38 protein-coding genes and 2 tRNA genes (1 of these 40 only partly in view) are annotated in these 40,907 nt (G+C 65.5%); 20 read left to right on the top strand and 20 right to left on the bottom strand.

Annotation, left to right across the window (positions count from 1 at the left end; genetic code table 11):
• The first annotated feature begins 1 nt into the window (after position 1).
• Positions 2 to 78, top strand: a tRNA-Arg gene (locus O6X71_RS16435).
• A gap of 50 nt (positions 79 to 128) precedes the next feature.
• A tRNA-Arg gene (locus O6X71_RS16430) sits at positions 129 to 205 on the top strand.
• Positions 206 to 214: 9 nt separating this feature from the next.
• Here the strand turns inward: O6X71_RS16430 and O6X71_RS16425 are convergent.
• The gene (locus O6X71_RS16425) at positions 215 to 1,183 is read right to left on the bottom strand and encodes an alpha/beta hydrolase (RefSeq protein ID WP_353466781.1); all 969 of its coding nucleotides are present in this window, start codon (positions 1,181 to 1,183) and stop codon (positions 215 to 217) included.
• Between the two features lie 79 nt (positions 1,184 to 1,262).
• Here O6X71_RS16425 and O6X71_RS16420 point away from each other — a divergent pair, with 79 nt between their 5' ends.
• Entirely contained in the window at positions 1,263 to 2,210 is a 948-nt protein-coding gene (locus O6X71_RS16420) for an alpha/beta fold hydrolase (protein ID WP_353466780.1), read from the top strand.
• A 326-nt stretch (positions 2,211 to 2,536) separates the two neighbouring features.
• Here O6X71_RS16420 and O6X71_RS16415 read toward each other — a convergent pair whose 3' ends face one another.
• The 5 genes from O6X71_RS16415 to yaaA all read right to left on the bottom strand — a co-directional run bounded on the left by O6X71_RS16415 (position 2,537) and on the right by yaaA (position 7,713).
• Positions 2,537 to 2,887 carry a DUF952 domain-containing protein gene (locus O6X71_RS16415; RefSeq protein ID WP_353466779.1) on the bottom strand — a complete coding sequence of 117 codons (351 nt, stop codon included), beginning with the start codon at positions 2,885 to 2,887 and terminating at the stop codon, positions 2,537 to 2,539.
• On the bottom strand, positions 2,884 to 5,649 hold the full coding sequence (gyrA, locus tag O6X71_RS16410) for a DNA gyrase subunit A (RefSeq protein WP_353466778.1): 2,766 nt from the start codon (positions 5,647 to 5,649) through the stop codon (positions 2,884 to 2,886). The genes O6X71_RS16415 and gyrA overlap by 4 nt, the downstream gene beginning before the upstream one ends.
• A gap of 120 nt (positions 5,650 to 5,769) precedes the next feature.
• Positions 5,770 to 6,051: a hypothetical protein gene (locus tag O6X71_RS16405; protein ID WP_353466777.1), complete on the bottom strand. Its 282-nt coding sequence runs from the start codon at positions 6,049 to 6,051 to the stop codon at positions 5,770 to 5,772.
• Between the two features lie 229 nt (positions 6,052 to 6,280).
• Positions 6,281 to 6,967: an SDR family NAD(P)-dependent oxidoreductase gene (locus O6X71_RS16400; protein WP_353466776.1), complete on the bottom strand. Its 687-nt coding sequence runs from the start codon at positions 6,965 to 6,967 to the stop codon at positions 6,281 to 6,283.
• Positions 6,964 to 7,713: a peroxide stress protein YaaA gene (yaaA, locus tag O6X71_RS16395; RefSeq protein WP_353466775.1), complete on the bottom strand. Its 750-nt coding sequence runs from the start codon at positions 7,711 to 7,713 to the stop codon at positions 6,964 to 6,966. The genes O6X71_RS16400 and yaaA overlap by 4 nt, the downstream gene beginning before the upstream one ends.
• A gap of 163 nt (positions 7,714 to 7,876) precedes the next feature.
• On the opposite strand from yaaA, the gene O6X71_RS16390 reads away from it, so the two are divergent.
• Positions 7,877 to 9,169: a hypothetical protein gene (locus O6X71_RS16390; RefSeq protein ID WP_353466774.1), complete on the top strand. Its 1,293-nt coding sequence runs from the start codon at positions 7,877 to 7,879 to the stop codon at positions 9,167 to 9,169.
• A 221-nt stretch (positions 9,170 to 9,390) separates the two neighbouring features.
• Here O6X71_RS16390 and O6X71_RS16385 read toward each other — a convergent pair whose 3' ends face one another.
• A complete protein-coding gene (locus O6X71_RS16385) occupies positions 9,391 to 9,858 on the bottom strand; it encodes an Lrp/AsnC family transcriptional regulator (RefSeq protein WP_055880606.1) in 468 nt (155 codons plus the stop codon).
• Positions 9,859 to 10,025: 167 nt separating this feature from the next.
• Between O6X71_RS16385 and O6X71_RS16380 the strand changes: the two genes are divergently transcribed.
• Positions 10,026 to 11,915 (top strand): sensor histidine kinase, encoded by a 1,890-nt coding sequence (locus tag O6X71_RS16380; RefSeq protein WP_353466773.1) that lies wholly within the window; start codon positions 10,026 to 10,028, stop codon positions 11,913 to 11,915.
• Positions 11,912 to 12,895 carry a polysaccharide deacetylase family protein gene (locus O6X71_RS16375; RefSeq protein WP_353466772.1) on the top strand — a complete coding sequence of 328 codons (984 nt, stop codon included), beginning with the start codon at positions 11,912 to 11,914 and terminating at the stop codon, positions 12,893 to 12,895. Before O6X71_RS16380 ends, O6X71_RS16375 begins: the two co-directional genes overlap by 4 nt.
• A gap of 416 nt (positions 12,896 to 13,311) precedes the next feature.
• On the opposite strand, the gene rpsI is transcribed toward O6X71_RS16375, so the two are convergent.
• From rpsI to O6X71_RS16360, 3 genes are all read right to left on the bottom strand, one after another.
• On the bottom strand, positions 13,312 to 13,869 hold the full coding sequence (gene rpsI / locus O6X71_RS16370) for a 30S ribosomal protein S9 (protein WP_082441435.1): 558 nt from the start codon (positions 13,867 to 13,869) through the stop codon (positions 13,312 to 13,314).
• Entirely contained in the window at positions 13,869 to 14,348 is a 480-nt protein-coding gene (gene rplM / locus O6X71_RS16365) for a 50S ribosomal protein L13 (protein ID WP_060524218.1), read from the bottom strand. The genes rpsI and rplM overlap by 1 nt, the downstream gene beginning before the upstream one ends.
• Before the next feature lie 124 nt (positions 14,349 to 14,472).
• On the bottom strand, positions 14,473 to 15,525 hold the full coding sequence (locus O6X71_RS16360; protein WP_120299665.1) for a COX15/CtaA family protein: 1,053 nt from the start codon (positions 15,523 to 15,525) through the stop codon (positions 14,473 to 14,475).
• A 280-nt stretch (positions 15,526 to 15,805) separates the two neighbouring features.
• Between O6X71_RS16360 and O6X71_RS16355 the strand changes: the two genes are divergently transcribed.
• Together O6X71_RS16355 and O6X71_RS16350 are read left to right on the top strand one after the other, a co-directional pair.
• Positions 15,806 to 16,189: a MerC domain-containing protein gene (locus O6X71_RS16355; RefSeq protein ID WP_353466771.1), complete on the top strand. Its 384-nt coding sequence runs from the start codon at positions 15,806 to 15,808 to the stop codon at positions 16,187 to 16,189.
• Between the two features lie 41 nt (positions 16,190 to 16,230).
• Complete coding sequence (locus O6X71_RS16350) at positions 16,231 to 16,698, top strand: Fur family transcriptional regulator (protein WP_107961831.1); 468 nt, start codon at positions 16,231 to 16,233, stop codon at positions 16,696 to 16,698.
• A 137-nt stretch (positions 16,699 to 16,835) separates the two neighbouring features.
• Here the strand turns inward: O6X71_RS16350 and O6X71_RS16345 are convergent, their stop codons facing one another.
• A complete protein-coding gene (locus tag O6X71_RS16345; protein ID WP_353466770.1) occupies positions 16,836 to 17,372 on the bottom strand; it encodes a GNAT family N-acetyltransferase in 537 nt (178 codons plus the stop codon).
• 92 nt (positions 17,373 to 17,464) lie between these two features.
• Here O6X71_RS16345 and dxs point away from each other — a divergent pair, with 92 nt between their 5' ends.
• Positions 17,465 to 19,387 carry a 1-deoxy-D-xylulose-5-phosphate synthase gene (gene dxs, locus O6X71_RS16340; RefSeq protein WP_056062743.1) on the top strand — a complete coding sequence of 641 codons (1,923 nt, stop codon included), beginning with the start codon at positions 17,465 to 17,467 and terminating at the stop codon, positions 19,385 to 19,387.
• On the top strand, positions 19,384 to 19,551 hold the full coding sequence (locus O6X71_RS16335; protein WP_353466769.1) for a hypothetical protein: 168 nt from the start codon (positions 19,384 to 19,386) through the stop codon (positions 19,549 to 19,551). The genes dxs and O6X71_RS16335 overlap by 4 nt, the downstream gene beginning before the upstream one ends.
• Positions 19,552 to 19,694: 143 nt before the next feature.
• Here the strand turns inward: O6X71_RS16335 and O6X71_RS16330 are convergent, their stop codons facing one another.
• Positions 19,695 to 20,366: an RBBP9/YdeN family alpha/beta hydrolase gene (locus O6X71_RS16330; protein WP_056047792.1), complete on the bottom strand. Its 672-nt coding sequence runs from the start codon at positions 20,364 to 20,366 to the stop codon at positions 19,695 to 19,697.
• 185 nt (positions 20,367 to 20,551) lie between these two features.
• Between O6X71_RS16330 and O6X71_RS16325 the strand changes: the two genes are divergently transcribed.
• From O6X71_RS16325 to proC, 5 genes are all read left to right on the top strand, one after another.
• Complete coding sequence (locus O6X71_RS16325) at positions 20,552 to 21,343, top strand: TlyA family RNA methyltransferase (protein WP_353466768.1); 792 nt, start codon at positions 20,552 to 20,554, stop codon at positions 21,341 to 21,343.
• A 219-nt stretch (positions 21,344 to 21,562) separates the two neighbouring features.
• The gene (locus tag O6X71_RS16320) at positions 21,563 to 22,081 is read left to right on the top strand and encodes a TspO/MBR family protein (RefSeq protein ID WP_435368504.1); all 519 of its coding nucleotides are present in this window, start codon (positions 21,563 to 21,565) and stop codon (positions 22,079 to 22,081) included.
• 50 nt (positions 22,082 to 22,131) lie between these two features.
• A complete protein-coding gene (locus tag O6X71_RS16315; protein ID WP_056485995.1) occupies positions 22,132 to 22,419 on the top strand; it encodes an accessory factor UbiK family protein in 288 nt (95 codons plus the stop codon).
• 97 nt (positions 22,420 to 22,516) lie between these two features.
• Positions 22,517 to 23,023 carry a YbjN domain-containing protein gene (locus tag O6X71_RS16310; RefSeq protein WP_165895101.1) on the top strand — a complete coding sequence of 169 codons (507 nt, stop codon included), beginning with the start codon at positions 22,517 to 22,519 and terminating at the stop codon, positions 23,021 to 23,023.
• Complete coding sequence (proC, locus tag O6X71_RS16305) at positions 23,020 to 23,823, top strand: pyrroline-5-carboxylate reductase (RefSeq protein ID WP_353466766.1); 804 nt, start codon at positions 23,020 to 23,022, stop codon at positions 23,821 to 23,823. The genes O6X71_RS16310 and proC overlap by 4 nt, the downstream gene beginning before the upstream one ends.
• 77 nt (positions 23,824 to 23,900) lie before the next feature.
• Here the strand turns inward: proC and O6X71_RS16300 are convergent, their stop codons facing one another.
• The 5 genes from O6X71_RS16300 to O6X71_RS16280 all read right to left on the bottom strand — a co-directional run bounded on the left by O6X71_RS16300 (position 23,901) and on the right by O6X71_RS16280 (position 31,343).
• The gene (locus tag O6X71_RS16300; RefSeq protein WP_353466765.1) at positions 23,901 to 24,881 is read right to left on the bottom strand and encodes an MBL fold metallo-hydrolase; all 981 of its coding nucleotides are present in this window, start codon (positions 24,879 to 24,881) and stop codon (positions 23,901 to 23,903) included.
• A gap of 38 nt (positions 24,882 to 24,919) precedes the next feature.
• Positions 24,920 to 26,842, bottom strand: a complete 1,923-nt coding sequence (locus O6X71_RS16295; RefSeq protein WP_353466764.1) for a S9 family peptidase — start codon at positions 26,840 to 26,842, stop codon at positions 24,920 to 24,922.
• A gap of 92 nt (positions 26,843 to 26,934) precedes the next feature.
• The gene (locus O6X71_RS16290) at positions 26,935 to 27,942 is read right to left on the bottom strand and encodes a family 43 glycosylhydrolase (RefSeq protein ID WP_353466763.1); all 1,008 of its coding nucleotides are present in this window, start codon (positions 27,940 to 27,942) and stop codon (positions 26,935 to 26,937) included.
• On the bottom strand, positions 27,939 to 28,490 hold the full coding sequence (locus O6X71_RS16285) for a hypothetical protein (protein ID WP_353466762.1): 552 nt from the start codon (positions 28,488 to 28,490) through the stop codon (positions 27,939 to 27,941). Before O6X71_RS16285 ends, O6X71_RS16290 begins: the two co-directional genes overlap by 4 nt.
• Positions 28,491 to 28,520: 30 nt before the next feature.
• The gene (locus O6X71_RS16280) at positions 28,521 to 31,343 is read right to left on the bottom strand and encodes a TonB-dependent receptor (RefSeq protein ID WP_353466761.1); all 2,823 of its coding nucleotides are present in this window, start codon (positions 31,341 to 31,343) and stop codon (positions 28,521 to 28,523) included.
• A gap of 330 nt (positions 31,344 to 31,673) precedes the next feature.
• Here O6X71_RS16280 and O6X71_RS16275 point away from each other — a divergent pair, with 330 nt between their 5' ends.
• Entirely contained in the window at positions 31,674 to 32,813 is a 1,140-nt protein-coding gene (locus O6X71_RS16275) for a cellulase family glycosylhydrolase (RefSeq protein ID WP_353466760.1), read from the top strand.
• Between the two features lie 48 nt (positions 32,814 to 32,861).
• Here the strand turns inward: O6X71_RS16275 and O6X71_RS16270 are convergent, their stop codons facing one another.
• Together O6X71_RS16270 and O6X71_RS16265 are read right to left on the bottom strand one after the other, a co-directional pair.
• Complete coding sequence (locus O6X71_RS16270) at positions 32,862 to 34,652, bottom strand: IlvD/Edd family dehydratase (RefSeq protein ID WP_353466759.1); 1,791 nt, start codon at positions 34,650 to 34,652, stop codon at positions 32,862 to 32,864.
• A 30-nt stretch (positions 34,653 to 34,682) separates the two neighbouring features.
• The gene (locus tag O6X71_RS16265; RefSeq protein ID WP_353466793.1) at positions 34,683 to 35,831 is read right to left on the bottom strand and encodes an aldose epimerase family protein; all 1,149 of its coding nucleotides are present in this window, start codon (positions 35,829 to 35,831) and stop codon (positions 34,683 to 34,685) included.
• A gap of 176 nt (positions 35,832 to 36,007) precedes the next feature.
• Here O6X71_RS16265 and O6X71_RS16260 point away from each other — a divergent pair, with 176 nt between their 5' ends.
• A complete protein-coding gene (locus tag O6X71_RS16260) occupies positions 36,008 to 37,333 on the top strand; it encodes a sugar MFS transporter (RefSeq protein ID WP_435368502.1) in 1,326 nt (441 codons plus the stop codon).
• Positions 37,334 to 37,387: 54 nt separating this feature from the next.
• Here O6X71_RS16260 and O6X71_RS16255 read toward each other — a convergent pair whose 3' ends face one another.
• Positions 37,388 to 38,149, bottom strand: a complete 762-nt coding sequence (locus O6X71_RS16255; protein ID WP_353466758.1) for a FadR/GntR family transcriptional regulator — start codon at positions 38,147 to 38,149, stop codon at positions 37,388 to 37,390.
• Positions 38,150 to 38,258: 109 nt separating this feature from the next.
• Between O6X71_RS16255 and O6X71_RS16250 the strand changes: the two genes are divergently transcribed.
• The 3 genes in view from O6X71_RS16250 to O6X71_RS16240 are tightly spaced (at most 56 nt apart) and all read left to right on the top strand, a layout consistent with a single transcriptional unit that may run on beyond the window.
• Positions 38,259 to 39,812 carry an aldehyde dehydrogenase (NADP(+)) gene (locus tag O6X71_RS16250; RefSeq protein WP_353466757.1) on the top strand — a complete coding sequence of 518 codons (1,554 nt, stop codon included), beginning with the start codon at positions 38,259 to 38,261 and terminating at the stop codon, positions 39,810 to 39,812.
• Between the two features lie 56 nt (positions 39,813 to 39,868).
• Positions 39,869 to 40,861 (top strand): AraD1 family protein, encoded by a 993-nt coding sequence (gene araD1, locus O6X71_RS16245; RefSeq protein WP_353466756.1) that lies wholly within the window; start codon positions 39,869 to 39,871, stop codon positions 40,859 to 40,861.
• Positions 40,862 to 40,863: 2 nt separating this feature from the next.
• On the top strand, positions 40,864 to 40,907 hold the 5' end (the start) of the coding sequence (locus O6X71_RS16240) for a Gfo/Idh/MocA family protein (protein WP_353466755.1). The gene runs 898 nt beyond the window's last position; only the first 44 of its 942 coding nucleotides appear in the window; the start codon lies at positions 40,864 to 40,866; its stop codon lies beyond the right edge, outside the window.

The raw sequence follows: 40,907 nt of genomic DNA, 5'->3' as shown, positions 1-40,907 counted from the left end.
TGCACCCATAGCTCAGCTGGATAGAGCATCAGACTACGAATCTGAGGGTCGGGCGTTCGAATCGCTCTGGGTGCACCAGGATTTTCCGCTTCACGGCGGGCTTGTCGAACCGGAAACGGGACGGCGATGCACCCATAGCTCAGCTGGATAGAGCATCAGACTACGAATCTGAGGGTCGGGCGTTCGAATCGCTCTGGGTGCACCATTCTTCCTATCATCGGGCGTCGAGCCAGCGGGCGATGCGATCGAGCAGCCGGTCTCTCGCGTCCAGCCTTCCGCCCATTTGCAGGAAGGCGTGGATCATGCCGTCGAACCGGTCGTGGTCGACCGCGACGCCTGCGTCGCGCAGGTGCTGGCCATAGGCTTCGCCCTCGTCGCGTAGCGGGTCGTTCTCGCAGGTTACCAGCAGCGTCGGGGGCAGGGCAGCGAGGTCGCTTGTCATGACGGGCGACGCGCGCAGATCGGTGCGATCTGCGTTCGAGGCGAGGTACAGGTCGATCTGGCGCTCCAAGGACTTCGCGTCGATAATGTTGCCGTCTTCGCTTTGGCGCGACGGGTAGGCGGCATCGCGGCGCAGGTCGGTGTTCGGGTAGAGCAGGATCTGGCCTTGTAGGGTTGGTGCGTCTTCGGACACTGCGCGGGAGGCGAGGGCGGTTGCGAGCGTACCGCCTATACTGTCCCCGGAGAGGACGACGCGCGACAGGTCGATATCCAGCGCGTCTGCTTGTGCGACGAGGCCGAGAAGCGCCGTCCAGCTATCGTCGAGTTGCGCGGGGAAGCGATGTTCGGGCGCCAGGCGATAGGCGGGCGCTGCGACCAGCCAGCCGGTCCGGTTCGCCAGTGCGCGCAAGGCTGGATCGTGGCCGTCTAGCGACCCGGCGATCGCGCCGCCGCCGTGGATGTGCAGCAGGAGCGGCAATGGGCCGGGTTTCGGGCGATAGAGCCGGACGGTCAGCGGTCCGGACTCGGACGGCAGCAGGAGGTGCGTGATCGCATGGACCGGTTCCGGATCGCCGGAGAAGGTCTTCAGCAGCGCCGTCTGGTAGCGGAAGTCGGCGAGCCACCGCGCGTCGTTAGCGTGCGGATCGGCATCGGGGGCCAGCGTCTTTATCGTGTCGAGTATCGTTCGAGCCTGTGGATCCACCGGCGCATCTCCTTCGCGGGTCGGACGTTTGGTGGCCACGACGGGTTCCCTGCGCGGGCGGCTGCGACTTTGGACAAGGCCGGGCGTTCAGCGCACTAAGGATTTGAAGGAGATGGCTATGAAGCGGACGGGCAAGCGATTGATCGGCGGGGCGCTGCTGGCGGCGGTATCGGGGATCGGGCTGTCGCTCTATTCGAGCCGCGTCGCGCGGCTTGCCGAGGATCTGGTGCCGGCGGAAGGGCGTTTTCTCGACGTCGCGGGCGCTCGACTGCATTATATCGATGTCGGCAGCGGGCCGGCGATCGTCATGGTCCACGGGCTCGCCGGGCAGTTGCGCAACTTCAGTTATGCGCTCGTCGACCTGCTGAAGGACGACTATCGCGTGATCGTCGTCGATCGGCCGGGGTCGGGCTATTCGACCGCGACGGGGGCGATGCCGGGGATCATCGGGCAGGGCGCGATCATCGCCGACTTCATCCAGAAGCTCGGGCTCGATCGGCCTTTGCTGGTCGGGCATTCGTTGGGCGGTGCGCTGAGCCTCGCGGTCGGGCTCGACCATCCGCATCTGGTCCGCGCGCTTGCCCTGATCGCGCCGCTGACGCAGCCGTTGGAGCAGGTACCCGAGAGCTTCCGCGGGCTCGCGCGGATTCCGTCGGGTGCGCGTCTGGCGTTCGCGCAGGTGCTGGGGACACCGCTCAGTCGGTTGACCGCGAAGAAGACGCTCGAAGGCGTGTTTGCGCCCGAGGCTGTGCCGGAGGATTTCATAACGCGGGGCGGTGGTGCGCTGTCGGCACGGCCGATCGCGATCGCGGCGGCGGCGGCGGATCTGGCCGGGGCGAACGACGATGTGACGGCTATGGTTGGGCGGTATGCGGAGATCGGTTTGCCGGTGCGGATATTGTTCGGGCGGCAGGACGCTATTCTTGATCCGGCTTGGAATGGGCACCGGACTGCGGCGGTTATTCCGGGGGCTAAGATCGACACGATTGAGGGCGGGCACATGATCCCGATTACCGCGCCTGAAGCGTGTGCGCGGTTTGTGAGCGCTGCGTTTGCGGCTGGGTGAGGGGCGGCGTCCCGTAGACTTTCCACCCCGGCGAAGGCCGGGGCCCAATTGGGGGAGCTAGCTAACGAAGTGCATCCCTCCGTTACGCCGAACTTTCCAATTGGGCCCCGGCCTTCGCCGGGGTGGTGCCTTGGTGGAGGACGGCGCGAGCAACTGAGGGCCGGCGGTGGAGCAAAATACCACCGTCCCCGCTGATACCGCACCGGTAACTCGCAGCCCTACGCCATAATCGAGCGACATCTCCCGCTCCTTGTTCTCCCGCGAAGGCGGGAGTCCAGGCTGGGCTCCCGCCTTCGCGGGGGAACATGCTTGCGTTTGAGTACCGGTCAGCCCGCGACGGGGAGCTTCACCTTACCCTCGTCGTCGCGTTCCAGGGGGCCGTAGGACAGTACGACTTCGAGCAGCAGCGGCCCGCCATAGATGTGCGGAAACAACTGCCCCCCCCGCGACTCTTCCCACTTCACGTCGTCGCCGAGCGCTTCGAGATCGATCGCCGCCACGTGCAGGTCCGACTGCCCGGCGAAGTGCTTGTCGACCGTCTCCGTCAGCTGCTCGGCGGTCGAAAGGTGGATGTAGCCATCGGCCAGATCCACCGGCGCCCCCGCAAAGCTCCCGCTTTCCAGAGTCGCCAGCTGCTCCCCCGTCAGCACTTTATAGGCGATCGGATCGCGGCTCATTCGCCGTCCTCCGGGCCCGCAGCCGTATCTTCGCCGATCGTCGCGCCGGTATCCGGAGCGACTTCCGGCACGGCGTCCGCCAGGTTGATCTCGGCGTCTTCCTCGGTTTCCTCGATCCGTGCGGCGGAGACGACATGCTCGCCCTTCGCCACGTCGAACAGCTTCACGCCGGCCGAATTGCGGCTGATGACGCGGAGCGACGCGAGCGTCGTGCGGATCAGTTTCGCCTGGTTGGTTACCAGCATCAGCTGATGGCCCTTCGCCGCGGCAAAGCTCGCCACGACGGGTCCGTTACGCGCGATGTTGTCGATGTTGGTAATGCCCTGACCACCGCGACCGGTTTGGCGATAGTCGTACGCGCTCGACAGCTTGCCATAGCCGTTCTCGCAAACGGTCAGGATGAACTGCTCGCGGTCCTTCAGATCATTGTACCGTTCGGCCCCAAGATCATGCTCACCCTCGCGCTCGCCCTTCCAAGGTGCGAACTTGAGGTAGGTTTCACGATCGGCAGGCGTTGCCGCGACGCGGTGTAGGATGGACAGCGAGATGACCTCGTCGTCGCCCTTGAGCGTCACGCCGCGCACGCCCGTCGACGTCCGGCTCTGGAACTCGCGGACGTCGTCGCCGGCAAAGCGGATCGCCTTGCCGAGCTTGGTGGCGAGCAGCACGTCGTCATGCTCGCTGAGCAAGGCGACGCCGATCAGCTTGTCCTCCGAACCTTCTTCGAAGCGCATCGCGATCTTGCCGTTCGACGGCACGTTCGTGAACGCGTCCATCGCGTTGCGGCGGACGAGACCGCGCTGCGTCGCGAACATCACGTGCAGGCGGCTCCACTCGCTCAGATCCTCCGGCAGCGGAAGCACGGTCGAGATCGTCTCGCCCGGCGCCAGCGGCAGCAGGTTGATCATCGGCCGACCGCGCGTGGCGGGACCACCCTCGGGCAGGCGCCAGACCTTGTAGCGATAGACCTTGCCGAGGTTCGAGAAGAACAGCACCGGGGTGTGCGTCGAGGTGACGAACAGCTCGGTGACGACGTCCTCGTCCTTCGTCGACATGCCCGCGCGACCCTTGCCGCCGCGCGCCTGCGCCCGGAACGTGTCGAGGCTGGTGCGTTTGATATAGCCCTGCATGGTCACGGTGACGACCATGTCCTCGCGCTCGATAAGGTCCTCGTCGTCGATGCCGTTGGCGGCAGCCGCAATCTCGGAACGGCGCGGGGTGGCGAATTCGTCGCGGATCGCGATCAGCTCGCCGCGCATCACTTCGTACAGCTTCGCGCGATCGCCAAGGATATGAAGCAGCTCGCCGATCGTCGCGGCCAGCGCCTTCAGCTCGTCGCCGATCTCGTCGCGACCGAGCAGCGTGAGGCGGTGCAGGCGGAGATCGAGGATCGCGCGGACCTGCGGCTCGGACAGCCTGTAGATGCCGTCGGCCTGCTTGTCCTCGACCGCCTCGACCAGCGCGATGTACGGCGCGATCTCCTCGACCGGCCACTCGCGGGCGAGCAGCTTGCCGCGCGCTTCGGCGGGGCTGGACGAGCCGCGGATGATCTTGACGACCTCGTCGAGGTTGGTGACCGCGATGACGAGGCCGAGCAACAGGTGCGCGCGCTCTCTAGCCTTGGCGAGTTCAAACTTCGAGCGGCGGGTGATGACCTGCTCTCGGAAGGTGATGAACGCGCCGATGATGTCGCGCAGGTTGAGCAGCTCGGGACGGCCGCCGCGGATCGCGAGCATGTTGGCGGGGAAGCTCGACTGCGCCGGCGTGTGCCGCCACAGCTGGTTGAGCACCACGTCGACGGTCGCGTCGCGCTTCAGGTCGATGACGATGCGCACGCCCATCCGGCTCGATTCGTCGCGGATGTCGCTGACGCCTTCGATCCGCTTGTCCTTGGCGGCTTCGGCGATCTTCTCGACCAGGCCGTTCTTGCCAGTCTGGAACGGGATCTCGGTGAGGACGATCGAGCGACGGTCGCCCTTGCCCTCCTCGACGATGTGGCGTGAGCGGACGATGATCGAGCCGCGGCCGGTCTCGTACGCGGATTTGGCGCCCGCGCGGCCGAGGATGATCGCGCCGGTCGGGAAGTCGGGACCTGGGACGATCTCGAACAGCTCTTCCGTCGTGATCGCGCCATTGTCCATGTAGGCGAGGCACGCGGCGATGACTTCGCCGAGATTGTGCGGCGGGATGTTGGTCGCCATGCCGACCGCGATGCCGCCCGCGCCGTTGACCAGCAGGTTCGGAAAGCGTGCCGGCAACACCGAAGGCTCGCGCTCCGAGCCGTCATAGTTGGGCGTGAAGTCGACCGTATCCTTGTCGAGATCGCCGAGCAGCGCGTTCGCCACCTTGCCGAGACGCGCCTCGGTGTAGCGCATTGCCGCGGGTGGATCGGGATCCATCGAGCCGAAGTTGCCCTGGCCGTCGATCAGCGGCACGCGCATCGACCAGTCCTGGGTCATGCGGGCCAAGGCGTCGTAAATCGAGCTGTCGCCGTGCGGATGGTATTTACCCATCACGTCACCGACGATGCGCGCGGACTTGCGGTAAGGCTTGCCGGCGACGAAGCCGCTTTCGTGGGCGCCGTACAGGATGCGGCGATGCACGGGCTTGAGGCCGTCGCGGACGTCGGGCAGCGCGCGCGCGACGATGACGCTCATCGCATAGTCGAGATAGCTCGACTTCATCTCGTCGACGATCGAGATCGTGGCGATGCCGGCGGGCTCGCCGCCCTGGGGTTCGGCGAGTATGGTCTCGTCGGTCAAATCTGAACGCTTTCGGCTTGTTGCGGTATGATGACACACCTTAGCCGAGGGGGGGGCACCTTACTACCCCCGCGCACGCGTACGCACGCGAGGGAGAAGGGTTTCATCGTTAATTCGGGCTTATTTGCAGGCGGTCTTGGTCTTGTTGCCGGCGAGCGAGCAATCATAGGTGACGGTCTTGCCGTTCGCGAGCTTGGCGCTGACCATGCGGCCTTTCTTGACCGTCGTCGTGCGCTTGGCGACCTTGGTGTTGCCCATCGGCGTGGTGGTCCTGGTCGTGGTGGTGTGCGTCGCGACGGTCTTCGGCTTGACGCTGGTCTGAGCCTGGGTCGCGGCGACGGCTGCGGTGCCGGACAGCAGCGTAGCGGCGGCGAGGATCGCGAGGGGGAGGGACTTCTTCATGCGGGTATCCTCTCGTTTCGGCCTTGGTGGACGATGTAGAGAGACTGCGCCGGAGGACCTGAACAGAGTGTGGCAGGCTGGTGAAATCCGCGTCATGAGTGGGGCTTACTTCTTACCCCTCCCTGGAAGGGAGGGGCAGGGGGTGGGTAGGCTTCCGCATTGGCTAGCGGTCGTGGTCTGCAACCGGCCGACCCACCCCCAACCCCTCCCTTCCAGGGAGGGGGGCAAGTCACGGCGCGACCTCGACACCATCCCAGGCGAACAGCTTCCCGCTGTCCGGTGCGCGCAGGCCGTCGATGACGTCGAGCAACTGCACCGCCGCGCGGTCCGGCTTGAACAGGTTGCCGGGCGTCACGTTGCCCTGGAACGGCTTCGACAGGCCGGTGTCGACCGTGCCCGGATGCAGGCCGACGACGATCCCGCTGGAGTTCCGTCGCTTGTCCTCTATCGAGATCGTCTTCACCAACTGGTTCAGTGCCGCCTTCGACGCACGATAGCCGTACCACCCACCGAGCTTGTTATCGCCGATGCTCCCCACGCGCGCCGAGAGCACCGCGAATACGATCCGCCCCGCCTTCGGCATCGTCGGCAGGAAGTGCTTCGCCACCAGCGCGGGCCCAATCGCGTTGATCGCGAAGTTGCGCGCCATCCACACCGGATCGAGCTCGCGCATCGCCTTCTCGGGGCCCTTGTCGCCGTCGTGGAGCAAGCCCGTCGCGACGATCACCAGCGTCGGCGAGCCGACCCGCAAAGCCGCCGCCGCAATGCTGGCCTCGTCCTCCAAGTCGAGATGCCGATCGCCGCTCTCCGACCGCGCGAACCCGTAGACCTTGTCGAAAGCCCCCTCGTCGATCAGTGCCTCTTCCAGCGCCTTGCCGATCCCGCCCGACACACCGATGACGACCGCGCTGCTCACTTGCGCACGAACCGGAACTGCGCGTCGCTGCTGCCCGCCGCGTCATAGGCATAGCCGTCGCTGTCGAACCCCTTGATCCCCTCGATGTCGTCGACACGGTGCTCGACCAGCCACCGCGCGACCATCCCGCGGGCTTTCTTCGCGTGGAAGCTGACGAACTTCTGCGCCTCGCCCTCGCGGAAATCGATCGCGACGACGCGGATCGACTTGGGCAGTTTCCCATCCGCCGCCGCCCAATATTCCTGGCTCGCGAGGTTGAGGATCGTCCCCGATCCCTCCGAATCGACATCGTCGGCGAGCAGCTTGGCGATCCGGTCTCCCCACCAGTCGGTCAGCTTCGTCTTCCGCGGCGCCCAGCGTGTGCCCATCTCCAGCCGGTAAGGCCGCATCAGGTCGAGCGGCCGCAGCAAGCCGTACAGCCCCGACAGCATCCGCACGTGATCCTGCGCGTAATCGACAGCCGCCTCGTCGAGCGTCTTGGCCTCCAGCCCGGTATAGACGTCGCCGGCAAACGCGAACATCGCCGGCCGCTCGGGCAGCGTGTCGAAATCGCGATACCGGTCGGCGTTGAGCTTCGCCAGCGCGGGCGAGATATGCATCAGTTCCGACAGCTTCTTCTGCGTCAGGTGCGCGGCGGCATGCGCCAGCGTTTTCGCCTCATCGGCGAAGCGCGGCGTGGTCGGGTCGAGCTTGGGCAGCGCGCTCTCGTAATCGAGCGTCTTGGCGGGCGATAGGACAGCGATCATCGTCGCGATCTAGCGGCGGCGGTGAGCGCGTTCAATCGACGTTCACCCGCTAATTTGCAGGCAGGGGATCCGGACCGCTTGCTTGAACGTATGCACCACGGACCATATAGCGTCGCGGCGCGCCACTTACGTAAGCGGGCCGACGCAGAGGGAGAGTTTCCGCATGAAGACCATTTCCAAGCTTGCACTGATTGCGGCGTTCGCCACCGGCACGAGCGGCCTCGCGCTGTCGGCGCCTGCGTTCGCCAAGGACAAGAAGGCCGAAGAGGCACCGGCCATGAAGCTGAGCCCCGAAGTCCAGAAGCCGGGCATTGCCGCACAGACTGCGCTGACCGCCAAGGATTATGCCGGCGCGCAGACCGCGATCGACCAGGTCGATGCCGCCGCCAAGACCGACTACGAGAAGTATATCGGCGCCGCGCTCCGCTATCAGCTCGAGAATGAGAAGCTGGTCGCCGCGCAGACCGCCAACCCGAACGCGCCGATGAACGAGACGACGCTGGCAAAGCCGCTCGACGCGCTGATCGCCAACCCGGCGACGCCGGCCGCAGACCGTGGTCGCTACGCCTATCGCCGCGGTGCACTCGCGTTCAACGGCAAGCAGTACCCGATCGCGCTCCAGTATTTCGCCAAGGCGAAGGAGCTCGGCTACACCGATCCGAACCTGCCGCTGCAGGTCATCAAGGCGAAGATGGACAGCGGCGACGTCGCCGGTGCGACCGCCGATCTGGAGGCCAGCATCGCGCAGATGACGGCATCGGGCCAAAAGGCGCCGGAGGAATATTACCGGTACGCGATCGCCAAGTCCTACGCCGCCAAGCGCAACGCCGATACGATGGCGTGGCTGAAGAAGTGGATCACGGCATACCCGTCGGCAAAGAACTGGCGTGACGTGCTGATCCTGTCGGGCATCCAGGCCAACGCGCTGATTCCGCTCGATGAAGCGCAGAAGGTCGACGTGTTCCGCCTGATGCGTGCGACCAATTCGCTCGCCGATCAGACCGACTATCTCCAGTATGCCGACAGCGTGAACCGTCGCGGCCTGCCGAGCGAAGCGCAGGCGGTGATCAAGGAAGGTCTTGCGTCGGGCAAGATCCCGGCGTCGAACACGATGGCCAAGGGCCTGCTGGCGGACGCGAGCAAGAACATCGCCAACGACGGCCCGTTGTCGGGTCTCGAGAAGCGCGCTGCGGCCGCGCCGAACGGCAAGCTCGCCGCGGGTACGGCCGATGCCTATCTCGGCCAGAACAACTACGCCAAGTCGATCGAGCTGTATCGCCTGGCGCTGACCAAGGGCGGCGTCGATGCCGACGACGTCAACCTGCATATGGGCATCGCGCTCGCGCGGTCCGGCGACAAGGCTGGCGCCACGACGGCGTTCTCTGCGGTCAAGGCTTCGCCCAAGGCGGATGTTGCTGGCCTGTGGACGACCTTGCTCGGCGCACCGGCTGCGTAAGCCACGGCGTCTTGAACAAGGAAGCGGGGTGGCAGAAATGCCGCCCCGTTTTTGTTTGGGGTATCGTTAGCCGCGTGCGTGCTGAGCTCCCCTCCCTGAAAGGGAGGGGCAGGGGGGGTGGGTAAGCCGGCTGGTGTCACGAAGGTCCGAACCAAGCGGAACCCGACCCACCCCCCAACCCCTCCCTTCCAGGAAGGGGCGAAGGCTAGAAAGTCAGAAGACTAGTCGACCACCACCGGGATGCCCGACAGCGCCTTTGCCGTCCGGATCGTCAGCGACGTCTTCACGCTCGCCACGTTGGGCGCGGGCGTCAGGTGCGTCGTCAGGATTTCCTGGAAACTCTTCAGGTCCGCCGCGACGATCTTCAGGATGAAGTCTATCTCGCCGTTGAGCATGTGGCATTCGCGGATCTCGGGAATGTCGGCGATGTGATGCTCGAACGCGGCGAGGTCGTGCTCGGCCTGGCTGCGCAGCGACACCATCGCGAACACAGTGATCGGGAAGCCCAGGCGGCTGGCATCGAGATCGGCGTGATAGCCACGAATGGCACCCGCTTCCTCGAGTGCGCGGACACGGCGGAGGCACGGCGGTGCAGTGAGCCCCACCTGGTCGGCGAGGTCGACATTGGTCATTCGACCGTCGGCCTGCAACAGCGACAGGATCTGCCGATCGATCCGGTCAAAACTCATTTCACGCAACTCCTGATGGGCATCGCAAACCAAGCGATTCATTCTTCATAGCGATAAGATTGTTGCGGCGAAACGCAATTGTCCCACAATGCGACGAAGGCTGTTGCCCACCAAAATGGGTTGTTCCTTCGCATCGCCGCGCGCGTTAAGGAATCGGTACGGAGAGCGTGCTAAGCCCGCTGAAGCCGGGGAACGATGTGCGGTTCGACGATAGCCTGAAGACGATCCTTGCCGCCGATATGGCCACCGATTTCGGTGCGCAGTCGGCATGGCGGCAGTTGGTCGACCTGATGGGACGCGGTCGTGCGGTGGTCGACGAGCCGGCGATCGCGCGGTTGCGGCTGTTGCGCCAGGCGGTGCCGGTCGAGGTACGGGCTGCGAGTGCGCGGGCGCTGGCGTTTGCCAAGCCCGATGCGCGGCTCGTCGGGTTCTTCGCGGAAGACGTGCTGGCGATCGCCGCGCCGGTGTTGCGGACGGCGACGCTGGAGCCGGACGATTGGCTTGCGCTTCTCCCGCGACTGACACCGCCGAGCCGATCCGTACTGCGTCATCGTCGCGATCTGCCCGCCGAGGTCCAGCGTGGGTTGCAGAGCTTCGGTCCGACCGACTTCGTGTTGCCGCAACCCGAAGCGCCAGTCGAGATCGAGATGGCGGAGGTGGAACCGGCCGCGCCCGAGCCGATCGCCCCCGAGCCGGTGCCGATCGAAAAAGCGCCAGTCCGCGATGACCCGGTCGCGAAGCTTCCGGAACCGGCTCCCGCTGACATTCCCGAGCTGTCCCTATACGCCGCGCCGCTGAGCGAGACCCCGTTCATGGCGCTCGGCGCGGTCGCACGCGGGCTGCCGTTCGTTGCCGAGGCGTTTCGCCACGCCAAGCTAGCCGAGACCGAGCCGACTGTCGTCGAGCCGGCTGGACCGGCGCCGGCGGACCGGTTCGAGATTTCCGACCTCGTCGCGCGCATCGAGGCGTTCAATCGCGACCGCACCGTCGATGCTGCTACGCCAGCGCCGGCGGCCGCCGAAATCGAGGGCTTCCGCTTCGAGACCGACGCGCAAGGCGTCATTCGGATGGTCGACGGCGTCGCGCGCTCGGCACTGGTCGGCGTGTCGCTTGCCTATGCCGCGCAACAAGGCGAGGCGCATCTTGACGGAGTCGCGGCAGGCGCATTCCGCCGACGCTCGCGGTTCAGCGATGCGCGGCTCGAAGTAGGCGGCCTATCCGATGCGTTCGGATCGTGGCGGCTGTCGGGCGTTCCGGCGTTCGAGCACGCATCGGGCCGATTCATCGGTTTCCGCGGAACGGGGCGACGGCCACGGCGGGACGAGACGGCCGAGCCGGTTCGTGTCTCGTCGCCGGTGTCCGACTCGCTCCGCCAGCTCGTTCACGAACTGCGCACGCCGACTAACGCCATCGCCGGGTTCGCGGAGCTGATCGAGACGCAGTTGCTCGGTCCGGTCTCGCCGACCTACCGCGACCGTGCGACCACGATCCGCACGCAGGCGGGCGACCTGCTCGCGGCGATCGACGATCTCGATACTGCCGCGCGGATCGAAGGGCGTGCGCTCGACCTGCGCCCGACGACGGTGCCGGTTCGTGCGTTGCTCGACCGGGTTGCGCGGGATCTCCAGCCGCTCGCGACGCTGCGTGGCACGAGCCTGGGCGTAGCGATGCCGGCGGGCGACTGCGACATTCTCGGCGACGATCGTGCGGTCGAGCGGTTGATCGGCCGGTTGCTCGCTGCGCTGGTTTCGGCGGGGCGGAAAGGCGAGCAGCTCGGCGTGGTCGTCCGGCCGGTCGCCGATACCGTGACGATCGAGTTCGACCGACCCGCTGCGCTCGCCGCGCATGCCACCGATGTCCTGCTGAGCATCGATGCCGAACATGAGAGCGACGGCGATGGTGCGCCCTTGCTCGGGACCGGGTTCGCGTTGCGGCTCGCCCAGAACCTCGCGGTCGAACTGGGCGGCGTCCTGACGATCGGCGCCGACCGCCTGACGCTTCAGCTTCCGGCTGCTGATACTGTCGATGCGGAGCGGACCGCCGACGAACAGCGGTGACGTATCGCCCCCCGCGCCCGACCGACGCACAACGCGTGGTATGGCCGGACGATTTCGGCACGCGCTTCACCGTCTTCGTGGACGTCGAAGAGGAATTCGACTGGAACGCCCCGCTTGATCGCCGCAATCGCGCGACGACGGCGATGGCGGCGTTTCCAGAGGCGCATCGCCGGTTCGCCGAACGGGGCGTCGCGCTGGCTTGCATGGTCGATTACCCGGTCGCTACCGATCCGGCGGCCGTCGCGATCTTGTCGCGTGTCGTCGAGGACGGACGGTCGGAGATCGGCACGCAGCTCCATGCCTGGGTCAATCCGCCGTTCCCGGACAGCGCGCCGCCGGGATCGAGTTACGCCGGCAACCTGCCGCGCGCATCGGAAGCCGCCAAGCTCGAAACGCTGACCCGGGCCATCGCGACCGCATTCGGCCGAGCTCCGCGCGCCTATCGCGCCGGCCGCTACGGCATCGGTCCCAACAGTTTTGCGCTGCTCGCTAGGCTCGGTTACCGGATCGATAGCTCGGTTCGTCCGGGCTATGATTACAGTGCTGACGGAGGCCCCGACTTCTCGATGGCCGACGCCGGCGCCTATCGCGCGGAGGACATCGTCGAGTTGCCGCTGACCACGGTCTTCACGGGCCATGCGCGTCGCGTTGGCCCGCATTTGTACCGGGCACTCGGACGCATTCCAAAGGGCAGGGGCCTCTTCGCACGCGCGCACCTGCTGTCCCGGATCGCGCTGACGCCCGAGGACATGCCGATCGCCGATGCTCTGGAAGCCGTCGCGGTGGCGGCTGGCGAAGGGCTGCGGTTGCTCAACCTGTCCTTCCACTCGCCGTCCCTGGTCCCGGGTCACACGCCTTACGTTCGCGACGCGGCGGATCTGAAGCGATTTCACGCATGGTGGACCACGATGCTCGACGAGTTCGAGCGCCGCGGGATCCGCAACGCCTCGCTCGACGAGATCATCGCGGCGTTGGGGTAAGGCGTCGATTGTTTCCCCGCGAAGGCGGGGACCCAGACTGAGCTCCCGCCTTCGCGGGAGAACAAGAAACGGCCGCGCCGCTGCGGCATCGACGCGCTTTCGTATCTGGTGGGAGCGTCACGTTCGACAAGTTCGACCGCCGTGGCCTCTGCAATAGCCACGCTGCGCGCCAACTCCAACAGGCTCCCCTCCCTAAAAGGGAGGGGTTGGGGGTGGGTCGGCTTCCGCATTTTCGACCGTTGGGGCTCAAGCTGGCCGACCCACCCCCGACCCCTCCCTTCCAGGGAGGGGAGATCGTTGGGGTCTGGGCTTTGTTGGAGCGTTCAAACTAGCGTTGGCGTAGTCGCAGGCCCAAAACCAGAAAGGGCGGCCCGTTGCCGGACCGCCCTTCTGATACGCAGATACTGAAAGCGCGATTAGCGCTTCGAGAACTGGAAGCTACGACGGGCCTTCGCCTTGCCGTACTTCTTGCGCTCGACGACGCGGCTGTCGCGGGTCAGGAAGCCTGCCGCCTTCACCGATGCGCGCAGCACCGGCTCGAAGCGGGTCAGTGCCTGGCTGATGCCGTGCTTGACCGCGCCGGCCTGGCCCGAAAGGCCACCACCCTTGACGGTGCAGACGACGTCGTACTGACCTTCGCGCTCGGTGATCCCGAACACCTGGTTGATGACGAGACGCAGCGTCGGACGTGCGAAATACACTTCCTGGTCACGACCGTTGATCGTGATCTTGCCGGTGCCGGGCTTGACCCAGACGCGTGCGACGGCGTCCTTGCGACGGCCGGTCGCATAGGCGCGGCCCTGCTTGTCGAGGATCTGCTCGCGCAGCGGCATCGGCTCGCGGACGGGCTCGTTCGACACCGGCGCTGCGATATCGCCTTCGCTGGTCGGCAGAGCCTGCTCGGCAGGGGCAGCCGGCGCGGGCTGGTTGGTCAGGCTCGCGAGATCGGCGAGCGACTGGCGGTTGTCGGACATTATGCGCCCACCTTGTTCTTGCGGTTCATGCTGCCGATGTCGAGCACGGCAGGGTTCTGTGCCTCGTGCGGATGCTCGGTGCCCTTGAAGATACGCAGGTTGCGCATCTGCTCACGACCCAGCGGGCCGCGCGGGATCATGCGCTCGACAGCCTTTTCGAGAACGCGCTCCGGGAAGCGGCCGTCGAGGACCTTGGCGGCAGTGATGCCCTTGATGCCGCCGGCGTAACCGGTGTGCTTGTAGTAAATCTTCTTCGCGGCCTTGTTGCCGGTGAAGCGGATCTTGTCGGCATTGATCACGACGACGTTGTCACCGCAATCGACATGCGGGGTGAACGACACCTTGTGCTTGCCGCGCAGGACGTTGGCGATGATCGATGCGGCACGACCGACGACGAGACCTTCCGCGTCGACGATATGCCACTGCTTCTCCACCTCAGCCGGCTTCGCCGACTTGGTGGTCTTCATGAGCGCCTTCATGGGCGTTAGACCTTCCAGATTGAATGCGAGCGCACCAAGGGGAGGCCCCGCAGCGCGAATGCCGGCCTAATGCTGAAAGGGGGGCTTCAAGTCAAGCTTTCCGCCGGTTTCCTGACGGGTATTATTATACCCGCTGCTTCAGGCGGGGCGCTGTGCCGACTGCGTGCGCGGCGAACATAGCAGCGATAAGGAGGAGTGCGGCGTTGCCTTGGTGCGCGACCGCGACGTCGATCTGCACGCCGGTCATCAGCGTCGCGATGCCAAGCATGATCTGCAGCGTGACGAGTCCGACGACGAAGAATCCCGCGCTGCTGCCGGTCTTGGTCGCTTTGATCGCCAGCCAGATCAGTCCGGCGGCGGCCGCAAACGCGAACCAGCGGTGGATGAACTGGACGACGATCGGGTTGTCGACGGCGTTGCTCCAGGCGGGGTTCACCATCGGCACGTCGGCAGGGAACAGCCCGTCGCCCATCAGCGGCCAGCTCGCGAAGGCATAGCCGGCGTCGAGCCCGGCGGTGAACGCGCCGTAGACCAACTGGACGAACAGCAGCGCCAGCGCGAGGATCGCTACGGGCGCGAGGCGGGCAGGGGCGGCGAGCGGATTGCGGTGCAGCGCCATCAGGTCGAGCGCGGTCCACACAATCCCGGCGAGGATCGTCAGCGCGGTCAGCAGGTGGACGGCGAGTCGGATGTGGCTGACATCGGTGCGAACCGACAGGCCCGAGGCTACCATCCACCAGCCGATCGCGCCCTGGAACGCGCCGAGCGCCAGCAACGCCGACAGCCGCCAGCCATAGCCGACCGGGATGCGCTTGCGCACCGCGAACCAGATCAGCGGCACCGCGAAGACGAGACCGATCACGCGGCCCCACAGCCTATGCAGATATTCCCAGAAGAAGATCGCCTTGAACCCGCCGACCGTCATGTCGGCATTGAACGCGGCGTATTCGGGGATGCGCTTGTAGGCGTCGAACTCGGCCTGCCATTGCGCGTCGTTGAGCGGCGGGATGATCCCGCTGATCGGCTTCCACTGCGTGATCGACAGCCCCGACTCGGTCAGCCGCGTGATCCCGCCGATGACAACCATCGCAACGATCAGGCCGGCGACCGTGAACAGCCACAGGGCGACGGAACGAGGACGGGCTTTGCTGAGGAAGGCGGCGCTGGGTTGAAGCATGGGGATGAGATAGTGGTTTGCGCGGCGGTGCGCCATCGGTTCGTGGTGCGCCGTTGCTTCATGTTGCTGGAGGTGCTGCGGGTAGGGGGCCTTCTCCGTCATCCGGACGAAAGTCAGGACCCAGGGTACCAAGCATTGCCGGTTACGGCTCTGGGTCCTGACTTTCGTCAGGATGACGGCAGCAACGTGGGGATGATCGGCAAACGCGGACAAAATTCCCCAAGAAAATCTGCAATGTAATGTTGTATCCTTTCAACCGTCCATCTATATCCGACGAACGATGACGCCCTCGGCTACGCATACCCACCGCTTCGCCGGTCTCGATCGTTATGCGATCGGACTGTCGGGCCTGTGCATGGTGCATTGCCTAGCGACCTCCGTGCTGGTCGCGCTGATGTCGACCGCGGGCGGTTTCCTGCTCGACCCGATCTTCCACGAAGTCGGCCTGACGATCGCGATCGGCCTCGGCGCGCTCGCGCTCGGGCGCGGCGTGCTCAACCACGGCTATATGATGCCTGCCGCGATGGGCGCGCTCGGACTCGGCATCATGGCGGGCGCGATGACGCTGCCGCACGACAGCGGTGGCGGCGAGACGTTGTGGACGATCGTCGGCGTCGGCCTGCTCGCATTCGGCCACGATCTCAACCGCCGCGCGGAAAGATGAGCGGGTTGCTGGAACCCCTCCGGCATCCTACTTCACTCAGCATGGCGCACGCTCACAACCACACCGAACCGCAAGGCGCCGATCTCACCGTCGCAGCACAGACGACGCTCGAAAAGGCCGGCGAGCAATGGACGACGATGCGCGCCAGCGTGTTCGCTGCGCTCGCCAGCTTCGAGAAGCCGGCATCGGCCTACGATATCGCCGAGGCCGTCTCGAAAGCCGAAGGCCGCCGCGTCGCCGCGAACAGCGTGTACCGCATCCTCGATCTGTTCGTCGGCGCCAACCTCGCCCGGCGAGTCGAGAGCGCGAACGCCTATGTCGCCAACGCCCACCCGGATTGCCTGCATGACTGCATCTTCCTGGTCTGCGACTCGTGCGGCCAGACCACGCATCTCGATAACGACACGATCACCAAGGGTGTGCGGAACGCGGCTGAGGCGGCGGGTTTCTCCCCGGTGAGGCCGGTGATCGAAGTCCGCGGGCGCTGCGCGGACTGCGAGGCGAAGTAGCTTCGACCGCTTATTCCTCCCCCGCCAGGGGGAGGTGGCTGGCGCTTGCCAGACGGAGGGGGAGGAAAGGGCAAACCGCTGTTCCGTGTCCTCTCCCTCCGTCGCCTTCGGTGCCACCTCCCCCTGGCGGGGGAGGATCAGCTTCTGCCCAGATCCTTCCCCATCCGGATCATCGGCACCGGCACGTCTCCCGGAGTTTCGATCCGCTCGATCGGCAGATACCCGCAGGCGCGGTACAGCGGCTCTCCGGCCAGCGTTGCCATCATCTCCGCCTGCGCAAATCCGGCCTCTCGCGCTGCCGCCTCGCAGACCGACAACACCAGCCTCCCGACACCCCGCCGCGTAAAGTCCGGGTCGGTATACATCGCGCGAATCCGCGCGGCGTCGCGCATAGGATCGAGTAACGCCGCATCGCGCAACGCCGTGCTGTGATCGCCCCCATACAGCGTCGCGCGCCGACTCCACCCGCCACATCCGGCCAGCCGACCCTCCGCCTCGACCAGCAGATATGTCCCGTCCGCGATCAATTGCGTATCGAGTCCCATCACCGCCCGACTCGCCTCGACCTGTGCCGGTGTGAGGAAGTCCCCCTGTAACGCGCCGATTGCGCGTGCCATCAGCGCGGCGATCGCCGGGATATCCGCCTCACCGGCCACACGGTGCGTAAAGTTCATAATTGTGCACTTTCCGAGCGATTCCAGTGCGAATGCTAGCGCAGGACACGGTAACAATCGACACGATACGCGCGCTGCATTAAGCCCGTCCGATGGCCGACCTTCCCTCGACACCGCTGCTCGACACCGTTTCGACGCCCGACGACCTCCGCAAGCTGCGCCCGGACCAGCTCCGCCAACTCGCCGACGAACTGCGTACCGAGACGATTTCCGCGGTCGGCACCACCGGCGGGCATCTCGGCTCGGGCCTCGGCGTGGTCGAGCTGACCACCGCGATCCACTATGTCTTCGATACCCCGCGCGATCGCCTCGTCTGGGACGTCGGCCACCAGTGTTATCCGCACAAGATTCTCACCGGACGCCGCGATCGGATCCGCACGCTGCGCCAGGGCGGCGGCCTCAGCGGCTTCACCAAGCGTAGCGAGAGCGAATACGATCCGTTCGGCGCGGCGCATTCGTCGACCTCGATCTCGGCCGCGCTCGGCTTTGCGATCGCCAACAAGATCGCGGGGACGCCTGGCAAGGGCATCGCGGTGATCGGCGACGGCGCGATGTCCGCTGGCATGGCGTACGAGGCGATGAACAACGCCGCGCAGGCGGGAAACCGCCTCGTCGTGATCCTCAACGACAACGACATGTCGATCGCGCCGCCGGTCGGCGGATTGTCGGCCTATCTTAGCCGAATCGTGTCGAGCCGCGAGTTCCTCGGCTTCCGCGATCTCGCGCGTAAACTCGCCAAGCGGCTGCCACGGCCGATCGCCAGCGGGATGCGCAAGACCGACGAGTTCGCGCGGGGCATGACGATGGGCGGCACGCTGTTCGAGGAACTCGGCTTCTATTATGTCGGCCCGATCGACGGGCACAATCTCGAACACCTGATCCCGGTGCTCGAGAATGTCCGCGATGCCGAGGAAGGTCCGATCCTCGTTCACGTCGTCACCAAGAAGGGCAAGGGCTACGGCCCCGCCGAGGCTGCCGCGGACAAGTATCACGGCGTCCAGAAGTTCGACGTGATCTCCGGCGTCCAGACCAAGGCGCCGCCGGGTCCGCCGCAATACCAGAACGTGTTCGGCGCGCAGCTCGTCGCCGAGGCTGCGAAGGACCCGCGGATCTGCGCGATCACTGCGGCGATGCCGTCGGGCACCGGGCTCGACGCGTTCGCCAAGGCGTATCCCGACCGGTTCTTTGACGTCGGCATTGCCGAGCAGCACGGCGTCACCTTCGCGGCCGGGCTTGCCGCGCAGGGGATGCGACCGTTCTGCGCGATCTACTCGACGTTCCTCCAGCGCGCGTACGACCAAGTCGTTCATGACGTGGCGATCCAGAACCTGCCGGTCCGTTTCGCGATCGACCGTGCGGGCCTGGTCGGCGCGGACGGTGCGACTCACGCCGGATCGTTCGATGTCACCTACCTCGCGACGCTGCCGAATTTCGTCGTGATGGCGGCGGCGGACGAGGCGGAACTCGTCCACATGACGCACACCGCGGCGCAGTACGACACGGGCCCGATCGCGGTGCGCTATCCGCGCGGCAACGGTACCGGCGTTGCGCTCCCAGAGACTCCGCAACTGCTGGAGATCGGCAAGGGTCGCGTCGTGCGCGAGGGCAAGAAGATCGCGATCCTGTCGCTCGGCACGCGTCTCGAAGAAGCGCTCAAGGCCGCGGAGGTTCTCGAAGCCAAGGGATTGAGCACGACAGTCGCCGATCTACGCTTTGCCAAGCCGCTCGACGTCGACCTGATCCGTAAGCTGCTTACGACGCACGAAGTTGCGGTGACGATCGAGGAGAATTCGGTCGGTGGCTTCGGCGCGCATGTGTTGACGATGGCGTCTGACGAGGGCTTGATCGACGGTGGGCTCAAGCTGCGTACGTTGCGTCTGCCCGACGTGTATCAGGACCAGGACAAGCCCGAAGTCCAGTATGCCGAAGCCGGCCTCGATGCGACCGCGCTGGTGGATACCGTGCTCAAGGCGCTCCGTCACAATTCGGGCGGGGTTGCCGAAGCGCGCGCATGACCGGGCCGACCAAGGGTCTTGTGATCATTGCGCTGGCGGTGGTCGTGATGGTGTCGTTGAATATTGCGATGTGGCGGCGGATGCGGGGTGGGCTGGCTGCGGCGAAGGCCGAGCAGGCGGCGAACCCTGAGTTGTTCGACGAGGATGGTACGCGGATTTCGTAAGCGGACTTTGGTAGCAGCCACCACCCCGGCGAAGGCCGGGGACCAATTGGGAGACGTTGGTAACGGAGCGCGGTGCTTCGTTACTGTGACCTCACCAATTGGGCCCCGGCCTTCGCCGGGGTGGTATAGTCAGGTGGGCGACATCACCCCCCCAAATAATGTGTCTGCGCGGCATCGGTTGCGCTTACCGCAAGGATCGACCGCGCCTTGCTCGGCGGCAAAGCCTGCCCCCGACCATCGCCACTTGCCGCGATGACGCGCTCCAGCAAATCCTGCCCTTCGCGCCACCAACCGATCCCGCTCGCGGCATTCAGATGCCCCTGCGGCCCGGCGTCGACAAAGTGGCTGCCCCAGTCCGCCGCCATGCTGTGCGCGCGCTCGGGCGTGACCCAGGGATCGTCGCTGCTCGCCACCACGATCGACGGGAACGGCAAGGGGGTTCGCGGAGTCGGCGAGAAGCCTTTCAGTTCGGCCTGTGCGCCGCCGCGATCTACGTCCGCCGGCGCCACGAGAAGCGCGCCTGCCACGGGCCACCCATAAGGCTGCGGGCTCAGTTCGGCCCACCATGCCACTGCGAGGCACCCGAGGCTGTGCGCGGCGAGGATTACCGGCGCCTGCGCCTGCCGGATCGCTTCGTCGAGACGCGTCACCCAGGCGTTGCGGTGCGGCGTGTTCCACATGCCGAGTTCGACGCGCACCGTGTCGGGCCGCGCCTCTTCCCATAACGTCTGCCAGTGCGAAGGACCCGATCCACCAAGGCCGGGCACGGTCAGGATCGTTGGCTGGACGGAATCATACGGTGCGAAACTACCCACAGCGCTTCTCCTTCTCCAAAACCTCGTTCTTCGAGGTCGGGAGCGTGGCCGAAGGACGCTTTAGGGCACGCCATCCGGTCACGATCCCATGCCCTCAAGATAATCCTACTCGTTCGGTAGGCAATGGCATTGCGGCGAAAGGAAGGCAGCTTGCGGCAATCGGATCAGGCGGCGATACGCACGCGATGGTGAAGATACGCGCGGACCAGATGCTGGTCGACAGAGGCCTCGTCGAGTCGCGGACGCGCGCGCAGGCGCTGATCATGGCGGGCCTCGTGTTCGCGGGGACGAAGAAGGTCGACAAGCCAGGGCAGACGCTCGCGGACGACGTGCAACTCGATGTGCGCGGTCGCGATCATCCCTGGGTTTCGCGCGGCGGGATCAAGCTGGCGCACGGCCTTGCCCATTTCGGCTGGGACGTGACCGGCGCGGTCGCAATCGACGTCGGCTCGTCGACCGGCGGCTTTACCGACGTCATGCTCAAGAACGGCGCGGCGAAGGTCTACGCGGTCGACAGCGGGACCAACCAGCTTGCCTGGTCGCTGCGGCAGGATGAGCGCGTCGTCGTCCACGAACAGACCAGCGCGCGTATCCTGACGCCCGCGCATATTCCCGAGCCGGTCGACCTGATCGTCTGCGATGCGAGCTTCATCGGCTTGGCCAAGGTGCTGGAGCGGCCGATGTCCTTCGCCAAGCCCGACGCGCGGCTGATGGCGTTGGTGAAGCCGCAGTTCGAGGCGGGGCGCGGCGAAGTGGGGAAGGGTGGTGTCGTCCGCGATACCGCGATCCACCAGCGCGTCTGCGACGAGGTCGCGGCGTGGTTGACGGGACAGGGGTGGAGCGTGGTCGGCGTGGTCGAGAGCCCGATCACGGGGCCGGAGGGTAATGTCGAGTTCCTGATTGCTGCTTTGCATGGCGAGAGTTCGACGGTGGATCAGTCTGCGTCGGACGTGCCCGAAACGCCCCCGTCATCCTGACGAAAGTCAGGCCTCAGCGCCACGCGGGGCGCGCTCGGTATCCTGGATACTGACTTCGTCAGGATGACGGCGTGGGGAGGTAGCGTGCCGGAATGAACCACTAGCGGAACGATTATCCACCAAACTCGGTTTACCGATCGCAAAATGCGCGCCAGGACGAACGCGCGTAGAGGCGGAAGGATTTGTGTGGGCGGTATCGCTTCGAAGGGCCAGTTGAGGATGTCGTTCCTCCGCTGGGCGGTCGTGACCGTGCCCCTGATCCTGTTGCTCGGCTTCCTGTCCGGCCGATCCGTCAGCGTCGGCAGCGAGAATGCCTGGTACATGGCGCTCGCCAAGCCCGCGCTGAACCCGCCGGGCTGGGTATTTCCGGTCGTGTGGACCACGCTCTATATCATGATCGGGCTGGCGCTCGCGATGATCCTCAACGCGCGTGGCGCTCGGTTGCGCGGGCTGGCCGTCGCCTTGTTCGTCGGCCAGTTCCTGCTCAACCTCGTCTGGACACCGATGTTCTTCGGCGCGCACAGGATCGGACTGTCGGTACTCGTGATCGTCGCGATGCTGGTGCTGTCGATCGCCGCGACCTTTGTATTCGCGCGCATCCGCCCCGCCGCGGCGTGGCTGATGGTGCCGTACATGGTCTGGATCAGCTTCGCAGGCGTGCTCGCGTTCAGCATCGGGCAGTTGAACCCGGATGCCGAAACCCTTGCACCCGCGCCGCATACGTCCCAAATGCTGTGACGCAGCAGTCACTGTAACAGTCACTGCGACAGTCTTGGGATTTTGAAGCAATGCAGTCCGAAAACCGCGTGTTCGACGATATCGTCAAGGTCTTGAACGGTGCTGCCGGTACGCTTGCGGGCGTCGGTCGCGAAGCCGGTTCCGGTGCGCGGGAACGCGCGCGCGAATGGCTCGGCGGGCTCGACTTCGTCAGCCGCGAAGAGTTCGACGCCGTGAAGGCGATGGCATCGGCCGCACGCGACGAGAACGACGCGTTGAAGGCTCGGCTCGACGCGCTCGAAGCAAAGTTCGCGGCGCAGTCGACCGTAAATGCACCGCTCGGGGCGTCGGTCGACTGACTTTTCCACAGTTTTCCGCAGAATTGGGGCCGATGGGGTTGTCGGGGCGTTTTTGCCTCGGCACCCTTTGTCGTGCGATAAGGACCGCCAGGACCCTATGATGCTTGAACACGCCGACCACGACCACGAAGACGCCGCCCCGATCGACATGCTCGAGAGCTATTACGCTGCGCATGGCTGGGAGCATGAGCGTCACGACGACGAGATCGTCGCGACCGTCAAGGGAAGCTGGGCGACCTACGAACTGCGCGCGCTGTGGCGCGAAGACGATAGCGTCCTGCAATTCCTAGCTTTTCCCGACATCAAGGTGCCCGACGAGCGGCGCCAGGCGGTGTACGAGACGATCGGGCTGGTCAACGAACAACTCTGGATCGGCCATTTCGAGCTGTGGTCGTCGAGCGGCATATTGCTGTTCCGGCACGCGGCGATGGTCGACGGCGGCGATGACGGTACGATGTCGCTCGATGCGGCGGAACTGCTGGTCGAATCGGCAATCGAGGAGTGCGAGCGCTTCTATCCCGTGTTCCAGTTCGTGCTGTGGGGTGGGAAGAGCCCCAAGGAAGCGATCGCCGCCGCACTGATCGAAACGCACGGCGAGGCATGAGCTTTCCGACAGGTCTGCTGTGGCTGATCGGCTGCGGCAACATGGGCGGCGTGATGCTGCGGCGGTGGATCGCCGCCGGGCTCGAGCCGGCGACCGTTACGGTGATCACGCGGAGCGGGCAGGGGGCGCCCGAAGGTGTCCGTTCGCTGACCGCGCTTCCCGACGAAGACGCCCCGGCAACTGTGATGCTAGCGCTGAAGCCGCAACAGATCGATGCCGCGCAGGCTTTGCTGGCGCCCATGCGAGGCAAGCCGCAGCTGCTCCTGTCGATCCTCGCCGGTGTCGACCACGCGGCGCTCTCCCAGCGGTTCGCGGCTGACACGATCGTCCGCGCGATGCCCAACCTTCCGGTGGCGATCGGCAAGGGCGTGACGTCGCTCTACACCGCTGGGGCGGCGGAAGAGGCGACCGCGGCGGCGGAAGCGTTCGCAGCGCCGCTCGGTCATTACGAATGGATCGCCGACGAAGCGCATTTCGATGCTGTGACTGCGCTTGCCGGATCCGGCCCCGGGTTCGTGTTCCGATTCGCCGATGCGCTCGCCAGGGCGGGTGCAGCGCTCGGGCTGCCGGTGGACCAGGCGGCGCGGTTGGCGATCGCGACGTTGGAAGGATCGGCGATCATGGCCGCGGAGGCCGAGGTCTCGCCAGCCGTCCTCGCCGATCGGGTAGCGAGTCCGGGCGGGTCGACGCGCGAGGGGCTGAACGTGCTGGACGACGACGATGCGCTGGTGGCGCTGTTGACTAGGACGCTGGCAGCCTCGGAACGTCGCAATAGCGAGATGGCCTTGGCGGCGCGGTAACGCTGATAGCTGCATACTAAAAGGCTACCCGGCGGAACCCTCCAGTCCGGTAGTTTGCGAGGCTGCCCTACGATCGATCAAGCGAAATCGAACACGCCGCCGGGTGGGGCTGCGATGAACCGATCGGGCGAGATTGACGCAGCGGATAGCGCCTCGGCCAGTGCGATTCGCGGCGCGTCGCGCGCTTCGTCGGTCAGCTGGAACGTCCCCCAATGGATGCCGAGCGCCTGTTTCGCGTCGACCTCGTCGAAGATCCGCACCGCCTCGGCGGGATCGACATGCTGCCCGGCCATGAACCAGCGCGGGGCGTAGGCGCCAATCGGGATCAGCGCGACGTCGGGCGCGCCGAGACGCTCGCGGATCTGGCCGAAGATCGCGCCACTGCCGTACGCGGTATCGCCCGCAAACCAGATCGCTCCGGCGGGCGTGTCGAGCCAGTGCCCTGCCCATAGCGCCATCCGGACGTCGCTCGGCCAGCGATTCGCCCAGTGATAGGCGGGGGTGATCGTGGTGGCGATGCCGCCCGCGATCGGCAGGCGATCCCACCAGTCGCCGACCACGCACCGGGCGTCGGGGACAGCGGCGCGCAGAATCGTATCGTTGCCGAGCGGCAGCACGAACAGGGGCGCGTGCGCGGCCTGAAGCCTGCGCAAAGTGGCGACGTCGAAATGATCGTAGTGGCAATGGCTGATGAGGACGACGTCGATCGGCGGCAGGTCGTCGAAGGCGATACCGGGCGCCGCGACGCGCTTTGGTCCGGCGAACGAGATCGGGCTCGCGCGCTCCGACCAGATCGGGTCGGTCAGGATGTTGAGCCCGGCCACCTGGATCAGCAGCGACGCATGCCCGATCATCGTGACACGGATCCCATCGACGCACGGGGCGGGCTTGGCCGGCGTGACTGGCACCGAGCGCGGCCATTTCACGACGCCGCGCGCCAGCTTCCACCGCAGCACGTCTTTCAGGCCGCGATCGGTCGGCGCCTGCCCAGGATTGAAGAACCGGAGACCATCGAAATGGTCGGACGGGGGACCCTGATAGTAACGGTTCTGCGGCATGTGCCTGCCTAGCCCGAAGCCCCCCGGCCGCCCAGACGCTACTTCGCGTTCTTTACGTATTTGTCGAACCACGCGATTGATCGTTGGCGGACGTCAGCCGACTGTTCGGGGCCCGTCACGCAGTGTCCGGCGTCAGGATAGATCACGAGGCTGACGGGGACGTTCTGATCCTTCAGCGCGTGCCACCATTCGATCGACTGGGTCGGCGGCACCTCGATATCGCGCTCGCCGACATAGATGAACGTCGGCGTCCGGGCGGTCTTCGCGTGATAGATCGCGGAGACGTCCTCATACGCCTTCATGTCGTCGTACATCGACTTGCCGAAGAACGGCAGCAGCCACTGGTCGATGCCGTTGGTGCCGTAATAGCTGACCCAGTTCGACAGGCCGGCCCCCGCGACGATGCCCTTGAAGCGGTTGGTCTGCGTGTTGGCCCACATCGCCATGAACCCGCCATAGCTGCACCCGCCAAGGCCGAGGCGCTTGTCGTCGACCGGGGCGACGCGCTCGACCGCATCGACGCCGGCCAGCACGTCGCGCAGGTCGCCACCCCCGAAGTCGCGCTTATTCGCGGCGGTGAATGCCTCGCCCTGGCCGTAGCTGCCGCGCGGATTGGGCAGGAATACGTAATAGCCCGCCTTGACCAGCGCAGCGTTGAGCGACGTCGGATAGAGATAGCTAGGCGTCGAGGCAGCCGACGGGCCGCCGTGGACGATCGTGATCATCGGCGCCTTGCCGGCCGGCGCGGTGCCCGAGGTGGGGCGGGGCGCGAGCAGCCAGCCCTGGACGTCGAAGCCCTCGTTCTTCCAGCTGATGCTCCGTGCGGCGGCGAGCGCGGGCATCGCGTCGTTGTCGTGCGTGATCTGCTTCACGCCCTGTCCCTGGGGGGTGAGCGGACCTGCGTAGATCGCCGGCGCATGTTCGTAATCTTGTACCACCGCGGCGGCGATCCGTCCGTCCGCGGAGAACACCGCGCGGCCGTCGCCTGCGCTCGAGCTTGCCGGTTTGGCAAACCCCGGCGCGACCGACTGGCCGGGCGTGAGCGTGCCGAACTGCATCTGGTCGCCGGCCAGCGTCACGGTGCGCAGACCACCGCGGGTCCAGGCGATCGTCGTCACCGTGGACTTGGCACCGGCGGTGACGTTGCGCGGGGTGCCGCCCTCCAGTCCGACCGTAAAGACGTCGCCGCCGATCGATCCGAAATCGCTCATCAGGCCGCCGACATAGGCGACGGTGCGGCCATCGGGCGACACCCGCGGCTGGTTGATCTGTGTCGTAGGTTTGGCGATCGAGCGGACCGCGCCGGTCTGCGCGTCGATCGCGTCGAGCGTCGCCACCCACCAGTTGTTGTCGCCATTGCCGAGCGCGGTCGTCGCGACGAACCCGCGGCCATCGGGCGTCCAGTCATACTCGTAGACGTAGCGACCCGCAGGCGAGAGCGGCGTCACCGTCGTCGTCGCCTTGGCGATGTCGAACACTGCGAGGCGTTGCTCGTCGCTCTTCTCGCCGATCTCGCCGATCATCCGGACACCGGCCTGCGTCGCGCCCGATTCCTTGGCGGCACCGAGCGTCACCAGCAGCGCGATCCGCTTGCCGTCGGGCGACACGCGCGGAGTCTGCGCGATACCGGCTATGGTCGCGACGGTGCGCGTCGTCTTGGCGTCGGCATAGGTCAGCCGGACGTTGCCCGCCGCGGTGTCGCGGACCAGGAATACCAGGTCGCCATTCGGCGCGAAGGTCAGCCCCGCATAGCTGCACGTCGCGCACGGATCGATGGTCCGCAGCACGCGCCCGTCGGTGACGTTGCGGAGGGTTATGACACCGTGCGCGCCGCTGCTTTCAATGGTCGCGGTACGATCGCCCGCAGGCGACAGCGCTAGCCCACCATATTGGTGAAGCGTCTGCGCGGACGCAGGCACGGCGGTCGCGAGGAGAAGGGCGGCGGTGACGGTAAGACGCATCGGGGGCTCCGGCAGAACAGCGGTTGTCCCCTGCTTAACGCTTGGCCGACTTGCGGCAAGCGGGTGTCGTGTCCCGTCTCCCCGGTAACGGCCTACCGGCGGCTTGCGTTCGTACGGGGAAAGGTCGGCGCTGCTTCGCCATCGCTCATGACGATCGGCAGGATAGTACCGTTGGCGCCGTAGCGAACACGATCGATCGCTACGTTGCGCTCGCCCTTCAGCGGCACGGCACCAGGCGGCTGATCCCAGCGATGGTATATGATGAGCCAGTCACCCGTCGGCGTGCGGACGAAGCTGTGATGGCCCGGACCCTGATGTGACGCGTCGCTTTTGAGGATCTCCCCACGGTAGCGCCACGGACCGACAGGGGAGGGCGCCGTCGCATAATGGACCGAGTAATCGGGGCGGTTCCAGTGACCATGGCTGTACGAGAGATAATAGACCCCGTTCCGCTCGTGCATGAACGCGCCTTCGGTGAAATTGGGCGGCTGGTCTATCGGGACTTCGCGCGCAAGACTGACCATGTCGCGGCCGAGTTCCCAGACACGCAACTTCGCGCCCGCGCTGCCGCCGGCGTAGAGATAGGCCTTGCCGGAACGCGGGTCGATGAACGCCATCGGGTCGATCGCCTCGAATTCCCCGTTCGCCTGACGACCGCCGGTCACCAGCGGCCGCCCGCTGTCGCGGTACGGGCCCTGCGGTGCGTCCGCAACGGCAACGCCGATCCGGCTCGGTGTCGGGTTCTGCGGCCCTACCGAATAATAGAGATACCATTTGCCGCCCCGCGTCGCGACGCCCGGCGCCCATAGGAAATGCGCCTTCGCGCCGTCGTCGCCGATCCAGCGGATCTGATCGCGGCGCAGGATCTCGCCGCGGCTGGTCCAGGTTTTCAGATCACGCGACGAAAAGGCACCAAACCGGTCCGCGGCCCAGCTTCCGCCCGGGCCGCCGGTCGGGAAGATCCACATCTCGCCGTCGATCATCATCGCATGCGGGTCGGCGCCCTGGAACACCGGGTTGCGGGCGATCGCCGCGGTGGCAACGACGAGCGCGACGCCGACCGCGCTCGCGATCCATCGCTTTCCCGACCAGCGCGTCACTGCGCCGGCTGCCCATAGTCCAGCACGAACACCGGCCCGACATCGAGTACCTGCTTGGCGGAGTCCAGGTGCAACGCCGCATTGAGTTGCCGCGGGGCATAATCCTGGTCCGCTACCCCCTTCAGTTGATACATCTTCCAAGTCGGGCTCACCTCGAACGGTTGCTCGAAGATCGCCCGGACGACCGGCGTCGCCTCCAGCTGAACGCGCCCGATCTTGCCGGGTGCGCCGTTCTCCGTCTCCTCCGCACGCGCCCAGAAAGCGATGACGATCTGGTCCCCCTTCCTGACCGGCTTCAATACGGGCGTGGTCACGCCAACCCTCCAGAAATCGGCATGGCCCTTCAACGGCACGCGCAACGCCTTGCCGAACTGGACGGTCTTGTCGGCGCGGACCGCGGGAGGAAGCCGCAATCCGTACGGATTGAGCGCCTCCACCCGCGGATCGTTGACGATCCGATCCGCCATGCCCGCGGTATCGGCCGCCGCCATGACCGGGGTCATCACAAGCGCGGTCAGCCCCAACGCGGCGAGGAAAGTCATTCGCATGATTGTATCTCCTATGCTCGCTATGTCAGGTCAGAACCGAAACCGTACGCCGAGCGAATACGTGCGCTCTAGGTAGATGATCTGCCGTGCATAGGTATCTCCGGCATCGTCATACTGGCGCTCGCGTTGCAGCGGATTGCCGAGAAGGTTGACGATGTCGAACGCCAGCGTGACGCTGGGGATCGGCGTGACGGTGGTCGAGAAGTCCAGCTGCCCGCGACCCTTTTCATACGTACCGCGCACGCGACGATCCGCGACGTTGGCCGGATCGACGTCGAGGTTCTCCTGGCTGTAGAAGCTGACGAACCGCGAGCGATAATTATAGGCGAGCCGTGCCGAGAAGAACGGCCGTTCGTACAGCGCGACCACGTTGTACGTCCATTTGGACACGCCGTTGAACGGCACGCGGCGGTTACCAAGCAGGCGGTTGAAGTCCGGCGACAGATCGCCCTTCGAGTCGACGTACGTGCCGTTGGCCTGAAGACCGAAGCCCTTCGCCCAATCGGGCAGGCCATCGATGTCGAGAAAGCTCGAGAACGACACTTCGGCGCCCTGGAAGCGTGTATTGCCCGAGTTCACCGGCTGATTGATCTGCAAAAGGCCGTAGACCGGATCGGTCACCAGCGTCAGGCTGTTGAAGATGAACCCTTGCGCATCCCGACGGAAGATAGCGCCCGTCAGCGACCCACTGCGCGAGAAGTAATATTCCAGGCTCGCATCGTAATTGTTGGAAGTCAGCGGAGTAAGGTTTGGGTTGCCGCCGTTCGCAGTCCGGTAGGTCTGCGTGATGGTGCCGTTGTTGTTGACGATCGGCGTGTTGTCGCTTCGCAGCGGATCGATCGTCAACGTCGGGTTGAGCGATAGAAAATTGGGCCGCGTTCGCGTCTGCGTATAGGCGAGCCGAAGCTGAAGTTCGTCACTTAGCCCGACGCGGGCGCTGACGTTGGGCAGATAATCAGTATAGTCCTTTGCCTGCGTGGTCGGCACGAAGCTTTCGCTGTTCGCGGTCAGGACGCGGTTGAAGCCGGCGATCTGAGTCTTGGTCTTGATCGCCCGAACGCCAACGAGCCCATCTACCGTGATGCTGCCGAGGTCGAAGCCATACTTGACCTGACCGTAGGCGGCATAGGCCTTCTCGTTCGCGACGAAATTCTCGGTTGGGTTGAAGACCGGAGTTCCTGCCGGGGCACCGTAGAAGGTGCGCAACTGCGGAAGATTCTGGCGAACACTATCCGACGAGGCTGCGACGAAGGTCCGCACCGGGAACACGCTGTTATAATTGAAGCCGGCGTTGGTCGATTCCAGCCCGACCGGGACGCTGGACAGAGGAATGCCCGCGGGGAGATTGTACCGATAGTCCGTCCCACGATCCCGCGTTGCATCGCGATCGTTGTAGCGCACGCCGAACTGGATGCGCCGCAAGAAGCCTTCGCCGACATCATATTGAACGTCGGCGCGGGTCTGGACGTCCTTGCCGCTGACCACCAGCAACTCCTGATAGAAGCCGCGACTGAGGAAGTTGGCAGGGTTGGTAACGTCGAAATTGACGAAATCGAAGCTCGGGCCACCATCCTTGCCGGCATCGAAGCTCACGTTGCGCACCGGCGAGCTGGCAAAGGTGTTGTCTATGTTGACGAGGTCGGCGGTGTATTTGCTGTCGGTGTAAGCGATATCCGCCGAAATCTGCAGCTTGTCATGCTTCCAGATTGCGCCGCCGCCTGCCTGATACGTGTCGGTCTTGCCGTGGAACGAGCCTGAATAGCCATCGGGTGCGACGGCGTTGCTGACGGTGAAGCTCTGCGCCTGGCTGGGGTGGTCGGGGTTCGTGACGACGTTGCTCAGGCGAATGTCGCCGAAGATCGGCACGAACATGTAGCGGTTGGTGTCTTCGCTGCGGAACCCCTGGAACAGGCCATCCGCGTAGATCTCGAGTTCGGGCGTCGGCTTCCACTGGAACGCGGCGTTGGCCGACGGGCGCCAGCGATGGCCGCCACCGTAGAACAGCCCTTGCGCGTCTGGATAGCGGATGCCTGGCGCCGTGCCCTGCGCGGCGCTGGTCGTGCCGATCACGAGCGACTGTTCGCGTGTCGAATCGAGGAAGTCGATACCGACGAACGAGCCGTTCAAGAGCAGGCCCATCTCGCCGATGCCGGTATCCCAGCGATCGCTGATCAACAGGTTTCCGTTCCATGACGTCTTGCCCGATTGTTCCCATGCAACGCCGTTGGCCGACCCCGATACTTCAAAGCCGTTGAAGTCGAATGGCCGGCGGCCGCGGACGTTGACCTGGCCGCCGATGCCGCCCTCGATCAGGTTGGCGGTGCCAGATTTATAGACTTCGAGCGCAGCAACGGTGCCAGCGGGAAAATCCTGGATCTGGACGAAACGGCCTTCGGCCGTGAATATCTCGCGGCCGTTATAGGTGGTGCTGAGATCGGGCAGTCCGCGCACCGTGACGCCTGCCGACTCGCCGCCACCGCGCGTCACCTGCACGCCCGACACGCGCGCGAGCGCGGACGACGCGAACGTATCCGGCAACTTGCCGATGTCCTCGGCGACGATCGCATCGACGATGCCATCCGAATTGCGTTTGATCGCTTGCGCCGACTCGAGGCTGCGACGCAGGCCGGTAACGACGATCTCGCCGTCGCCCTCGGCCGGGCTTTCCTGAAGTGAAGGCTGCGGTGCGGCGGGATTGGCATTCTGGTCCGAAGCCGTAGTCGGCTTAGGCAGGTCTTGGCCGCCGACCTTGGTCTTTACCGTCGAATTGTCGGAAGTTTGTGCGGTTGCCGGCGTCACGGTCGCCAGCGTGATGGCGGCTACGGATGCGCACAGGCGTGCTTTCGTGTTCATATCTCTCTCCCCCTAAGTGTCGATGGTTCTCCATGCGACTTGGGATCACGCTAAAACGATCAAGCTGCGTAATCAATTGTTTTGTAGGACAAGAATGGCAGAATCTTTGCGGGGCCTTGTTGATCCGCGGCACGGCCCGCTAAGGTTGCCGTGGATGCGGAAACAGCACCGCGGTGACTCTGCGTATCGTCGAAACGGCGAGCGGCGGAACCGTTGAACAGGAGAGGAACGCCAGTGCAACATGGCAATTTAGCGCGGATAGCCCCAAAGTTGACGCAGGTTTGTCGGACCGGAAGAACCGCGGCTGCTGGAAAATCGCTTTATCTCGTCTTGCTCACCACCGCCGCGTTAGCCGCGAGTCCGGCTGAAGCCCGGGTACGCTGGACCGAGACACAGGCGAAAACCTGGTACGCGGCACAGCCCTGGCTGGTGGGCGCCAACTACGCGCCTGCGACCGCGATCAACCAGCTCGAAATGTGGCAGGGCACGACCTGGGATCCCAAGCGGATCGATTACGAACTCGGTCTTGCGCAGGGCATCGGCATGAACACGATGCGCGTGTTTCTCCACGATCAGCTCTGGCAGCAGGATCCGGAAGGCTTCAAGCAACGGATCGACGCATTCCTGACGATGGCAAAGGCGCGCAAGATCAAGCCATTGTTCGTGCTGTTCGACAGTTGCTGGGATCCCGATCCGAAACTCGGGCCACAGCATCCGCCGATCCCCGGCGTGCATAACTCGGGCTGGGTGCAGGGACCTGGCATGCCGGGCCTGCGCGATCGCACGCGCTATCCCGGCTACAAGGCGTATGTGCAGGGCGTGATCGGCGCGTTTGCCAAGGACGACCGAATCCTCGGCTGGGACGTCTGGAACGAACCCGACAATGGTGCCGATCAATATAAGGGGCAGGAGGGCAAGGAGCCGCTGGTCCGCGCGCTGCTGGCGCAGGTGTTCAACTGGGCACGCGATGCCGATCCGACGCAGCCGCTGACCTCGGGGGTGTGGATCGGCGACGATTGGACGCCGGGCGGCAAGACCTCGCCAATGGAGAAGCTCCAGCTCGCGCAATCGGATGTGGTGACGTTCCACGATTATAGCTGGCCCGAGACGTTCGAGCGACGGATCAAACAGCTGCTCGCCTATAATCGCCCGATCATCTGCACGGAGTATATGGCGCGCGGCAACGGCTCGACCTTCGACGGTTCGCTGCCGATCGGCAAGCGCTACAATGTCGGCATGATCAACTGGGGGTTCGTCGATGGAAAGACGCAGACGCGCCTACCCTGGGACAGTTGGCAGAAGCCGTACGTGCTGGCCGAGCCGACAATCTGGTTTCACGAGGTCTTCCGGAATGACGGCACGCCGTATCGGCAGGCCGAGACCGATCTGATCCGGCGATTGAGTGCCGCGCCGAAGGGCGTCGTACCGACGGCGCCGTCCGATAGTCCGGCGGTACGTCGCCAGCGGTAGGCCGTGTGCAGCATCGCCCTCCCACGGGAGGGCGATGCTGCCTGCGCCTCAGTGATTGTCGCGCGGTAGGCCCATCGTCTGCGCGATCCGCTGGTACTTCTCGGCACCCTCGAGGATTGCACCGGTTTCCATCTGGCCGACGGTCGCGCGCTGGATTTCCTGCCACGGCGTCTGCGAACGCGGATAGGCATAGCCACCTGCTTCGGTCAGCGCACGGCGGCGCTCGGCGAGGTCCTCGTCGGAGATCAGCACATTGGCCGATCCCTTGGCGAGATCGATGCGAACCCGGTCACCGGTCCGGATCAGCGCGAGCCCACCCATGGCGGCCGCCTCAGGCGAGGCGTTCAGGATCGACGGCGACCCCGACGTCCCCGACTGGCGACCATCGCCGATGCAGGGGAGGGCATGCACCCCCTCGCGGATCAGATACGCCGGCGGCCGCATGTTCACGACTTCGGCCGCACCCGGATAGCCGATCGGCCCCGCGCCACGCATGAACAGCAGCGTGTCGGTGGTGATCCCGAGCGAGGGGTCGTCGATCCGGTGGTGATAATCCTCGGGGCCGTCAAACACGACCGCGGGGCCCTCGAATGCCTCCAGATCGTCCGGGTTGGATAGATAGCGCTCGCGGAACTCCGGCGAAATCACGCTGGTCTTCATGATCGCCGAATCGAACAAATTGCCGCGCAACACGATGAAGCCGGCATCCTCCAGCAGCGGCGTCGCGAACGGGCGGATGACGCGCTCGTCCTCGATCGTCGCGGTCCGGCAATTGTCGCCGATCGACTTGCCGTTCGCGGTCATCGCGTCTTCGTGGATCAGGCCCTGCTTCATCAGTTCGGCGACCACCGCGGGCACGCCGCCGGCGTGGTAATAATCCTCGCCCAGATATTCGCCTGCTGGCTGGAGGTTGACCATCAGCGGCACCTTGTGGCCGTGCGTCTGCCAGTCGTCGATCGGCAGGTCGACACCGATATGGCGCGCGATCGCGGCCAAGTGGATCGGTGCGTTGGTCGAGCCACCGATCGCCGAATTGACGACGATCGCGTTGTGGAACGCCTCCTTGGTCAGGATGTCGGACGGCTTCAGATCTTCCGAAACCATGTCGACGATCCGCTTGCCGGTCTTGTAGGCTACTTCCTGGCGATCGCGGTACGGCGCGGGGATCGCGGCCGAGCCGGGCAACTGCATGCCGAGGGCTTCGGCAAGGCTGTTCATCGTCGTCGCAGTGCCCATCGTGTTGCAGTAGCCGGTCGAGGGCGCTGACGAGGCGACGAGCTTGATAAAGCCCTCGTCGTCGATCGCGCCGGTCGCGAGCAGTTCGCGCGCCTTCCACACGATCGTCCCCGAGCCGGTCCGCTCGCCCTTGTGCCAGCCGTTGAGCATCGGCCCGACCGACAATGCGATCGCCGGGATGTTGACGGTCGCCGCCGCCATCAGGCAGGCGGGCGTCGTCTTGTCGCAACCGATGGTCAGCACCACGCCGTCGAGCGGATAGCCGTAGAGTACCTCGACCAGCGCGAGATAGGCGAGGTTGCGGTCGAGCCCGGCGGTTGGCCGCTTGCCGGTTTCCTGGATCGGATGGACCGGGAATTCGAGCGCGATGCCGCCGGCTTCACGAATGCCTTCGCGGAGGCGCTCAGCCAGCACGAGGTGGTGGCGGTTGCAGGGCGAGAGGTCGCTACCGGTCTGCGCGATGCCGATGATCGGCTTGCCCGAGCGCAGTTCCTCGAGGGACAGCCCGAAGTTCAGATAGCGCTCCAGATAGAGCGCGGTCATGTCGATGTTCTCGGGGTTGTCGAACCACGCGCGCGAGCGGAGCTTTGGTGTGTCGGTCATGAGGAGCTTTCTGGAAGATCGGGGTCGAGATCAGCGCGCGACGGACACGCGGTAGACCATGCGGTGGTGATAGGGTTTGCCGGGCTCGACGCGCGCCGAGCCGAACGCGGGCTGGTTGGGCGTGTCGGGAAACTTCTGCGGTTCGAGCGCGAGGCCGTCACCCATCCGGTAGACGTGGCTCGATTTGCCGACCAGCGTGCCGTCGAGAAAATTGCCCGAATAGAATTGCACGCCGGGCTCAGTCGTCAGCACTTCGAGCACGCGGCCCGACGCCGGATCTTCCACGCGAGCGGCGAGGCCAGGCTCGGCGGTCACGCCCTTGTCGAGCACGAAATTGTGATCCCAGCCGTGCGCGATGACGATCTGCGGATCGCGGCCGTCGCGAATGCCATCGGACAGCGCGCGGCCCTTGGTGAAATCGAACACCGTGCCCGCGACCGGCTTCAACTCGCCGGTCGGGATCAGCGTCGCGTTGACCGGCGTATAGCGCCGCGCCGGGATCGTCAGCCGTTGGCCGTAGATGCCGGTCGCGGACCCCTCGCCCGCCAGATCGAACAGCGCGTGGTTGGTCAGGTTGACGATCGTCGGCGCATCGCTGGTCGCATCGAAGTCGATCGTCAACTCACCCTTGTCGTCGAGCGCATAGGTCACCTTGACCGACAGCGTCCCGGGATAGCCCTGGTCGCCCGCCGGACTGGTCAGCGTCATCACCACCTTTGCCTGCGCGCCATTGGTGACCGACACGATCTTCCAGACGTGCTTGTCGAAGCCGACCGTGCCGCCGTGCAGCGTGTTGGTCTTGTCGTTGAGCGTGATCTGATAGGGCTTGCCGTCGAGCGTGAAGCGACCGCCGGCGATCCGGTTGGCATAGCGGCCGATCGTCTGGCCCCAGAAATTGGGTGCGGTGACGTAGCGTGCGGCATCGTCATAGCCGAGCGTGATGTCGGCGGTCTTGCCGTTGCGGTCGGGCGCGTTCAACGACTGGAGCGTCGCGCCAAGCGTCATGACGCGGGCGCTGACACCGTTAGTGCCGGTCAGCGTGACGGCTTCGATCGCGGTGCCGTCGGGCAACGTGCCGAAGGCCGCGCGTTCAGCCGTCGCCGCCTCGGCTGTGTGTGCCGAAAGCGCTGCCAGTACGGCCGCCACGATGATCCCCGACTTCGACCCCGATCTCGACATCGACTTCGACCCAAACTTTGACATTATGCGCATCCCGTCCTTAATCGCCCGACGCCGTTGACGCGCCTTGTACGGCTATATAGTCGGACAATATAATTCTGGGCAAGCCATGCGGGACAAAGACTGTCAACCAGAACGGTAGACCAGTCGCCGACACGGCATGGAGGATGATGATTATGGCGATGCCGATACAGACGCAACGACCGGTCGAGGCCGGGGCTACATCCACGGTCCCAGGCGGAAGCCCGAGCTATCGATCCGCGCTGACGTTGCTTGCCAGCCTGTTCTTCATGTGGGGCTTCATCACGGTGATCAACAACACGCTGCTGCCGCACTTACGCAGCGTGTTCGACCTTAGCTACACGCAGACCACGCTGATCGAGAGCGTCTGGTTCATCGCCTATTTTTTCGCGTCGATCCCGTCGGCCAAGCTGATCGAACGGGTCGGGTATCAGCGCGCGATGGTGTTCGGGCTCGGCCTGATGGCAGTCGGTGCGCTGATGATGGTGCCCGCCGCGCGGCTGCCGTCCTACGGCGTCACGCTGGTGGCGCTGTTCGTGATCGCCAGCGGCATCACGCTGCTGCAGGTCGCAGCCAATCCCTATGTCGCCGTTGTCGGTCCGCCCGAGACCGCGTCGTCGCGTCTGAATCTGGTGCAGGCGTTCAATTCCGCCGGTGCGACGCTCGCGCCTCTGTTTGGTGGCTATCTGATCCTTGGCCGCTCGACCTCGGGCACGGCGGTTGCCGGTTCGACCGCGGTGCTGACACCCGCCGAGCGGCTGGCCGATGCGCAGTCTGTGGTGCTGCCGTATCTGATCGTGGCTACGGTATTGGTCGTTCTCGCGGTGGTCATCGCGCGCTTCCCGCTGCCGGCGATGGGCACGGCCACGCAGCGCTCGGCGAAGGCGGATCGCAAGGGGCTGTCGCTCTGGTCGCACCGCAACCTGGTGCTCGGCATCCCGGCGATCTTCATCTATCTGATTGCCGAGATCGGCGTCGCCAACCTGTTCATCAACTTCGTCAGCCAGCCGCAGATCGGCAACCTGACGCACGAGCAGGCATCGCACTACCTGTTCATCCTCTGGGGCGGAATGATGGTTGGCCGGCTGGTCGGCAGCGTCGTCATGCGAACCGTGCCCGCCGAGCGCGTCCTCGCGTTTGCCAGCATTGGGGCGTTTATCGTCATGCTGATCGCAAGTTTCACCACGGGTCACGTCGCGATGTGGGCACTGATCTCGGTGGGCTTGTTCCACTCGATCATGTTCCCGACGATCTTCACGCTCGGGATCAAGGGGTTGGGGCCGCTGACCGAGGAGGGCTCCGGGCTGCTGATCATGGCGATCGCTGGCGGCGCACTGGTCATCGTGCAAGGCTGGCTTGCCGATACCTATGGCTTGCAGGCGTCGTTCCTGCTCACCGCGGTTTGCGAGCTCTACATCCTCTTCTACGCGGTGTGGGGCTCGAGAGTTACCGATCCGCTGCCCGAGCCATCGGTTCGCTAAGGCTTCTTTGACTTCGCGAAGGATGGCCGAGGCAGGTCGATCGGCCGCGGAAACTCAGCGTGCCATGGCCAGTTGCGTATCCTCGAGCGCAAGGTCGACCAGCGCGCGCATCGCGTCGCTGGCGCCGGTCGCATCGGCGGCCGCGATGGCATCGTACACGCGCATGTGATCGGGAATCGGGTTGCGCGGCAAAGCGCGGCCGCGCTGCTTGAACAGCGTGGTCCAGCCGACCGCCGCACCGATGCTCGCGCTCAGCACGATCAGCGCGTCGTTGCGAGTCGCGTGCAGGATGGCATCGTGAAAATCGCGGTCCGCCGTGCGCCCCGCCTCGGTCGCCAGCGTGTGCCGGCGCATCGCCGACAGCGCGTCCTTCATCGTTTTCAAGTCCGAGCGCTCGCGGCGTTGCGCGGCAAGCGCAGCGGCCGCCGGCTCGACGATCCCGCGCAGTTCGAACAGGCTGCGGATGAAGGTGATGTCCGGCTCGCCGGCAAATGCCCAGGCCAGTACGTCGGGGTCGAGCAAGTTCCACCGGCTTCTCGGCAGCACGCGCGTACCGATCTTCGGCCGGCTTTCGACTAGCCCCTTGGCCGTCAGCACCTGCACCGCCTCGCGGTATGCACTGCGCGACACATCCAGCGTCTTCGAGAACTCGACTTCACCCGACAGCGTATCGCCCGGCGCGAACTCGCCTGCCAGGATTGCCGTGCCCACTTTATGCGCAACCGCACCGTGCAACCGCCGTCCGGTCCCACGAGGTACGCGTGGCGACGTCACGTCGATACCCGCGTCTTCTCCTGTGCCCTGGATTTTTGTCATGTTCAGCCGCTCCCTGTCAGGGGCGTAACAGCCCGCTCCCGATCACGGAACGACAAAGATTGCCAAAGTCCGATCCCGCTTATATGTCCGAGTATAGGGAGAGGCTCCAATGTCCGATACTATGAACTTTACTGCAACCGAGCGCGCAAGCCTTCGCTCGATCGAGGCCGCGACCGGGATCGCGACGGGCGAGGCGTTCGCCGTGCACGGCCCGGATGAGGTCGAAGCCGCTTGTGTCGCCGCCGATGGCGCGTTCGATGTGTACCGCGCGACCGCCAACGACGCACGTGCAGATTTCCTCGAGCGGATCGGGGCGGAAATAATCGCGCTCGGCGACGACCTGATCGTGGCGGCCATGCGCGAGAGCGGCCTGCCACGGGCGCGGCTGGAGGGCGAGCGCGGTCGTACGGTCGGACAGTTGAAGCTGTTCGCCGACGTCGTCCGTCGCGGCGGATATATGGGTGTGCGAATCGATCCTGCGTTGCCGGACCGCGCGCCACTGCCGCGTCCCGATCTGCGGTTGCGGATGATCCCGCTCGGCCCGGTCGCCGTGTTCGGCGCGAGCAACTTTCCGCTCGCCTTCTCGACGGCGGGTGGCGACACTGCTTCCGCTTTGGCCGCGGCTTGTCCTGTGGTCGTGAAGGGCCATCCCGCGCATCCTGCGACCGGCGCGATGGTCGCGGGTGCGATCGATGCCGCGGTTGCAGCCTGCGGATTGCCAAAGGGCGTGTTCTCGCATCTGGTCGGCCCGGGCAACGAGCTCGGCAGCGCGCTGGTGCAGGATCCTCGGATCGCCGCGGTTGGCTTCACCGGATCGCGCGCCGGCGGCCTCGCGCTCGTCAAGCTGGCGCAGGCCCGTGAAGTTCCGATCCCGGTCTATGCCGAGATGTCGAGCATCAACCCGGTCGTGCTGCTGCCCGAAGCTCTGAAGGCCCGCGGCGCGGCGCTCGGGACGGCGTTCGTCGGATCGCTGACGATGGGCGCGGGGCAGTTCTGCACCAACCCCGGTCTCGTGCTCGCGATCGAAGGCGAGGGGCTCGACGCATTCGTGTCCGCTGCCGCAGCGGCATTGCCTGAGGCTCCTGCCGCGACGATGCTCACCAGCGGCATCCATGCCGCCTACGAGCAGGGCATCGCCGCCCTTGCCGGCCACGACGCGGTGAACGAGATCGCGCGCGGCAAGGTCGGTGAAGGCGTCGCGCAAGGGCAGGCGGCATTCTTCGAAACGACCGCCGCGCAGTTCCTGAGCGACAAGGCGCTGGGCCATGAAGTGTTCGGGGCATCGTCGTTGCTGGTGCGCTGCACGAGCGAGGACGAACTCCACGCCGTACTGCGCGCCGCCGAGGGGCAGCTTACCGCGACGATCCAGATGGACAACGCTGATGCCGACATGGCGTCGCGACTGATCCCGCTGCTCGAGCGCAAGGCTGGACGGATCCTCGCGAACGGCTGGCCTACCGGTGTCGAGGTCGCCCATGCCATGGTTCATGGCGGTCCGTTCCCGGCGACGTCGGACGGCCGCACGACTTCGGTCGGCAGCCTTGCGATCGATCGGTTCCTGCGGCCGGTGTCGTACCAGAACCTGCTGCCCGAACTGCTGCCGGGAGTGTTGCGTGACGGCACGACCGCGCCGCGGCTAATCGACGGCGTTTCCGCCAACTAAACTGATATATCCGGCGGCGAACCGTAACAGCGGCGTCCCGACTAGGAGAGAAATTGATGACTTTGCGTCTGTTGCAGCATGTTGGCGTCGATGGCACGCGATCGGTGATCGCGGCTACTAACGAGGGGGCGGCGTTCGTCACTGGGGTCGACAGCGTTCGCGCGCTGGCCGAGCGTGCGATTGCCGCCGGTAGCGATCTCGCCGGCGCGGTTGCGGCCTGTGGAACGGGCGCTACCGTCGACATCGCTGCCGAACTCGCCGCGGGTCGCCTGACTTCGCCGATCGATCATGTCGATCCGGCCCATTTGATCATGACCGGCACCGGCCTGACTCATCTCGGTTCGGCCGAGAGTCGCGACAAGATGCACCGCGCGGCCGCGGACGCCGAGAAGCAGACCGATTCGATGCGGATGTTCCTTGAAGGCGTCGAGGGCGGCAAGCCCGCAGCGGGGACGCGTGGGCAGCAGCCCGAATGGTTCTACAAGGGCGATGGTTCGGGGCTGGTTGCACCGGGTGAGGCGTTCGCGATGCCTGATTTCGCCGAGGATGGCGGCGAGGAGCCTGAGCTTGCCGGGATCTACCTGATCGGTCCCGATGGCACGCCGTTCCGCCTCGGCCTGTGCCTCGCCAACGAGTTCAGCGATCACGTCACCGAGCGCCACAACTACCTGTGGCTCGCGCATTCGAAGCTGCGCCAGGCGTCGCTCGGGCCCGAACTGCTCGTCGGCACCCCGCCCGAGCATATCGAGGGTGCGAGCCGCATCCACCGCGACGGTGCGCTGCTGTGGGAAAAGCCGTTCCTGTCGGGCGAGGCGAACATGTCGCACAGCATCGCCAACCTCGAGGCGCATCACTTCAAATACGACCTGTTCCGCCGTCCGGGCGACGTGCACGTCCATTTCTTCGGCACCGCGACGCTGTCGTTCGCCGACGGCGTGACGACGCGCGAAGGCGATGTGTTCGAGATCGAGGCCGCGCCGTTCACCCTGCCGTTGCGCAACACGCTGACCAAGGCTGCGCCGCAGCCCGTTACCGTGAAGGCGCTCTGAGGATGCCCGCTATTTCTAACGGCGCAATCCGCGTTGCGGTCGTCGG

Origin of the sequence: Sphingomonas faeni, assembly GCF_040407505.1 — a bacterium.
In the GTDB taxonomy this organism is placed as follows: domain Bacteria; phylum Pseudomonadota; class Alphaproteobacteria; order Sphingomonadales; family Sphingomonadaceae; genus Sphingomonas; species Sphingomonas faeni_E.
This window is presented reverse-complemented; position numbering and strand designations above follow the sequence as displayed.

Bases quoted from the DNA above. Each gene is read 5' to 3' on its own strand.
- O6X71_RS16420 (WP_353466780.1), top strand. From the start codon at position 1,263: ATGAAGCGGACGGGCAAGCGATTGATCGGCGGGGCGCTGCTGGCGGCG.
- O6X71_RS16415 (WP_353466779.1), bottom strand. From the start codon at position 2,887: ATGAGCCGCGATCCGATCGCCTATAAAGTGCTGACGGGGGAGCAGCTG.
- O6X71_RS16405 (WP_353466777.1), bottom strand. From the start codon at position 6,051: ATGAAGAAGTCCCTCCCCCTCGCGATCCTCGCCGCCGCTACGCTGCTG.
- yaaA (WP_353466775.1), bottom strand. From the start codon at position 7,713: ATGATCGCTGTCCTATCGCCCGCCAAGACGCTCGATTACGAGAGCGCG.
- O6X71_RS16390 (WP_353466774.1), top strand. From the start codon at position 7,877: ATGAAGACCATTTCCAAGCTTGCACTGATTGCGGCGTTCGCCACCGGC.
- O6X71_RS16385 (WP_055880606.1), bottom strand. From the start codon at position 9,858: ATGAGTTTTGACCGGATCGATCGGCAGATCCTGTCGCTGTTGCAGGCC.
- rpsI (WP_082441435.1), bottom strand. From the start codon at position 13,869: ATGTCCGACAACCGCCAGTCGCTCGCCGATCTCGCGAGCCTGACCAAC.
- rplM (WP_060524218.1), bottom strand. From the start codon at position 14,348: ATGAAGGCGCTCATGAAGACCACCAAGTCGGCGAAGCCGGCTGAGGTG.
- O6X71_RS16360 (WP_120299665.1), bottom strand. From the start codon at position 15,525: ATGCTTCAACCCAGCGCCGCCTTCCTCAGCAAAGCCCGTCCTCGTTCC.
- O6X71_RS16355 (WP_353466771.1), top strand. From the start codon at position 15,806: ATGACGCCCTCGGCTACGCATACCCACCGCTTCGCCGGTCTCGATCGT.
- O6X71_RS16350 (WP_107961831.1), top strand. From the start codon at position 16,231: ATGGCGCACGCTCACAACCACACCGAACCGCAAGGCGCCGATCTCACC.
- O6X71_RS16345 (WP_353466770.1), bottom strand. From the start codon at position 17,372: ATGAACTTTACGCACCGTGTGGCCGGTGAGGCGGATATCCCGGCGATC.
- dxs (WP_056062743.1), top strand. From the start codon at position 17,465: ATGGCCGACCTTCCCTCGACACCGCTGCTCGACACCGTTTCGACGCCC.
- O6X71_RS16335 (WP_353466769.1), top strand. From the start codon at position 19,384: ATGACCGGGCCGACCAAGGGTCTTGTGATCATTGCGCTGGCGGTGGTC.
- O6X71_RS16325 (WP_353466768.1), top strand. From the start codon at position 20,552: ATGGTGAAGATACGCGCGGACCAGATGCTGGTCGACAGAGGCCTCGTC.
- O6X71_RS16320 (WP_435368504.1), top strand. From the start codon at position 21,563: ATGTCGTTCCTCCGCTGGGCGGTCGTGACCGTGCCCCTGATCCTGTTG.
- O6X71_RS16315 (WP_056485995.1), top strand. From the start codon at position 22,132: ATGCAGTCCGAAAACCGCGTGTTCGACGATATCGTCAAGGTCTTGAAC.
- O6X71_RS16310 (WP_165895101.1), top strand. From the start codon at position 22,517: ATGATGCTTGAACACGCCGACCACGACCACGAAGACGCCGCCCCGATC.
- proC (WP_353466766.1), top strand. From the start codon at position 23,020: ATGAGCTTTCCGACAGGTCTGCTGTGGCTGATCGGCTGCGGCAACATG.
- O6X71_RS16300 (WP_353466765.1), bottom strand. From the start codon at position 24,881: ATGCCGCAGAACCGTTACTATCAGGGTCCCCCGTCCGACCATTTCGAT.
- O6X71_RS16295 (WP_353466764.1), bottom strand. From the start codon at position 26,842: ATGCGTCTTACCGTCACCGCCGCCCTTCTCCTCGCGACCGCCGTGCCT.
- O6X71_RS16285 (WP_353466762.1), bottom strand. From the start codon at position 28,490: ATGCGAATGACTTTCCTCGCCGCGTTGGGGCTGACCGCGCTTGTGATG.
- O6X71_RS16280 (WP_353466761.1), bottom strand. From the start codon at position 31,343: ATGAACACGAAAGCACGCCTGTGCGCATCCGTAGCCGCCATCACGCTG.
- O6X71_RS16270 (WP_353466759.1), bottom strand. From the start codon at position 34,652: ATGACCGACACACCAAAGCTCCGCTCGCGCGCGTGGTTCGACAACCCC.
- O6X71_RS16265 (WP_353466793.1), bottom strand. From the start codon at position 35,831: ATGTCGAGATCGGGGTCGAAGTCGGGGATCATCGTGGCGGCCGTACTG.
- O6X71_RS16260 (WP_435368502.1), top strand. From the start codon at position 36,008: ATGGCGATGCCGATACAGACGCAACGACCGGTCGAGGCCGGGGCTACA.
- O6X71_RS16255 (WP_353466758.1), bottom strand. From the start codon at position 38,149: ATGACAAAAATCCAGGGCACAGGAGAAGACGCGGGTATCGACGTGACG.
- O6X71_RS16250 (WP_353466757.1), top strand. From the start codon at position 38,259: ATGTCCGATACTATGAACTTTACTGCAACCGAGCGCGCAAGCCTTCGC.
- araD1 (WP_353466756.1), top strand. From the start codon at position 39,869: ATGACTTTGCGTCTGTTGCAGCATGTTGGCGTCGATGGCACGCGATCG.